Raw genomic sequence first — 57,015 nt, 5'->3', positions numbered from 1 at the left:
GGGCTGGTCGCCCTGTCGTTGCTGGTGGCGGCTTCCGGCTGCGGTCTGACCAGCGGCTCCCCCATGAGCGACGACGTGCAGCCGGGCTCGATCGGCCGGGGCGAGCCGCTGAAGGGCGCGCATCTGACGGTGACCTCGAAGTCGTTCACCGAGCAGCTGATCCTCGGCTCGATCATGGGCATCGCGTTCGAGGCGGCCGGTGCGGACGTGATCGACCGCACCGGCATCCAGGGCTCGATCGGCAGCCGCGAGGCCGTCCGCAAGGGCGACGCCGACGCCGGGTACGAGTACACGGGCACGGCCTGGATCACGTACCTGGGCCACAGCAAGCCCATCGTCGATGCGCACGAGCAGTGGGAGGCGGTACGGGAGGAGGACGCGGCGAACGGACTGACGTGGCTGCCGCCGTCGTCGCTCGACAACACCTACGCGCTGGCGATGAACCAGGCGAACGCGAAGAAGTACGGCACGAAGACGATGTCGGACGTGGCGAAGCTGGCGAAGCCCGACCCGGAGGCCGTGCGGTTGTGCGTGGAGGTCGAGTTCGCGAACCGGGCGGACGGGTTGCCGGGCATGCAGAAGGCGTACGGGATGGATCTGCCGGCGCGGAACATCACGCAGATGGACACGGGGATCATCTACACCCAGACCGCGAAGGGGCGCTGCACGTACGGGGAGGTGTTCACGACCGACGGGCGCATCAAGTCCATGAACCTCGTGGTCATGGACGACGACAAGAAGTTCTTCCCCAACTACAACGCGGCGCCGATGGTCCACACGAAGACGCTGAAGGAGTGGCCGGCGATCGCGGATGTGCTGGACCCGGTGACGGCGAGGCTGAACAACACGGTGGCACAGGATCTCAACGCGAAGGTGGACGTGGAGGGGGAGGATCCGCATCAGGTGGCGTTGGACTGGATGGTGAGGGAGGGGTTTGTCAGGGAGGGGTGAGTTACAAAGAAGGTGTTGCAAAGATATCTTTGCAAGGCTATCTTTGCACGCATGCCCGACGAACCGGCTCCCCGACTGCTCGATGCCCGCTCCCTGCGAGGTCTGGCTCATCCTCTGCGGATGCAGCTGCTGACCGCGCTGCGACACGGCGGTCCCGCCACGGCCTCCCAACTAGCCGAGAAGCTGGGCGAGTCGAGCGGTGCCACCAGCTACCACCTACGGCAACTCGCCGCGCACGGTTTCGTCGCCGACGCCCCTGAGCGCGGAAAAGGACGGGAGCGCTGGTGGAAAGCGGCGGACCAGGGCATCCGGATCGACGAGACCCTGATCAAGGACCCGGATCCGACCGTACGGGGAGCCGTGGCCCTGCTCCGGTACGAGATGGCCAACGTTCACACCCGGGAGATCGCAACCTGGCTCGGCAACGCGAGCGAGTGGGGCGAGGAGTGGGACGGCGCCACGGACCTCAGCGACTTTTCGCTGAGGCTCACTCCCGAACTCGCCCGTGAGCTGGTCGGCAAGATGCACGAGCTCGTCCAGAGCTACCGCCCCCTGCCCGAAGGCACCCCGGACGCCGAGACGGTACGCGTCCACACGCACGTCTTCCCCAGCCAGACGAAGCTGTGAAAGGCCATAACCCATGCACCCGGACATCCACCTCGCCCTGCACCACGCCCGCGCCGCGGAACTCCGCGCCGAGACCGGCACCCGCCCGGTCACCCGGAACCACGACCTCCGTACGCGCCTCGGCTGGACCCTCATAGAGGTCGGTCTGAAGCTCGCCACACCGCCCAAGCCGGCCACTGCCTAACAGCTGGGCACGGACCCCTTCCCGGTCTCCAGAGCCACCAGCGAACTCACCGCACCCTTCAGGCTGGTCACCGGAACCAGCCGCAGCCCCTTCGGCAGTTCGGCGCGGGCGTCGGCGCACTCCGCCTTCGGGACCAGGAAGACCGTCGCGCCGTCACGCCTCGCGGCCTGGGTCTTGAGGGCGACGCCGCCCACCGCGCCGACCTTGCCGTCGGCTTCGATCGTGCCGGTACCGGCGATGACCCGGCCCCCCGTGAGATCCCCACCCGTACCGTCCCCGTCGAGCTTGTCGACGATGCCCAGGGAGAAGAGCAACCCGGCACTGGGCCCGCCCACGTCGGCGAGCTTCAGGCTGACCTTGACGTCCTTGCCGTCGAGGCCGAGGTAGCCGAGCGCGGCGTCGGTCGCCGCGTTCTGCGACTCCTTCATCTGTGCCTCGTTGTGCCGCTCGATCTCCTTGACGCTGTCCCCGCTCGGGTAGACGGAGTCGCGCGGCATGACCGCCCGGTCGCTGCGGAACCAGCTGTCGACGACGTCGGGAAGGGAGACGCGGGTGTCCGGGGAGGTCGCCTCGATGGTCGTCATGCGCAGTTGCCCGCGGGTGTCCCGGGCCGGCGCACCGGAGATGGTGATCACCTGGGTGCCCTTGTTCTTGCCGAGCACGTTCGCCGTCAGCCCCGGCTGCGCCACCGAGAACGGCAACGGCGCGAACACCGCCGTGGCGATCAGGGCCACGACGGGCAGGGCGCAGACGGCGAGGGCCTGGGGGCGCGTGAGGCGAGAGAACACGGGATCAATCTAACGCGGGGGCCGGATCCGGTCCGGACCAGGTCCACGAGGGCCTGACCGGCGGCTCCGCGGACGTCAGCTCAACGCCTCCGCGACCTCCCGTGCCGCCTCGACGACCCGCTCCCCCACCCGCTCCGGCACCACGTCCGCCAGCATCACCACGCCCACGCTCCCCTCCACGCCGGTCACCCCCAGCAACGGGGCCGCCGCCCCGCAGGCCCCGGCCTCCAGTTCCCCGTGCGTCAGGGTGTAGCCCGGGTCCGCCATCGAGTGCTGCCGGGCCGCGAGTATCGCCTTTCCCGCGGCGCCCCGGTCCAGGGGGTGCCGGAACCCGGCCCGGTAGGCGACGTGATAGTCCGTCCAGGTCGGCTCCACCACGGCCACGGCCAGCGCGTCCGCACCGTCGACCAGCGTCAGGTGTGCGGTCGCGCCGATGTCCTCGGCGAGCGACCGCAGCGCCGGCATCGCCGCCTCCCGCACCAGCGGATGGACCTGCCGGCCCAGACGCAGCACGCCGAGCCCGACCCGGGCACGTCCGCCCAGGTCACGGCGTATGAGCGCGTGCTGTTCCAGCGTGGCGAGCAACCGGTACACGACGGTCCGGTTCACACCCAGCCGGAGGGAGAGCTCGGTCACGGTCAGCCCGTGGTCCGTGTCGGCGAGCAGCTTGAGGACACGTAGTCCCCGGTCGAGCGTCTGAGAGGTCTCCGCGGTCACGACGCCCACTCCTTAGTGGTGAGGTCGGCGGCCCTCTGGCGGCGGATGCGTCACCGAGTCCCGTCGGCAACGCGCTTCAGAGGCCGCCCATCGGCCGGCGGCCCGGCCTGTCCGGACCGCGTCGCTTCACGGCTGCGCTCCGCGGCGGCGCTGCCACGGGGCGTGTGCGTAGCCGGACAGTAGCGAAGGGGGTTCGCTGAGCGGAAGGCTCCGTCCAGAATCCGGGCACGGGACGGGGCGGACTGCTCGAATATGCGGCGGTATGCGCACGCCCCACCCGCAGGGGACGGCGGCGTCACTTCATCCGCGTAGCCCACTCCTGCACCTTGGCGATCCGCTGCCGCAACTGCCCCGCCGTAGCCTCAGCCGCCGCGGGCCCCCCGCACACGCGCCGCAGCTCCGTGTGGATCACGCCGTGCGGCTTGCCGCTCTGGTGGACGTACGCGCCGACCATCGTGTTGAGCTGCCGGCGCAGCTCCATCATCTCCTTGTGGGAGACCACCGGCCGCCGCTCGGCGGGCACTTCGAGCAGGTCGGCCTCCGCGTCCGGCTTCTTGCGGCTGTGGGAGATCTGCTTGGCCTGCCGCTTCTGCAGCAGCAGCTGGACCTGGTCGGGCTCCAGCAGCCCGGGAATGCCGAGGTAGTCCTGTTCCTCCTCACTCCCCGGGTGGGCCTGCATGCCGAACTCGGCGCCGTTGTACATGACCCGGTCGAAGACGGCCTCGGACTCCAGCGCCTCGAAGGAGAACTGCTCCTGCTCGCCGGTGTCCTCGTCCTGCTCCCTGTTCGCCTCCTCCATCTCCTTCTCGGATTCGGCGTACGGGTCCTCCTCGCCCTGCTTCTTGGGCTTGTCGAGGACGTGGTCGCGCTCGCGCTCCATCTCGTTGGCGAAGGAGAGCAGGTCGGGCACGGTCGGCAGGAACACGGAGGCGGTCTCGCCGCGCCGCCGGGACCGTACGAAACGCCCGACGGCCTGGGCGAAGAAGAGCGGGGTCGAGATGGTGGTGGCGTACACGCCGACCGCGAGCCGCGGCACGTCGACGCCCTCGGACACCATCCGCACCGCGACCATCCACCGGTCGTTGCTGGCGCTGAACTCGTCGATCCGCTCGGAGGCCCCGGAGTCGTCCGACAGCACGAGGGTCGCCTTGTCGCCGGTGATCTCCCGGATGAGCTTGGCGTACGCACGCGCCGAGTCCTGGTCGGAGGCGATGACGAGGGCGCCCGCGTCCGGGATGGCCTTGCGGACCTCGGTCAGGCGCTGGTCGGCGGCGCGCAGCACGGACGGCATCCACTCACCGCGCGGGTCGAGGGCGGTCCGCCAGGCCTGGCTGATGGCGTCCTTCGTCATGGGCTCGCCGAGTCGCGCGGCGATCTCGTCACCGGCCTTGGTGCGCCAGCGCATGTTGCCGCTGTAGGAGAGGAAGATGACGGGCCGCACGACGTTGTCGGCGAGCGCGTTGCCGTAGCCGTAGGTGTAGTCGGCGGCGGACCGGCGGATGCCGTCGTTGCCCTCCTCGTACGTGACGAAGGGGATGGGGTTGGTGTCGGACCGGAAGGGCGTACCGGTCAGGGCCAGCCGCCGGGTTGCCGGTTCGAAGGCCTCGAGACAGGCCTCGCCCCAGGACTTGCTGTCACCGGCGTGGTGGATCTCGTCGAGGATGACGAGCGTCTTGCGCTGCTCCACCCGGTTCCGGTGCAGCATGGGCCGGACGCCGACACCCGCGTACGTCACGGCGACCCCGTGGTACTCCCGGCCGAGCGGCCCGGCGCTGTACTCCGGGTCGAGCTTGATGCCGATGCGGGCCGCGGCCTCGGCCCACTGCTTCTTCAGGTGCTCGGTCGGCGCCACCACCGTCACCTGCTGGACGACGTGGTGGTGCAGCATCCAGGACGCGAGCGTCAGCGCGAAGGTCGTCTTGCCGGCGCCCGGGGTGGCGACCGCCAGGAAGTCCCGCGGCTGCTCCTGGATGTACTTCTCCATGGCGCCCTGCTGCCAGGCGCGCAGCTTGCTTGCGGTACCCCAGGGGGCGCGGCCGGGGAACGCCGGGGACAGGTGGTGCGAGGCGGAACTGGTGCCGGCGGTGGTAGTCACGGTCTCCGTTGGGGGTCGGGCGGCTCGTGCGAGGGAGCCTGACGGCTCGGCTACGTATGACAACCGGGCCACCCTACCGGCGCCCCGAGCCCGTCAACGCGCGGACCGGGCCACGTCACCTGTGGGTGGGACCGACGTCACAGCTCCCCCGTCACCGTCCGCGGTCGACCGGATCGCAGGATCACCGTCGCCGTCCCCTCAACCGCGTCGACACCCACGCCCCCACCAGCGCCACCGCCGCCATCGGCAGGAACACCGCGGTGAAGGCGGCCGGGTGGGAGCCGGATGTGTGGGTGGTCGTGTGGGACAGGGTGCCGCCGCCCAGCGCGGCGAAGGCGGCGCCGCCCGCGGAGAGCAGGACGACGTTGGAGAGGCCGTCGGAGATCTGGAGGGCGGCGGAGTTGGTGCCGGCCTCCTCGGGGGCGGAGAGTTTGAGCAGGAGGACGCTAGTGGAGGAGATGACGAGGCCCATCCCGAAGCAGCCGAAGGCCCAGGCGACCGCCAGGGTCCAGACGGGCACGGAGTCGATCAGCACACTCGGGGCCGTGGCGATGGCCGCCGTCACCAGCAGCATGCCGACGGTCGTCAACCGCTCCCGGTACGGCTCGACGCGCGACCGCGACTGCAGCCATGAGCCCAGCGCCCACGTCCCGCCGCCCGCGGCGAGCGAGAAACCGGCCAGTGTCGGACTGAGCCCGCGCTGAGTCACCAGCATCAGCGGCACGAACGACTCGGCGGCGATGAAGGACCCGGCGGCGACGCCGCGCAGCAGCACGACGGAGGGCAGTCCGCGAGCGGCCCGGTAGGTGCCCTTCGGCAGCAGCCCGAGCACGGCCGGCACCAGCAGGGCGAGTCCGGCGGCGCCGGGCAGGAGCGCGAGCGGGCGCAGGTCCTGGGCGGCGTACTGGAGCAGTCCGGCGCCGAGCGAGATGGCGAGGGCGAGGCGGATGCGGCGGCGGTCGAGGGAGGCGGGTGGGTTGTTCGCCGGGGCGGGCTGACCGGTCGTCTGCGACGGGGCAGGCGTGATGGGCCGGTCGGCGAGGGCGGTCCGTTCCGCGGGGGCGGGCAGATCCGCCGGGGCGGGTCTCTCCTCCGAGGCGGGCTTCGCAGCGGTGTGTCCCGCCGGTCCGGACGCCCGCCGCCGTATCTGCGGCAGTGCGAGCGCGAGCGGGAAGACGACGAGCACGGGTATCCCGGTGAACACCCACCGCCACCCCAAGTGCTCGGTCACCGTGCCGGCGGCGAGCGGGCCGACGATCGACGGCAGCACCCAGCTCGCGGCGAACGCGGCCATGATGGCTGGCCGCAGCCGCTCCGGGTAGGCCCGCCCGACGACGACGTACAGCGCGACGATCACCAGCCCGCCGCCGAACCCCTGCACGGCCCGCCCCAGGATGAACACCCACATCGACCCGGCGGTCCCGGACAGCAGCAGCCCCGCCCCGAAGGAGGCGATGCCCGTCGTCAACGGCCCGAGTGGCCCGCGCCGGTCCGACCACTGCCCGGAGAGCACCATCCCGAACAGACTCGTCGTGAAATACCCGGAGAACGCGAACGCGTACAGGGACACCCCGTCCAGTTCCCGGGCCGCGACAGGCATCGCCGTCCCCACGGCGGTCGCCTCGAAGGCGATGAGCAGGACGACGGAGACGATCCCGACGCTCAACGCCCGGTACGCCGCCCCCAGTACCCCTGTCTCCCCCTCGGCGTCCGAGGGCAGTTCAGCGGCCTCCACTACTTCGGCGTCACGCGGCTCAGGGACGGTCATGCCCGTCAGCGTAAGGTCCACGGGCCGCTATGACCCCTGTCCCGAGACGGTCCCCGCCTGAGACCTTGGTCGTACGCCCCTCCGCTCGGCCGGGCGCCCTTCATGAACTGCGTGTGGCAGTCACATTGCAGCCCGCCAGTCGCCCTTGAGCCCCACCCCACCCCGGCCTACGGTCACTACACCGAGTTCAAACACGGCCGTGTGCCAAGTGGTTCGTACTCGGCCCGGCCGTGTGCCCGAGTGGTTCAGGGGCTCGCCTGCAAAGCGAGTTACGTGGGTTCGAATCCCGCCACGGCCTCTACAGCCTGAACAGGTGAACAACAGGGCGGCACCCCTATACAGGGTGCCGCCCTGCTGTCGTCCGTCTCGGTTTCCGTCTCCGGCGTCGTCCATCCGACACCTCTGAACACCGCCTTCGGTCTCCAGGCAGTCGTCCCCAAAGGCGGCCTGCGTGTCAGTAGCTCGCCGTAACCTGATCCGCACACGACTTGAGGGGGATCGATGCCGAGGGTGCCGGAGAGCCGCCGCATCGGACGCATGGCGGTGAACGAGCTGCGTGCTCTGCTGGAGCGGCACGGTCACATCGTGCAGGAGATCGATGGTGGTAACGACCACGGCGAGGATCTGCACGTCACCTTCGTCCAGAACGGGCAGCGGACAGAGGATTCCGTTGCCATACAAGTCAAGGGCGGGGTTTCGACTCGGACCAGGCGCGGGCACCGCGTCCCCGTCGGCGATCACGGAGACAACTGGCGCGATGGCACCCTGCCCGTGCTGTGCGTAGTCCACGATGCCGAGAGGGGCGGCCTCTTCTGGGCCAATGCGACCCGTCAACTTCGTCGAGCCAGGGCGTTGCGCAAAACGGCGAAGTCCATCGTCGTCTCCCGGGATTCCGTTCTCGATGACGCGAGCCTCAACGCGTTCGTGCAGGGCATGCGGCACTACCTGGCCCGGGAACGCGAGGGAGTCGGAAGGTGGGCAGACATGGCCGATGTCGAATTCGCCCCGGACGACATAGTCAAACCCTTCGAGAACGAGGTCTACGAACCCATGGTCTTCTGGCAGCGCCGCGGCCAGGCCCACGCGGTCCTGCTCCACCACGATCTCGACTGGGAGCCGGTGCACATCCAGGAGGGGATGCTCCACTTCGGGCCGATCCCGTCGGTCGGCCAAGTCATCCTCGACATCGCGGAAGCACACTGGCTGATGGGCTGCTTCAAATCCACGGAGTGGTGGCGGCGGCCGATCGAGCAGCCCGACTCCGTCACTTGATGCGGCGGGCCGGCTGGTGATGGCGCCGGGGGCCCCGGGCCGCCACCTGGTACGGGTTAGCGGCGTCAGCCCGCGTTCGGGAGTGCCGGCGGGTCGGTGTCGCCGTCGGCCTTCCGGCGTGCCCTGCGCGCGTTTTCCGCGCGTACGGCGTCCAGCCATCGCCAGATGCCCGCCTCCTCCGGGCTCAGACCGGGGCAGGCGATGCGATGCGGGACGCGGCACACCGCACCGGGTGCGGGCTCGTCCTCGCGGCTGTTCCACGCCGTGCCGTCCGAGTCCACGTACCAGCGGTGCCATGCGGGCACCATGTGCGCGGGTACCGGCATGCCCGGTTCGAGAAGGACATGCGTGCCGTAGTAGGTGACGTGCCGCTCACCGGTCAGCCCGCAGTGGGGGCATTCGGGCGGGGCGGGCGGCTCGGGCCCGGCGGCGCCTTCCGTCGCGGCCTGTGCCCGGTCGGCGTTCTCCCACGGCCGCGGCGCATCAGGGGGCCGCTGCCGGTGTCCGTCGGGGCCTGGTAACGGGATGATGCTCGACTGGTCTGTGTCCCCCATGACCCCGAGCATGTGCGGGAGTTCAGGGGCGCGGAAGGGCGCGTTCAGGGCGCAACGGGGCAATCCGCCGAGCACCCGGAACGGCGCACCAGGCGATGTCCGGCCCGGGAGAAGTCCCGCACAACCTCAAGCGCCTCTCGGATGTCCAGAACATGACCGGTAGCCCACGCTCCGGTCGTCGTGCCTCCCGGGGCCGACGAGGAATCCGACGAGGAGAATCACCGTGCACCTCCGCCCTTCGGCAGCCGTCCTGGCTGCTGCCGTGATCGCCGTCGCCGGTCCCGCTGTCGCCGCGCCCCTGGCGCACGCGGAGGGCGGCGAGCCCGAGCTGGTCGTGTCGGCCCTGCCGTCCGCGACTCCCAAGCCGGGTGAGGTCTACGACAAGTCCGTCACCCTCACCAACAAGGGCACGGCCGCCGTGGACGGGGTCACCTTCCGGGTGCGTCTGACGCGTGGCCTCGACTTCCCCGAGCAGGTCAAGGGCTGCACCTACTCGACCGTCGAGGACCAGGTACGGCAGGCACTCTGCGAACTCGACACGGTGATCGCACCGGGCGCCTCCGTCACCACGCCCGTCCGCTTCAAGGCCCTGGACAAGGCCCTGATGGAGTCCGTCGAGTACGGCACGAGCGCGACCGGTGACGCCCCGGGCGAGGGATTCGACGACAGCTACCGACGGCTCACCCTGACCGCGGACAACACCGCCGATCTGGTCGCGGTCGGTGAGGAGATGGAGGCGCTGGCGGGCGGGGAGCAGTCGGTCACGGCGACCCTGCGCAACGACGGACCCGGCTGGGTGCAGAACCAGGAGAGCGACGACCTCCCGGGCCTGCTGGTGCAGATCCCGCCGGGCACCGTCGCCGTCGGCGTGCCCAAGGACTGCGCGCCGTTCGGGATCGACGGGCCGAGCGGACCGCAGGGGACCACGGGCGAGCCCAAGTACGTCTGCTGGCCGCAGGACGGGACCCTCGACGTCGGCCAGTCCCTGATGTACACCTTCACCTTGAAGATCAAGAAGTCCGCGCAGGACACCGAGGGCGAGATCAAGGCGTCGTCCGTCTACGACATCGCTCCCAAGTACGACAGGAACCGCGCCAACAACACCGCTCTGATCAGCATCGACCTGCCGAGCGACAACGAGCCCGGGCCGAGCCCCTCGGACGGTGCCTCCGACGGCGGTTCGGGCAACGGAGGGAACGGCAACGACCCGGAGGGCCAGGCCGTCGGCGGCACGGGGGCCACGGCCTCCGCCTCGGCATCGACCTCGCCCGGTACCTCGACCGGCGGCGCCTCCACCGGCAGCACGAGCGGCAGCACCACCGGCGGCAACCTCGCTTCCACCGGCTCCGACGGCACCCCGCTCCTCGCCGGTGCCGCGGCCGCCGCCGCGGTGCTCGGTGGCGGTCTGGTCTTCGCCGTACGCCGCCGCAGCGCCTCCAAGTCCGCCTGACGGCAGGGCGTCAGAGCACCCCGCCCGCCTCGTCCTGGAACGCGTCCGTCCAGTAGTGGCGGACCGGTCTGCCCGCCGTCACGCCCGTGGGGTCCACCGTCGACAGGACCTGGAGCATCGTCATGGCCAGCTGGTCGTAGGTGTCGGTCGTCAGCTCGTGGGACGACTGGGCGTCTATCGCGCGCTCGCGGTGCAGCAGCCAGAGGGTGAAGGCGAGGGTCGAGACGTCCGTGTTGAGGGGGTGCAGTGTCGCGTCGGGTTCGTTCCAGTTCAGGACCGCGCCCGTCTCGCCGTCGACGACCAGGCTGTTGTCCTCGACCAGGTGGCCGAGGCGGATCAGGCGGTGGGCTCCGGCGGGGAGTTCCGCCGGGACGTCGGTGTCGGCGTAGTACTCGGCGAGCGTCGCCAGGGGGACGTCCGTGTCCAGGGAGAAGACGTGGGCGTCCTCCGGGAGGCCGACCTCGCGCAGGAAGCGGCGGGTCGGCTGGTGGGTGAGGGTGGTGGGGAAGTCGACGTCCTCGAAGCGGGCGACCTTGCCGGGGCCGAACTCCTGGTCCAGGAGGCGGTGCGGGAGGTCCAGGGCGAGGCCTGACGCGCCGCCCCGGCCGGCCACCAGCGACAGGGGGCGGATCAGGGCCGCCATCTTCCAGAACGGGGCCGGTTCGCCGTCCGTCCCGTCGCGGAAGACCGAGAGCAGGTGCTGGGAGGCCTCCGCGACCGCCTTCGGGCCGTAGCGGCCGGCGTAGGAGGCGAACTGGCCGCGCAGGCCCGCCAGTTCGTCCGTCGCCTCGGCGAAGCGGACCAGCGTGCGCAGCGAGGGGGCCAGCGGGCGGCGGTCCATCAGGTCGGGGCGGTCGTGCAGGAAGTACGTCGTCGAGATCTCGCCCGTCGCGCCGTCCAGCAGGACCGACTCCGTCTCCAGGCCGCCGGGGCCGAGCAGTCCGCCTATCACCAGCTGCTCGCGCAGCTCCGCCGGCAGTCCTTCCGGAGGGACGTCGCCCGTCGAGTCCGCCACGCTCCGCAGGCCGTCGCGGCGGAGCTCGGTGAAGCTCACCACGCCGTTCCCGGAGGGCAGTCCGGGGCCGGTCAGCCAGTGCCGCGTGGACGCGTGCGTCACCCACGGGTCCAGCTCGGCCTCGGTCAGGGTGATCACCGCGGTACCGGCGTCGGTCGTACTCATGGGCTCCCCCGCATGTGCTTGCTCACCGTCCCCTGGCGGAGCACGGCGGACCGCCCGGCGATGCCCGGCAGCCGTCCCCCACTGCCCAGAACACTACGCCCGACCACTGACAACGCCCCGGACCGAACAGTGGCCTCTCCTCACGAGACGCTCAGGCGACCCTCGCGCGTTCCCTTTCCGTGAGGATCTTCTCCACCGTCTGTCCCACCGTCAGCTCCGAGGTGTCCAGCCACAGTCCGATCCGAGGTGTCTCCGTACGCAGCGCCTCGTCCAGCGCCTCGACGGTCCAGCCGGCGCCGTATCCCGTCTTCGGCCGCTCCGTCTCCCGTGCGGTCACCGCCTCGGGGCTCGGCGCGAGGACCACCACGTGCAGCGGGCGGGTGCGCACCAGGCCGACGTACGTCGTCAGGTCCTCGCCCAGCACCACGTCCTGTACGACGGCCGTGAACCCGGCCCGGGCGTACCCGTCCGCCGTCGCCGCCGACAGACGGTAGCGCAAGAGGAGTTGAGACCGCGCCTCGTCGTCCGCGCCGGGGACGTACTCCTTCCGGCCTGAGACGATCATGCGGCGGAACGCGTCCCCGCGGACGTGGGCCGCCTTCGGCAGGGCTTCCGCCAGTGCCTGGGCGACCGTCGACTTGCCGGCCGCCATGACGCCGGTGACGAGAACGATCCCTCCCGGGAGGGACATCAGGCCCGTTCCGTGACCACCGCTGCCTGGGGGCGGATCGGCAGGCGGTTCACGGGGCGGCCCGTGGCGGCGCGTACGGCGGAGGCGACGGCCGCCGGGGAGGTCACCACCGGTACGGCGCTCGCCGCCTTCGCCCCGAAGGGGGCGACCACGTCCCGTTCCTCGACCAGCCGGACGATGCGGATGTCGGGCACGTCCAGGGCCGTCGGGAGGGCGTAGCCGGTCAGGTCGGGGTGGCGGATCAGGCCGCGTGGCGTGCGGAGGTTCTCGGTGAGCGCGATGCCGACGCCCTGGGTCACGCCCGCCTCGATCCGGGCGGCCAGCTGGGTCGGGTTCAGGACCCGCCCCACGTCCTGCGCGACGGCCAGTTCCACGACCCGTACGGAGCCGATCTCGATGTCGACGTCCACCACCGCGCGGATCGCGCAGAAGGCCATGCCGACGAAGGCGTCACCCTGACCGGCCTCGTTCAGCGGCTCGGTGGGGTGCGGGCGGCACTGGGCGGTGGCCCACAGTTCCTTGCCGTCCAGCGCCTCGGAGACGGTCGTCGAGAGGACCCCGTCGTACGACGTGATCTTGCCGTCGGTGATCTGGAGCAGCTCCGTGGACATGCCGAACTTGTGGGCGAGCGGCTGCAGGAGCTGGGTGCGGACCATCTTGGCCGCGCGCTCCACCGCACCGCCCGACACCCAGGTGTGCCGGCCGTGGCAGGCCGCGCCCGCCGGGGGCTGGTCGGTGTCGACCGGCGCCACGTGCACCTCGTCTATGCCGAGGGTCTCCTGCACGATCTGCCGGGCGAGGGTCGTGAAGCCCTGGCCGGTCTCGACGGCCGCGCACAGCACCGTCGCCACACCGTCGTGGACCTTCACGGTCGCCGTGGAGACCTCGTCCGCGCCCTCGGCGCCCAGCATGTGCACCATGCCGAGGCCGTAGCCCACGCCCCGGCGCACCGCGCCCGGTTCGCCCGCGCCCTCGGGGCCGCCGGGCAGCAGCCAGTCCTCCTCGGGGGTGTCCTTGGGCAGCGGCGGGAGGGGGAAGTCCCGTACCGCCTGGAGGAGTTCGGCGACCGGGGCGGGGCAGGTCACCGTCTGGCCGGTCGGGAGGACGTCGCCGGTCGCCATGGCGTTGCGCAGCCGTACCTCGGCCGGGTCGATGCCGAGTTTCTTCGCGATCTTGTCCATCTGCGCCTCGTAGGCGGCACAGACCTGCATGGCCCCTTCGCCGCGTACGTGGCCGGAGGGCGGGTTGTTGGTGCGTACGGCCCAGCCCTCGATGAAGGCGTTCGGGACGACGTACGGGCCGCAGGCGAACCCGACGGCGGCGGCCAGGGCGTCGGCGGAGGTGTCGGCGTAGGCGCCCGCGTCGAGCAGGATCTGCGCCTCGACCTTGACGAGTCTGCCCTCGGCGTCGGCGTGGTGGCGGTAGCGCAGCAGGGTGGGATGCCGGTGGACGTGGCCGAGGAAGGACTCCTCGCGCGTGGCGGCGAGTTTCACCGGGCAGCCCGTCCGCATGGCCAGCAGCCCGAGCGGGAGCTGGAAGCCCTGGTCCTCGCGGTCGGCGGTGGCGCCGGGGACGCCGGTGACGACGACCTTCACCCGCTCGGGTTCCAGGCCGAAGGCGGCGGCGGCCGTGTCGCGGTCGCTGTGCGGGTCGGTGGAGGCGAGGTACAGCTCCACGCCGCCGTCCGGGCGCGGTACGGCCAGGCCCGCCTCGGCGCCGATGGGCGCGGGGTCCTGGCGGCCGATGCGGTACAGGCCCTCGACGACGATCTCGCCGGCCGCCTCCGGGTCGCCGTGGTGCAGCGGGATGTGCCGGATCAGGTTGCCGTCGGGGTGCAGCGGCTCGGCCTCGAAGGCCTGCTCCGGGTCGATCACCGGGTCGAGCACCTCGTACTCGACGATGACGGCGGCGGCCGCCATCCGCGCGGTGTCCGGGTGGTCGGCGGCCACGGCGGCGATGGGCTCGCCGTGGTGGCGTACGACCTCGGATGCGAAGACCGGGCGGTCGGCCCTGCCGCGGCCGTGCAACGGGCTGCCGGGGACGTCCTCGTGGGTGACGACGGCGCGTACGCCGGGCATCTCGCGCGCGTGGGTGGTGTCGATGGAGACGATGCGCGCGTGCGGGTGCGGTGAGCGCAGTACGGCCGCCCACAGCAGGCCCTCGGCCCACAGGTCGGCGGCGTACGGGAAGGTGCCCTCCGTCTTGGCGCGGGTGTCGGCGGCCGGGAGGGAGACGCCGAGGCCGTGCGGCAGCGGTTCGGGGGCCGGGGCGGCCTCCGCGGCCTGCGTGGTGGTGGCTTCGTCGGTCACGCCGGGCCTCCGTCCTGGCCGTAGGGCTGGTCATCGAGGTCTGGGGAGTGTGCGTCCGGAGCGTGCGCTCCCGGGGGCAGGCCGAAGGCCGACGGGTTGACGCCGCCCGCCCCGGGGCCCGCCTGGTTCGGGATACGGGGCTCGTCGGTGGTGCCGTCGGCGGGGGCGGCGTGCGTCTCGCGCTCGGCGACGACCTCCTTCACGGCGTCCACCACGCCCCGGTAGCCGGAGCAGCGGCACAGGTTGCCGCACAGCGCCTGGCGGGTCTCCAGCTCGGTCGGCGCCGGGTTGCCCTCCAGGAGGTCGTGCACGGTCATCGCCATGCCGGGTACGCAGAAGCCGCACTGCACGGCACCGCAGCGCGCGAGCGCCCGCTGCACGTCCGACGGCTGCCCGTCCTCGGCCAGGCCCTCGACGGTACGGACCTCGCTGCCGGCGGCGGTCACGGCCGGGACCAGGCAGGACGCGACGAGCCGCCCGTCGACCTGGACGTTGCACGCCCCGCACTCACCCTGCGAGCAACCGTCCTTGGCCCCCGCCAGTCCGAGCCGCTCGCGCAGCACGTACAGCAGGGACTCGCCGATCCACGCGTCGGTGACCGGGCGTTCGGCGCCGTTGACGCGCAGGACGAAGGAGGCGAGGGGGTGCTCCTCCTGCGGCATCGCGGGAGGCGTGTCGTGGGACGCCTCGTGGGAGACCTCGTGGGGGTGGGCGGCCGGGTCGTCCGGTGACGGGGCGTCCGGGGCCGGGTCGTTCGAGGGCTCGGCCTCGACGGCCTCGGATCCGGCGTCCGTGACCGCCTCGGCCGGGAGGGGCCCGGCGGACGGCTCGCCGGGGCCGTCAGCGCCCGCTGGGGCCTCTGAGGCCTCTGGGACCTCTGTGGCGCCCTCCGAGGCCTCACCGGGCCCGTGGACGCCCCGTGAGGCCTCCTGGGCGGGCTCCGACGGCACGGCGGGCTCCGCGTGTGCCTCGGGGGCGGGGTCGCCGGGGGCTTCGGCGTAGGGCTGGGGCGAGGAGGTGGAGCGAGCGGGGTGCTCGGCCGGGTCACCGGCGGGGCCGGAGGGCTCCGGCGCATGACCGGGGGCGCCCGTCGGCTCCGGGCCGTGACCCCGTACGCCCGTCGGCTCCGGCGCGTGACCGGGGAAGCCGGAAGACTCCGGCCCATGGCCGGGCCCATGGTCGGGGTAGGCGGGCTGCTCTCGCCCGCCGTCGGTGAAAGCGGGCTGCTCCGGACCGCCGTCGGTGAAAGCAGGCTGCTCCCGCCCACCGTCGGCGAAAGCAGACTGCTCCGGACCACCGTCGGCGAAAGCAGACTGCTCCGGACCGTGGCCGGTGAAGTGGGTGGGCTCGGCGTCGTGGCCGGGGAAGCCGGACCGCTCCGGTGCGTGTCCGGTCGTCGTCGGCTCGGTCGCGTGTCCGGCCGCCCGGTGTTCCGGCGCGTGACCGGCACCGTCGGACGGCTGGTGGGTGTGCTCGGCGCCGGGCATCTCCGGCCCGTGACCGGCGTACCCGGGCGTCTCGGGCGCGTGGCCGGCGTCGGCGTTCTCGTACGGCTGCGGCAGGTGGCCGCCGCCCGGCGCGTGACCGGTGCTCCCGTGCTCTTCCGGGGCATGACCGGCCGCCGGGTCCGTCTCCTGCGGGAGGGGCGCGGCGTGCGGCTGCTCCGGGGCGTATCCGGAGGTCGGTCCGGCGCCCTCCGGCCCTCCGTGCTCGTAGCCGTGCTCATGGCCGTGCTCGTGTGGGTGGCCCGGTCCGGGCTGTTCCTGGGCCGCCGGGTCCTGCCCCCACGGCCGGCCCGCGGCCTGTGTCGCCCACGGCGCGGGCGCGCCGCCCGGCAGCGTGGGCGGCGGGGTGCCGCCCCACTGCTCGACCAGCGAGGAGGTGGTGAACTCGCCCGACTCGTCCGGGAGGTCGCCCCCGGCGACAGGGATGGACCACTGCCCGGTCACGTCATGGCCGGGAGCGGTCTCCGCCGACGCGGCCTCTTCGACGTTCCACTGCCCGGTGGCTCCCGGGTCGTACGTGAAGCGGTCGTTCCCGCCGTGCTGCCCCGCCCCCGCGCCGGAGCCGTACCGCGCACCGGAGCCGTAGGGCGCGTCGTAGGACTGCTCTCCGGCGCCGTACTGCTGCTGGTGCCCGCCGTGCTCGTGGCCCTGCTGGTGCGCCGTGTGCGGGTCGTGCCACTGGGCGCCGTCGACGGGCGCGCCGGGTACGGGCCAGCCCGTGGCCGCCGGGTCGGTGCCCGCGGTCGCGGCGGGGTCGGCCGCTATCTGCGGCGGTACGTAGCCGTGGCCGGGCGCGGCGAGGGGACTGTGGGCGGCCAGCAGGGCGTCGACGCCCCCTTCGGGAAGTTCGACGAAGGCGGTGGCGCCGTCGTCGTACTCGCCCTGGGGCAGCGGGTCCCAGCGGCTCCCGCCCCGGGGCGTGCCCTCTCCGTGCTGGTCGTCGGTCACGACAGCGCCCTCCCCAGTGCTCGTCGGGCCAGCGCGGCGACGGTGCGCCGCAGGTGCAGTACGGCGGGCGGGAGCTGCGGTACGGAGCCGTCCTCGGCAGGGGCCGCGTCGGGGATGCAGGCCGCGGCGACGTACTCCCCGAAGGCGCTGAGCGCCTCCGGCACGAGCGCGCGGTTGTTGTCCCAGTCGATGAGCCGGCCGACCCACTCCTCGGCCTCCAGGGGCCGGAGCGGCATCGGCGCTATGGCGCCCACCGCGCAGCGCACGCCCCGGCGCGCGGGGTCCAGGACCAGGGCGACGGACGCCACCGCGCGCCCCGGGCCGGTCCGGCCGGTCGCCTTCAGGAAGACCTGCGGGGCGTGCAGCAGCGGCAGGCGCACGTAGCCGATGAGTTCACCGGCGCGCAGCATGTCCACCCCGGCCAGCAGGTGCGACACCGGGATCTCCCGGCGGGCCCCGCCCGGGCCCGCGACGATCAGTGTCGCTTCCAGCGCGGCCAGCACCGGCAGCGCGTCGCCGGTGGGGGCGGCCGAGGCGATGTTGCCGCCCAGGGTGCCGGCGTTGCGGATGTGCGGCGGGCCCGCGGCGCGCGCGGCGGCGGCGAGCGCCGGGATCAGGGCCGCGAAGTCGGGGCGTCCCATGCGCGCGTGCGTGAGACCGGCGCCGAGCAGCGCGTGCCCGTCCTGGTACTGCCAGCCGCGGATCTCGCTGATCCGGCCGAGCCCCACCAGGGCGGCGGGCCGGAGCTGCCCGGAGTTGACGGCGGCCATGAGGTCGGTGCCGCCCGCGACGGGCACGGCGGCGGGCACGGCGGTGAGCGCCGCGACGGCCTCGTCCAGCGTCGTGGGCAGCGTGACGGCCTGCGCCGCCTGCGGTGCGTGCGTGGTCAAACCGGCTGCCCCTTCCCGCTGCCCCACCTGGTCCCACCTGTGCTGCCGTACGGTACGTGCTGACAGGGCGGACGTGGCAACTCTGGCACATCTTGGCGAGAGCCGAAGACACGGGTCCGCTAGGAGGCATTCGCCCACCTCACCGGGGAGATGGTCCGTTTTCGCACAGGTTCGCCCGTGCATGCCGATTGGCACTTTCGATGACCCTTGTGCGCTTTTTCCGTGGCCTGTTCGAGCTGTTCGGTCGCGACGGCCGGCGTCACCGGCTGGGCGGCGGGCCGTCGATCGGGCGGCCCAGCACCCCGGGGCGCTGCTGCCAGGGCAGCGGGCCGGAGGGTGGCCGGTAGCCGACGCCGAGGGCGTCCAGGCGCCGGTAGTGGGCGGTCATACGGCGCTCGAACCCGGCGAAGTCCCGCTCCGCCGGGGCGGGCAGGGCGCTCCAGGCGACCTCGGCGAAGGCGGCGAGCCGGGGGAACGCCTGGTAGTCCACGCGCGCGGCGTCCTCCATCACCTCCGTCCACAGGTTGGCCTGGGTGCCCAGCACGTGCCGGGCCTCCTCGGGCGTCAACTCCGGGGGAACGGGCTCAAAACGGTAGACGTCCTCCAGGGTGCGCACCCACCCGATCGGTACCGGCTCGTCGGGGCCCGGGTCCTGACGGTGGTCCAGATACACCTGCTGCTCGGGGCACATGACCACGTCGTGGCCGGCCCGGGCGGCGGCGATGCCTCCGGCGTAGCCGCGCCAGGAGGACACGGCCGCGCCTTCGGCCAGCCCGCCCTCCAGGATCTCGTCCCAGCCGATCAGCCTGCGCCCGCGCGCGGCGAGCCAGGTGTCGAAGTGCCCGATGAACCAGGACTGGAGCTCGTCCTCGTCCGCGAGCCCGAGTTCCCTGATGCGCGCCTGCGCGCTCCCGGACCGCCGCCACTGGTCCTTCGGGCATTCGTCACCACCGACGTGGACGAACTCCGACGGGAACAGCTCCAGCACTTCCTCGAAGACGCCCTCGTAGAAGCGCAGGGTGTTGTCAGTGGGGGCGAGTACGTTCGGGTTGATTCCCCAGGTGTCCCAGACGGAGAGGGCGGTCGTGTCGATGACGTCGGTGTTGCCGAGTTCCGGGTACGCGGCGATGGCGGCCTGCGAGTGGCCGGGGACGTCGATTTCGGGGACGACGGTGATGTGCCGCTCGGCGGCGTACGCGACGATCTCCCGGATGTCGTCCCGGGTGTAGTAGCCGCCGTGCGGCTTCTCCTCCCACAGCGGCGAGGCCCGGTGGCCGGTTTTTGTCCGCGCCCGCCAGGACCCGATCTCCGTGAGCCGTGGGTGCCGTTCGATCTCGATGCGCCAGCCCTGGTCGTCCGTCAGATGAAAGTGGAAGACGTTGAGTTTGTGCGCGGCCATCAGATCGAGGTAACGCAGGACGCCTTCCTTGGGCATGAAGTGCCGGGCGACGTCGAGCATGAGACCGCGCCAGCGGAACCGGGGGGAGTCCCGGATCTCGGTCAGGGGCAGCCGCCACGTACGGCCGGGAAGGGGCGCGCGCCGGAAGGCCTCGTGGCCGAGAAGCTGCCGCATCGTCTGAACGCCCCAGAAGACACCGGCGGGCGAGCCGCCCTGGATATGGACGCCATGGGGGGCGACGACCAGGCGGTAGGCCTCGGCGTCGAGGCCGGGCCGGACGGACAGATGGAGGACGCCGTACTCGTCCCCCTTCCTGGGTGGCAGGGCGAGCCCGGTCGCCGCGCCGAGCGTCGCGCGCAGCCATCGCGCGGTGTCCTCGGTGCCCGGCCCGGCCTCGATCCCGAAGCCGTCGCCGAGTTCAAGAAAGCCCTCGGCCCGCTCCATCCGGTGAGGCAGCGGAATGAGATCCATGAAGATCAGGCCTTTCAGTCCTTGACCGCCCCGCCCAGCCCCGACACCAGCCGTCGCTGCACGAGTACGAAGAAGATCAGCACCGGAATCGTCATCACCGTGGACGCCGCCATGACGCCGCCCCAGTCCGGGTCGTCCGGCTTGTAGAAGACCAGCAGCGCCATGGGCAGCGTCGACTGGGAGGTGTCACTGATGATGAACGACTTGGCGAACAGGAAGTCGTTCCAGGCGGAGATGAAGGAAAACACGCTGGTGGCCACGAGACCCGGCAGGACGAGCGGGAAAAGGATCTGCCAGAGGAATCGCGCCCGGCTCGCCCCGTCGATGTACGCGGCCTCCTCCAGCGCCTCGGGAACGGCTTTCACGAACCCCCGCAGCATCCAGATCGCGAAGGGCAGCGAGAAGGCGATGTGCGGCAGGATCAGCGAGCCCAGTGTGTTCAGCTGGCCGAAGTCCCGCATCAGGAAGAAGAGAGGGATCGTGAGGGCTTCCACGGGCACCATCTGGGCGATCAGAAACATGATCAGCAGAGTGGTCCGCAGCCGGAACCGGAATCGGGTCACGGCGGTCGCGGCGAGAAACGCGATGAGCGCGGAGGCGATCACCACACAGCCCGCGACGACGACGCTGTTGAGGAAGTAACGGCCGAATTCCTGCTGCCCGAAGACGCGCCGGAAGGCGTCCAGAGAAGGAGCGAGAGTCCAGGGCCGGGGCTCGGACGACTCGATCTCCCCGGCCGGTTTGAAGGCGCTGAGGACCATCCAGTACAGCGGGAAGGCGACGACGACCGCGATCAGCAGGGCGGCGGCCTCGGCGGCCAGCCGTCCCGGGCGACGGACCCGGGCGCGTGGAAGATTCACAGTTCCTCCCCCTGTCGGCGCAGCAGCCGCAGGTACACCAGTGTGACGGCGAGCAGGATCAGCAGCATCACGACGCCGATCGCCGAGCCGAGGCTGTACTGCGAGGACGCGAAGGCCTGCTGGTAGGCGTAGACGTTGAGGACGAGGTTCTGGCCGGCGATGCCGCCGCCGTTCGTCATGACGTAGATCTGGGTGAAGACCTTGAAGTCCCAGATGACCGACTGGATGGTGACGACGACCAGGATCGGCCGGAGCATCGGGGCGAGTACGGAGCGCCAGATGCGCCACTGCGAGGCGCCGTCGAGGGACGCGGCCTCCAGGACCTCGGCCGGTACGGCGCGGATACCGGCGTAGACGGTCACCATCACGAACGGGAAGGAGCACCACACCACTTCGAGCAGGACGAGGAAGAAGGCGCTGAGCCGTCCGTACGTCCACGAGTGATCGCCGAGGCCCAGCATCCGGTTCACCGGCCCGAAGTCCGGGTCGAAGAGGAACAGCCAGACGGTGGAGCCGGTCACGGCGGGGGTCGCCCAGGCGCCCATGGCCGCCAGCATCAGCGCGAGCCTCGGTACGGCCCGTACGCGGGTGAGCAGCACGGCGAGGGCGCAGCCGACGGCGAGCGTGCAGACGACACAGGCCGCCGCGAACAGCACGGTGGCGAGCAGGACCTGCCAGAACTGCGGATCCCCGAACAGCTCGGCGTAGTTGTCGAACCCCCGGAACGCGGTCGGCTCCCCGCCACTGACCTGAGCCTGGGTGTACTCGAAGAACGAGATCAGGCCGAGTTGGTAGACGGGGTAGACGAGCAGCCCGCCGAGCACGACGAGTGCGGGCGCGAGATACAGCCACGGCGTCGAGCCGGCGGAGGCGCCGACGGATCTGCCGGGCGCGGCCCGACGCGGCCCCGGTCGCCCGTTCCGCGCCTTGCCGACGACCGTGGCAGAAGACTGACGCGGCGAACCGCCGTCCTCCTCGGCGCGGGCCTCGCCGGTACGTTCCCCCGCCGGGACGCCGGGCGCTGCGGTGACGCTCTCGGGAACTGGCGTCGCATGACCGCCGGGCAGGTCACGCGCGGCTCCCGCCGAGACCTTCCCGGCAGGACCGCTCCCCGCCCGAGCGGTTCCCGCCAAGCCGGCAGCAGGCGGATCGACCCCGGCGGCGCCGGTCCCCGCCAGGTCGGCTCCCGCCGATTCAGTACCGTCGTTCACCCGGCTCACCCGGCGGAGCCGAACGCGGTGTTCATCTTCTTCGCGGCGTCCTCGGAGGCGGCGGGCACGCCCTTCTTGCCGCTGATGATCTGCTGGAACATCGTCGGCAGGACGAGGGAGGAGTCGATCTGGGCCCAGGCGGGCGACGCGGGGACGAACTTGGTGCCGGCGGAGAGGGTCTGCACGAAGGGCTTCACGAACGGCTCCTTCGCCGCGGCCTGCTGCCGTACGTCTGTGAAGGTCGGCAGGAAGCCCATCGCGTCGAACAGCCGCGCTTGCGTCTTCTTGGAGGCGAGCCGTTCCATGAGCTCGACGGCGAGCGTGCGGTGCGAGGTGCTCTTCAGGACGCCGACGTTGTTGCCGCCCGCGAAGGCGGGGGCGATCGAGCCGGACTTCACGCCCGGCAGCGGGACGACGGCGTACTTGCCCTTGACCTTCCCGGCCTCGACGGCGGTGTGGCTGAAGTCGCCGCCGATCGCCATCCCGGCCTTGCCGGCGGCGAACGCCGAGACCGTGTCGTTGCCGCCCATGCCGGCGCACTTGGCGGCGGGACAGTTGTCGTCGCCGAAGAGCGCGGTGTACTCCTCGATGCCCTTCTGGGCCTCGGGGCTGTCGATGCCGGAGGCGTACGAACCGCCCTTGCCGTTCGCGAGCTCACCACCGTTGGCCCAGACGAACGGCATCGCGCCGTAGGTGTAGGCGCCGCCGACCACGAGCCCGTAGAGGTCGGGCCGGGCGGCGCGTATCTTCCGGGCCGTGCCGGCCAGTTCGGCCATGGTCTTCGGGACGGCCAGACCCAATTCCTCGAAGACGTCCGTGCGGTAGTACAGGGCGCGGACGCCGACGTAGAACGGGGCGCCGTACATCTTGCCGTCCACCGTCACCGACTGCTTCGCGGTCGGGTCGGTGTCCTTCGCCTCGCTCCAGTCGCCGAACTCCTTCGTGACGTCGAGGAGTCCGCCGTCCTTCACGTAGCCGGCCGTGTCGGTGTTGCCGTACTCCATGACGTCCGGAGCGGAGTCGGGGTCGTTGAAGGCGGCCTTGACGCGCTGGGCGCGGGTGTCGATCGGGATGTACTCGACGTGGACCTCGGTGCCCTCGTGGGCCTTCTCGAAGTCGGCGACGACCGAGTCGACGACCTTCTGCTTGGGGGCGTTGCCGACCTCCTGGAACAGCCACACGCGCAGCGTGCCGTTCTTCTCGTCCTTGTCGGAGGAGGAGTTCGAGGAGGTCTGGGGTGCGCAGGCGGTGGCCAGGAGAGCGGCCAGTGCGGTGAGGCCGACAAAACGGACGGACAGCTTCATGAAGTGTTCCTCCGAAGGAGTGTTGCAACATGCGCAATGAAGGTTTCGCTGTGCACAACACACCGGAGGCTAGGGACTGCATGAACACGCCCACAAGAGGTCTCAACCACTCTGTGACCGGCAGACGCGTCCCGCGCAACGTCCGGACAGCACAAAAGCCTCCAGGGCACGCAAAACGCACCCTGGAGGCTCTACGTCGCGCGGGCAGGCGTTACTGGTCGCCCTTGCCCTTGTCGTCGTCCCCGGAGCCCATGGACTCGTAGATCTCCTTGCACATGGGGCACACGGGGTACTTCTTCGGGTCGCGGCCCGGCACCCAGACCTTGCCGCACAGCGCCACGACGGGGGTGCCGTCGAGGGCGCTCGCCATGATCTTGTCCTTCTGGACGTAATGGGCGAAGCGCTCGTGGTCACCGTCACCGTGGGAGGTCTGCGGCGTCGGCTCTACGAGGGTCCCCGTACCAGTCCCGCGCTCGGGCTCGAGAGTGCTCATAGAACCAAGCGTACTGAAGCTCACAGACATCAGTTGAGCGAAGGGTCGTCCGGATAGGTGGCCACCATCGCCAGCTCGCTGCGCTGGCGGCGCAGCACCTCGCGCCAGAGCCGCTCCGGGAAGGGGCAGGAGATGTCGCCGGGCTCCGACTCGACGATGTACCACGCGCCGTCCACCAGCTCGTCCTCCAGCTGGCCCGGGCCCCAGCCGGCGTATCCGGCGAAGATCCGCAGGGAGCCGAGGGCGGAGGCCAGCAGCTCCGGCGGGGCCTCCAGATCGACCAGACCGATCGCCCCGTGCACCCGCCGCCAGCCCAGCGGGGCGGCCTCCCCGGCCGAGCCCCCGGGGACGACGGCGACACCGAGGGCCGAGTCCAGCGACACGGGTCCGCCCTGGAACACGACGCCGGGCTCACCGGCGAGATCCCCCCAGCCCTCCAGGATGTCCTCCACGTCCACCGGGGTGGGCCGATTGAGGACGACACCGAGGGAGCCCTCCTCGTCGTGGTCGAGGAGCAGCACCACGGCACGGTCGAAGTTCGGGTCCGCCAGGGCGGGCGTGGCCACGAGCAACCGCCCTGTGAGCGAGGACACCTCGGTCATGCCAGACATGATCCCGCATCTTCCCTCCGCGTGGGGCGGCAATGCGGGGACGCGAGTGAACGCAGCTCAGGGCGTACCGGCGCGCTCGGAGCGCACGAAAGTGACCGTGACCCCATGTGCCCGGCACGAAACGGTTCGTGTTGTGACAGAGCTATGACGTGGCTGGGTCTGACTCAGGCTTACAGAAGGGGGGTGGTGGGCGATTACCCTTTCCCTTCTGACCCCTGCCCGACTCCACGGAACGCGAGATTCATGACCGTCAACGACGATGTCCTGCTTGTCCACGGCGGAACCCCGCTCGAGGGCGAGATCCGTGTCCGCGGTGCGAAGAATCTCGTACCGAAGGCCATGGTCGCTGCGCTGCTGGGCAGCGCTCCGAGTCGGCTGCGCAATGTTCCGGACATCCGTGACGTACGGGTCGTACGGGGTCTGCTGCAGCTGCACGGTGTGACGGTCCGTCCGGGTGACGAGCCCGGCGAACTGGTGATGGACCCGACGCGCGTGGAGAGCGCGAACGTCGCTGACATCGATGCCCACGCGGGTTCCAGCCGTATCCCGATCCTGTTCTGCGGCCCGCTGCTGCACCGTCTCGGTCACGCCTTCATTCCCGGCCTCGGCGGCTGCGACATCGGCGGCCGTCCCATCGACTTCCACTTCGACGTCCTGCGGCAGTTCGGCGCGACCATCGAGAAGCGGGCCGACGGGCAGTACCTGGAGGCGCCGCAGCGGCTGCGCGGTACGAAGATCCGGCTGCCGTACCCGTCCGTCGGCGCGACCGAGCAGGTGCTGCTGACGGCGGTCCTCGCCGAGGGCGTCACCGAGCTGTCCAACGCGGCCGTCGAGCCGGAGATCGAAGACCTGATCTGCGTGCTGCAGAAAATGGGCGCGATCATCGCGATGGACACCGACCGGACGATCCGCATCACCGGTGTGGACAAACTCGGCGGCTACACCCACCACGCCCTCTCGGACCGCCTGGAGGCCGCGTCCTGGGCGTCTGCGGCGCTGGCGACCGAGGGCAACATCTACGTCCGGGGCGCCCAGCAGCGCTCGATGATGACGTTCCTGAACACCTACCGGAAGGTGGGCGGGGCCTTCGAGATCGACGATGAGGGCATCCGCTTCTGGCACCCCGGCGGCCAGCTGAAGTCCATCGCGCTGGAGACGGACGTCCACCCCGGCTTCCAGACCGACTGGCAGCAGCCGCTGGTGGTGGCCCTCACGCAGGCCACGGGCCTGTCCATCATCCACGAGACGGTCTACGAGTCCCGCCTCGGCTTCACCTCGGCCCTGAACCAGATGGGCGCCCACATCCAGCTCTACCGCGAGTGCCTGGGCGGCTCCGACTGCCGCTTCGGCCAGCGCAACTTCCTCCACTCGGCCGTCGTCTCCGGCCCCACCAAGCTCCAGGGCGCCGACCTGGTCATCCCCGACCTCCGAGGCGGCTTCTCGTACCTCATCGCGGCCCTGGCCGCCCAGGGCACGTCCCGCGTCCACGGCATCGGCCTCATCAACCGCGGCTACGAGAACTTCATGGAGAAGCTCGTGGAGCTGGGCGCGAAGGTGGAGCTGCCCGGCAAGGCACTCGGCTGAGCCGGACCGCGATACGCCGATGGGGCGGTCACCCGAACTCGGGTGACCGCCCCATCGGCGTTACTGGGGCGCCCTGGGGGCGCGGGTCCCATTCGATATGCGACTCCGCCGCGTGGGCGCGACAAGCCACCGCGCACCCGCTGCCGCCCACGGCGCCAGCCAGCCCGGCGCTTACGCGCTCACGCGCTCAGGCGCTTACTTGCCCTTGGCCGCTTCCTTGAGCTTCGAGCCCGCGGAGACCTTCACGCTGTAGCCGGCCGGGATCTGGATGGGCTCGCCGGTCTGCGGGTTGCGGGCGGTGCGAGCGGCACGGTGGGTGCGCTCGAAGGTCAGGAAGCCGGGGATGGTGACCTTCTCGTCCCCCTTGGAGACGATGTCGCCGACCACGTCGGCGAACGCGGCCAGCACGGCGTCGGCGTCCTTGCGGGTCACCTCGGCGCGGTCGGCCAGCGCGGCCACCAGCTCACTGCGGTTCATGTTGTTACTCCCGTGTTCATCTTGCCGTTGAGGCGTCAGATCGAAGCCGATGCTGCCAGGGTCCTCTAGGAGTCCCCGGATCCGGGTCCGTCGTCAGACCCTCGCGCCCAGTGAGGCATCCTGCCTCTACCTGCGGCGGGAAAGCCAATCCGGCACCCGCAGGAGTCGTGAGAACACCCCGGAGGAGTCACACGAAAAGAGGGCCTGAGCCTGGCGCCACGATAGCTCCGCTGCTGACGGGGGTCTTGCGACGCGCCGGTCTCCCGGCCGCCGTGGGGTTACTCACAGTCCGGGGACCGACCGTCCCCGGACCCCGCGCAGACCGCCACGACCGTGTTTTTCAGACGCCGGACGGGCTGCCCGCCGTCGCGCCCACGGCCTTCGCGGCCTCGCGCACCGCCCCGGCCACCGCACCCGCGACCTTGTCGTTGAAGACGCTCGGGATGATGTAGTTCGGGTTCAGCTCGTCCTCGGTCACCACGTCCGCGAGGGCCGTGGCCGCGGCCAGCATCATCTCGGTGTTGACCGTGCGCGACTGGGCGTCCAGCAGACCACGGAAGACACCCGGGAAGACCAGCACGTTGTTGATCTGGTTCGGGAAGTCCGAGCGGCCGGTGGCCACAACCGCCGCGGTCTGACGGGCGATTGCCGGGTCGACCTCAGGGTCGGGGTTCGCAAGCGCGAACACGATGGCGCCCTCGGCCATGGCGGCCACGTCGTCGCCGTCGAGGACGTTCGGGGCCGAGACGCCGATGAAGACGTCGGCGCCGCGCACGGCCTCCTTGAGCGTGCCCGTCAGGCCCTCGGGGTTGGTGTTGTCGGCGATCCAGCGCAGCGCCGAGTCCGGGGCGGCGTCCACGAGGTCCTCGCGGTCGGCGTGCACGACGCCGTGGATGTCGGCGACGACGGCGTTCTTCACGCCCGCGGCGAGCAGCAGTTTGAGGATGGCCGTACCGGCTGCGCCGGCGCCCGACATGACGACACGGATGTTCTCGATCGCCTTGCCCGTGACGCGCAGCGCGTTGGTGAGCGAGGCGAGGACGACGATCGCGGTGCCGTGCTGGTCGTCGTGGAAGACGGGGATGTCGAGGGCCTCGCGCAGCCGGGCCTCGATCTCGAAGCAGCGGGGCGCGGAGATGTCCTCGAGGTTGATGCCGGCGAAGCCGGGGGCGATGGCCTTGACGATCTCGACGATGGCGTCGGTGTCCTGGGTGTCCAGGCAGATCGGCCAGGCGTCGATGCCGGCGAACCGCTTGAAGAGGGCCGCCTTGCCCTCCATGACGGGCAGCGCGGCCTTCGGGCCGATGTTGCCCAGGCCCAGCACCGCCGAGCCGTCCGTCACGACCGCAACGGAGTTGCGCTTGATGGTCAGGCGGCGCGCGTCCTCGGGGTTCTCGGCGATCGCCATGCAGACGCGGGCCACGCCCGGCGTGTAGACCATGGACAGGTCGTCGCGGTTGCGGATGGGGTGCTTCGACGCCATCTCGATCTTGCCGCCGAGGTGCATGAGGAAGGTCCGGTCCGAGACCTTGCCCAGGGTGACGCCCTCGATGCCGCGGAGTTCCTCGACGATCTCGTCCGCGTGCGCGGTCGACGAGGCCGCGATGGTGACGTCGATACGGAGCTTCTCGTGACCGGACGCGGTGACGTCGAGGCCGGTCACCGAGCCTCCGGAGGACTCCACGGCGGTGGTGAGCTGCGAGACGGCGGTTCCGCTCGCGGGCACCTCCAGCCGGACCGTCATCGAGTAGGAGACGCTGGGCGCCGTTGCCATGGCCGACTTCCTCTGCTTTCACCTGACGCTGAGTTGTGCCGTCCGATCGTCGCACCTACCGCTGAGTATCGGGTAGCCGCCCTCTATTGCGAACGTTTTGTTCGCGGAACAGGACAGCAAAAAGAGACCCACGTCACGTGGACGCGGGTCTCTTTCGGAAGTCAAGCGGCACCGACCCGCCATGCTCGCCTCGCGGCAAGTGGTCGCTCGTAGCGACGATGGTTGGGCCCGGGGGCTTGGATCGGGCCGGTGCCACATCCAGGCTAACAAACAGATCCCGTAAGGCCATTCCCGTACCGGGAGTTCATTTCGCCGACAAGTGGGTAACCAGCCCCGGTTCCTGAGTCGGTCACTGTCAGTCCCTGAGAAGGTCGGGCACGCCCGCCGCGTCCGGCTCGTCCCGCTCCGCCGAGACGACCGTGAGCTGCTGGGTGGCCCGGGTCAGTGCGACGTAGAGCACACGCAGTCCGGCCGGGGACTCGTCGGCGATCTCCGCCGGGGAGACCACGACCGTGGCGTCGTACTCCAAACCCTTCGCCTCCAGGCTGCCGAGTGCCACGACCCGGTCGCCGAGCCCGGCGAGCCAGCGGCGGGCCTCCTCCCGGCGCTGCATGGCGACGACGACCCCGACCGTGCCGTCGACGCGCTCCAGCAGCCGGGCCGCCTCGTTCCGGACGGACTCGCCGAGGGTGTCCTCGACGACCGTGAAGCGGGGCTCGACGCCCGTGGAGCGGACCGCCTTCGGGGACTCGGAGCCGGGCATGGCGAGGGCGAGGACCTTCGCGGCGAGCTCGGCGATCTCGGCCGGGTTGCGGTAGTTCACGGTGAGCTCGAAGCGGCGGCGCGGGCGGGTGCCGAGGGCCTCGTCGCGGGCCTCGGCGGCCTCGTCCGGGTCGGACCAGGAGGACTGGGCCGGGTCACCCACGACCGTCCAGGTGGCGTGCCGGCCGCGGCGGCCGACCATGCGCCACTGCATGGGTGTGAGGTCCTGGGCCTCGTCGACGATGACGTGGGCGTACTCGGTGCGCTCCGCCGCCAGCCGCTCGGCGCGCTCGCGCTGCGACTCCTCGCGCGCCGGCATCAGCTCCTCCAGGCCGGTGAGCTGGTCGAGCGGGTCGAGGTCGCGCTTCTTCCGGGGGCGGGCGGGGGCACCGAGGATGGCCTGCAGCTCGTCGAGCATCGCGATGTCGTGCACCGAGCGGCCGTCGCGCCTGAGGGAGCGGGCGACCTTGCGGACCTCGCCGGGGTTCATGATCCGCCGGGCCCAGCGGCCGAGGCGGCGTTCGTCGGCCATGGCGGCCAGGACGGCCGCCGGGGTCAGCTCCGGCCACCAGGCGTCGAGGAAGGCGATGAAGGAGTCCTCGGCGGTGATGTCCTCGTCGAAGGAGGAGCGCAGCTCGGCGGCGAGCTCCGGGTCGGTGTGCCGGCCCGCGGCGCCGGACCGCTCCCACAGGGCGTCCAGGAGCAGCTTGCGGGCACGGGGGCGCAGCAGGTTCACGGGGGCGGTGCCGCCGAGGACGGCACGGCGGATGCCCGCCAGCTCGTCGGCCTCCAGCTCCAGCCGGCGGCCGAAGGCGACCACGCGCAGCCGGGTCGGTGAGTCGTTCAGCTCCAGGGCTCCGCGCGCGGCCTTGCGCAGCACCTTGACCATGCGGGACGAGCCCTTGGCGCGGGCCACGGACGGGGAGTCGTAGAGCGTGGCCTCGGCTCCCTCGACCAGGGAGCCGATGGCGCGGATGGCGACCTGGCCCTCCTCTCCGAGGGAGGGCAGCACGCCCTCGGTGTAGGCGACGAGCAGCGGAGTCGGCGAGACGATCAGGATGCCGCCCGCGTAGCGGCGCCGGTCCTGGTAGAGGAGGTAGGCGGCGCGGTGCAGGGCGACGGCGGTCTTGCCGGTACCGGGGCCGCCCTCGACGTACGTCACGGAGGCGGCGGGGGCGCGGATGACCAGGTCCTGCTCGGCCTGGATGGAGGCGACGATGTCGCGCATGGTGTGGCTGCGGGCCTGGCCGAGCGCGGCCATCAGGGCGCCGTCGCCGATGACGGGCAGCTCCTGGCCGTTGAAGAGGGCCGTCAGCTCGGGGCGCATGAGGTCGTCCTCGACGCCGAGCACCTTGCGGCCCTTGGAGCGGATGACCCGGCGCCGTACGACCCGGCCGGGGTCGACGGGCGTGGAGCGGTAGAAGGGGGCGGCGGCCGGGGCGCGCCAGTCGATGACCAGCGGGGTGTAGTCCTGGTCGAGGACGCCGATGCGGCCGATGTGCAGGGTCTCGGCGATGTCGGCGGTGTTGTCGTCCCGGACGGCGCCCTCGGCGGGCTCGACGGCGGTGTACGCGCCGTCGGGGCCCTTCTTGCCGTCCTTGCCGAGCAGCAGGTCGATGCGGCCGAAGAGGAAGTCCTCGAACTCGTTGTTGAGCCGGTTGAGGTGGATGCCCGCCCGGAAGACCTGCGCGTCCCGCTCGGCGAGGGCGCCGGGCGTGCCGACCTGGCCGCGCTGGGCCGCGTCGTTCATGAGGAACTCGGCCTCGTGGATCTTCTCCTCGAGGCGCCGGTACACCCGGTCGAGGTGTTCCTGTTCGACGCCGATCTCTCGGTCTCGCAGGGAGTCGAGCGCGGTTTCCTGTTGAGCCTGAGCGGCCACCGGGCCCCCTTCTGACGTGCATGGCAGCCGTCTACCGTACGCGAAGGGGACCCCGGAAGGCTACGCGTCGACCTCGACGAGCCGCTTGCCGTCGAAGTTCACGACCTCGAAGTGGTCGATCTGGTTCGGGTCGAACGCGGCGCCGCCCTGGACGTAGAGGGGCTCCTTGGCGCGGTCGGTCTTGGCGTCCGGGATGCCGTAACCCCAGTCCGGGACGGACCAGGAGGACAGGGTCTCGCGCTCGCCGTTCTTGCCGACCGCGACGAGGGCGCACTTCTGCGGGCCCTTGAGGTTCTTCAGCTCCAGGATCGTGCCGGTGCCCCAGTCCTTCTTCTGGAGGGCGACCGTCGCGGTGACCTTGGTGGTCGGGTCGGTGGCGGTGATCTTGTCGGAGATGCCGTCGAAGGCTTCCTTGGCGGGGCTCGCCGCGAGCGGGCGGTTCTCCGCGCCGCCGCTGTCATCGCCGCCGTTCGTCGCGACCGCGACGAAGGGACCGCCGATGATCAGCGCGCCGGCGGCGGCCACCATGTAGAGACTGCGGCGGCGCTTCTGGGCGCGGCGTTCGGCGACCTCGTCGACGAGCTTCTCCACCACGCGCGGTCGGGGCTTGGCCGACAGCGACTCGCCGATCGCGGGCGTCCCGGAGCCGGGCAGGTCGGCGAGGGCGGCGAGCATCGGCTCCATGCCGGCCAGCTCGTCGAGCTGCTGGGCGCACCACTCGCAGGTCGCGAGGTGGGCTTCGAAAGCGGTTGCTTCGGCGTCGTCGAGGATGCCGAGGGCGTAGGCGCCGACGGTCTCGTGTTCGTTCGGCACCGGAGACTCCTGCATGGGACCAGACATACCCATGCCTCCCGTACCGAACCCTTGGTTACCCCCGTAAACACTCATCACGCCGTCACCCCCCGCTCCTCCAGTGCCAGCTTCATCGAACGCAGGGCGTAGAACACCCTGGAGCGGACGGTGCCGCTGGGTATGCCCAGGGTCTCGGCCGCCTCATTGACGGTACGCCCCTTGAAGTACGTCTCGACGAGCACCTCCCGGTGAGCCGGGGTCAGGTCGTCGAGTGCGTCCGACAGAGTCATCAGCCACAGCGCCTTGTCGATCTCGTCCTCCGCGGGGATGACCTCCAGCGGCGACGGGTCGACCTCCTGCGGCCGGGCCTGCCGGCTGCGGTGGCCGTCGATGACGATGCGCCGGGCGACCGTCACCAGCCAGGGGCGTACCGATCCGGTCGCCCGATTGAGCTGACCGGCGTTCTTCCAGGCACGGATGAGCGTCTCCTGCACGACGTCCTCGGCGCGCTGCCGGTCTCCGGCGACCAGGCGCAGGACATACGCAAGCAGGGGTCCGGCGTGTTCGCGATAGAGCGCACGCATCAGCTCCTCGTCGGGTTCCGAGGGCTGGGACATGCGATGTCGGGCCCTCGGTGCACGTTCATTGGCCACGACGGAATCCTTGCGCACGCCCACCTCCGATGTCCGGGGGTTCCCCCAGTCGGTCGCTCCACATGCCGTACGGACGGGAGCTGTTGGGCGTTCAAAGGAACGCGACAGATTTCTTCGAGATGACGTGACGAGCGGGACATGGGGTCACATTCCCACCCCGCGTTCTTTACATTTCCGCCACATCGACCAGATCAAGCCAGAGCTTCCCTACGGGACCGTAGGTAAACGGGATGTAATCGAAATCACTTCGACGGCGCGGTCTCAGAAGTCGCATTTAGGACAGGGGATTTGAGTGTGCGAGCCACGCAAGTCCCTTGCGTCGAAGGGCAAAAGGGAATTAAGCCCTGGCGAGTGCCGCGCGGCGGCGATGCCGGGCGACGCGTTCGCGGTTCCCGCAGACCTCGCTGGAGCACCAGCGCCTCCTGCGTCCCCGGGAGGTGTCGAGGTACACGATCGGGCAGTTGTCGCCCTCGCACTGGCGCAGGGCCGCGCGGGCGACGGGGTCGGTGAGCAGGTCGACGGCGTCCCGGGCGACGGACGCGAGCAGGGCGGCGCAGTCGGGCGGGCCGTCCAACTGCCGTACGAGTTCGCCCTCTCCGTCACGGACCGCGCGCGGGGCGGGGGGCGCGGTCCGGGCGAGGCCGTTGACGTGCGCGAGCGCGACGTCGTACGCCCGCGCTCCCGGCCGCGACCAGTGGCGCACCAACCGGTCCGTCTGGCCGCGCAGTTCGCGGAAGGCCACCAGCCAGCCGTCGTCGACGTGGGCCAGGGGGGTGCCCGCCGGGACGAGCCCGGAGCCGGTGATCCAGGCGCGCAGCACGTCCACGGAGTCGAGCCGCTCCTCCGGGTGCGTGGTGGAGAGCAGATCCAGGCAGATCCGCCCGGCATCGAACCGCAGCTCGTAGGGGGCCGTGGCCGTACCCAGTGCCATGTGCCTGTCACCGCCTAGGGTTCCCCTCGCACGCGAGGGGTCGGTGAGATGCCATTGAGGGGGCTGGGAAACCGTTCCCTCTTACAGTGCCTGCCCGCCGCGCCGCCGGAAACCCCCCGCACGGGCAGGGACCGCCACGCGCACCGGAAATCAGCCTCGGCTGACGAACGCCGCCAGGGCAGCACCCTCAGGGGCGCGGGGAACCGCGCGAACAGCCCCCACCGGCTCGCGGTTTCCGGCGGCCCGAGCACCCCGAGCTCTCGCGGCCACGCGGCGCACACCCCGACGTGGATCGACTCGGGCGGCCCGATGCGCGTCACCGTGGCGGTTTTTCGCCCAACTCGCGGGGCGCCTCACGCGTCCGCGTACTTCGTCTCCGCCGCCGGATCCAGGGCCAGGCGGTAGCCCCGTTTGACCACCGTCTGGATCAGCTTGGGGGTGCCGAGGGCCGTGCGGAGGCGGGCCATCGCCGTTTCGACCGCGTGTTCGTCGCGGCCGGTGCCGGGCAGGGCGCGGAGCAGGTCCGCGCGGGCGACCACCCAGCCGGGGCGGCGGGCCAGGGCGCGCAGGAGGGACATGCCGGCGGGCGGTACGGGCTTGAGGTCGTCGTCGACCAGGACGGCATGGCCGCGGATCTCCACCCGGTGCCCCGCGATCGGCAGCGACCGCGCCCGGCTGGGCAGCTCCCGGCAGAGGAGCTGGACGAGGGGGCCGAGCCGGAAGCGTTCGGGCTGGACCGTGTCGATGCCCTGGGCCTGGAGCGGCAGCGCGGTGACCGGGCCGACGCAGGCGGGCAGGACGTCGTGGCCCAGAGCGGCCAGGACCTCCGGGAGGAGACCGCGTTCCTCGGCCCGGGAGAGGAGGGACGCCGCCGCCGGGGCGCTGGTGAACGTCAGCGCGTCCACGCCCCGGGAGACCATCGCGTCGAGAAGACGGTCCACCGGGCCGATGTCCTCCGGCGGCATCCACCGGTACACCGGCACGCCGACGACCTCGGCCCCGCCCTCCCGCAGCGCCTCCACGAACCCGGGCAGCGGCTCACCGTGCAGCTGGATCGCGATCCGCAGGCCCTCGACGCCCTCCTCCAGCAGCCGGTCCAGCACCTCCGCCATGGACTCCGACGACGGCGACCACTCCTCCGTCAGCCCGGCCGCCCGCACCGCGCCCTTGACCTTGGGCCCCCGCGCCATGATCCGCACACCGCCCAGCCGGGCCAGCAGGTCGTCGCCGAGCCCCCAGCCGTCGGCGGCCTCGATCCAGCCCCGGAAACCGATCGCGGTCGTGGCGACCACGATGTCCGGCACCTGCTGGATGATCTCCTTCGTCGCGGCCAGCAGCTCGCTGTCGTCGGCGAGCGGCACGATCCGCAGGGCGGGGGCGTGCAGGACGGCGGCACCGCGTCGCTGCAGCAGCGCCCCGAGTTCGTCGGCCCGGCGCGCGGCCGTCACACCCACGGTGAAACCCGCCAGGGGCCCGTGGTCCGGTCGCTGTTCTTCGTCGGTCATGGCTCTCGTCCCGCATTCGAGTCGTCGTACTGCGTAAGTACGGCGTACCTACATGCCGATCGAGCCTGTCAACGGCTCGTGACAGGCCCGGATCAACTTGATGTCGTCGGTGTTACGTCACACCTCGGCGTAGCTGAGCTGCGGCTTCGCCTCCGAGGCCGTCGTCGTGGCGGGTACTCCGCGTGCCGTACGTCGAAGGTATACGGCCCAGGTGACCGCGAAACAGACCACGTAGAAGGCGAGGAACGCGACGAACGCGCCGGTGCCGGAACCGTAGGAGAGGAAGGACTGGCGGAAGGCGAGGTTGATGGCGACACCGCCGAGCGCGCCCACCGCGCCGATGAGTCCCATGGAGGCGCCGGAGAGCCGGCGCCCGTAGGCCGCGGCCTCCTCGCCCTTCAGTCCCTTGGCCAGGGCCTTGTTCTGGAAGATGCCGGGGATCATCTTGAACGTCGAGCCGTTGCCGAGGCCGCTGAGCACGAACAGCACCACGAACGCCGCCGTGAACAGCGCCAGCGACTTCTCCATGGAGGCACCGATCAGGACCGCCGTGGCCACGCCCATCGCGACGTAGTTCCACAGGCTGATCCGCGCACCGCCGTACCGGTCGGCGAGCCAGCCGCCGAGGGGCCGGATGAGGGAGCCGAGCAGCGGGCCGAGGAACGTGACGTACGCGGCCTGCAGTGGCGTACGGCCGAACTGGTTCTGGAGCACCTGGCCGAAGGCGAAGCTGTAGCCGATGAACGAGCCGAACGTGCCGATGTAGAGGACCGACATGATCCACGTGTGGGCGTCCCGCGCGGCGTCCTTGGCGGCACCGGTGTCGTTCTTGACGTTCTCCAGGTTGTCCATGAACAGCGCGGCCATCACGGCGGCCACGACGATCAGCGGGATGTAGATCCCGAGCAGCACGCGCGGCCCGCCGCCGGCGCCGATGATCGCGAGGGCGGCCAGCTGGATCACCGGCACGCCGATGTTGCCGCCGCCGGCGTTCAGGCCGAGGGCCCAGCCCTTCTTCCGCAGCGGGAAGAAGGCGTTGATGTTGGTCATCGAGGAGGCGAAGTTGCCGCCGCCGATGCCGGCCAGCAGGCCGACCAGGAGGAAGGTGGAGAAGGAGGTGCCCGGCTCCATCACGGTGAACGCGGCGACGGTCGGCACCAGGAGGAGGGAGGCCGAGATGATCGTCCAGTTCCGGCCGCCGAAGATCGCGACGGCGAAGGTGTAGGGGACGCGAACGACGGCGCCGACGAGCGTGACCATCGAGGTCAGCATGAACTTGTCGGCCGGGGTCAGGCCGTACTCCGGGCCCATGAAGAGCACCAGCACGGACCACAGGGTCCAGATCGAGAAGCCGATGTGCTCGGACAGCACGGAGAAGTAGAGGTTGCGGCGCGCGACCTTCTCCCCCGTCTCCCTCCAGAAGGTCTCGTTCTCCGGATCCCAGTGCCGGATCCAGCGTCCGCCCCTGCTCGGGGGTGCGGGTGCCGTGCCAGGGCCTGTCATGACGCCTCCACTTGCTCCGGGACTCGGTCGTACTACGAGTGGCTGGTTCCGAAGGTAGGGAGGACGCGTTTCGTGGCTGTGCCAGCGAGTGACCGCGAAGGAACTTTGCTCTCACCTCGGGCTCGGGCGGGATGAGAGGTCCGGTGCCCGCCGGGGCGGCGTCGGGTCAGTGTTGCGGGGGCTGCCGGTGGGGGTTGTGCTGCGGGTACGGCTGGGGGTGGGGCGGCTGCTGCGCGTAGGGGCCGGGCGGCTGCTGGGGCGGGTACGGCGTGGGTGCGGGCTGCTGCGTTCCGTACGGACCGGGCGGAGCGGGCTGCGCCCCGTACTGACCGGGCGCTGGCTGGGCCGGGTACGGCCCCGGTGCCGGCTGGGCGTACGGCCCGGGTGCCGGCTGGTTCGGGTACGGCCCTGGTGCCGGCTGGGCGTACGGTCCCGGTGCCTGCTGCCCGTGCCCCGCGGGGGCGGCCGGCACCCCGGGCATCTGACCCGGGGGTGTCCCGGGCGCCTGCTGCCCCGGCACACCCGCGTACCCCGGCGCACCGCCGTACGGCCCACCGCCGTACGGCCCGCCGCCGAACGGGTTGCCCTGCCCCGGCACTTGCGCCCCGGGCGGCAGGTACCGCAGCCGCCCGGTCTCCTCCCGCACCGGCGTGAAGCCGGCCGCCTGCAACCGCGCGGCGAACTTCGCGTTGCGCTTGCGCGTGACCAGCAGCCCGATGCCGAAGACCGCCATGATCAGCAGCCACACCCCGCCCGCCGCGACGAAGTCGCCGGCCTCGCCGCCGGAGCGGAGGGCGAGGACCACGCAGCCGACGGTGACGCCGACGGCCGCGTACCCCATGCGCTTCTCGGCGTTCTTGCCGGTGAGGTCGAAGTTGATCCGGGCCTTGAGGAGTTCGAACGCGTCGGGCACGAGGGGCGGCAGGGAGACGCCGTCGGAGGCGTTCGGGTACTGCGCCCAGTTCTGCCCGGCCCGGGCCCTGGCCTGCGGGCTCGGGTCGGGCAGGATCAGCATGGTGAGCGCGCCGTTGCGGCCGCTGCTCTGCCGGACGTCCGCGTACTCGTAGCCGAACTGCTGCGCGATGAAGGCCAGTCGGGCGAGCTTCTTCACGGACGCCATCGGACTGGTGAGCTCGACGGGTTCGCCGCTCGCCATCAGCCGCAGCATCTTCTGTGTCTGCCGCTTGCTCATTCCACCGCTCCCCCGGGCCACCCGTTCACAGACGCAACTCGGGCAGTTTTGCACACGGGCGGAGCGCCGGGGAACGGGCCCTCCCCCGCGCCGGCCCACTCCCTACCGGCGGCGCCTCCGGCTGTTGCCACCTCGCCCGTTCGGCCACCACCGCGGCGACCGCTTCGCCGCGATGTCCTCGACCCAGCCGAACATGAGGATCGCCGCGCCGATCAGCGGCCAGACCAGGGCGAACATCCAGAGGGTGTACGTGCTGTCCAGGGCGGACACCGCGCTGTCGCTCTGGAGGAACGGCAGTTCGTAGAGCAGGTCGAGGATCGGGACCGTGGCCATGATGAGGAGGTTGTGCCAGAGGTAGATCGTGACGGCGCGGTTGTTGGAGAGGGTCACCAGCTTGTCCCACCTGGCCAGCCGGCCCGGGAGTTCGCGCCACGACGGGGAGTACTGGAGGAGTACGACCACGAAGCCGAAGGACCAGGCCGCCTGGGCCAGGGGGATGTCGTTGAGGTCCCAGCCGTCGGGGCCCAGGTGCCCCGAGGCCCACCACAGGCCGAAGGCCATGAGCAGGGCCGCGCAGGAGATCGCCAGGTAGCGGGGGATCCGCTTGAGCAGGCCCTCGTGGTGGGCGAAGCCCAGGACCCAGCAGCCGCCGTAGACCGCGAAGTCGGTCACCGCGTTGCCCGTCTCGCCGGGGATCTTCACCAGGCCCGTGCCGACGACCGCCGTGAGGCCCAGTGGTGCCAGCAGCGTCGGCCACGGTGCCCGGCGGAACGCCCACAACAGCAGCGGGGAGGCGATGACGAACCAGAGGTAGGCCCGCAGGTACCACAGCGGACCGGCAGCCTGCACCGCCCAGGTCTCCTCCAGCAGGCCGGACTTGGCGCCGAGGTGCCACGGGAAGGGCGGGGCTCCGACGGGGAAGAGGTAGTTGGCCAGATCGACGAGGCCCCAGGCACCGCCGTGGTCCGGGTCCTTCAGCGGATTCCAGCCGGCCGCGAACATCATCGCCAGCACCACCACGCCGAACACCCAGAGCGGGGGCAGGAGCCGGCGGATCCGGCCCCGGATCACACCGAGCGCCGGGCGGTCCAGTGAGCGCGCCATCAGCGTGCCCGCCAGCGCGAACATCACGCCCATCGACGGGAACAGCACCGTCAGCCACGCCCAGCCGAACAGGTGGTAGACGACGACACGGACCAGGGCGATCGAGCGCAGCAGGTCGAGATAGCGGTCACGGCCGCCGCCCCGGCTCGCCGACGCGGCAGGGGCGGTTGAGGTGGCGGCTTTGCCCGCCGGTGCGGGGTCCGTCGTGCGCTGTTGTGGCATGCCGTGGGACGCCGGCATGCCGGACGCCGCCGATGACGTGTGGATCGGGTTTCCGTGGGTCATGCCACCGGCCTCCGCTCGGAGCTGCTCTGGGACCGCTGGCGCGGCACGGGGCCGCCGCCGGGCGCGTCGACCGCACCGGTGCGCCGCAGCTTCTGCCAGCGCAGCCGGCCGCCGGTGAGGGCGGTGATCCAGGACTGGAGCAGTACGACGTACATCAGCTGGCGGTACAGGATCTGCTGCAGAGGCAGCGAGACGAGGTGGGTCATGCGCTCGCGGTCGAGCCGGAAGGCGTAGGCCGCGCAGACCGCCTGGATCGCCAGGACGCCGAGCCACGCCATGATCGTCTTCTGGGTGGGGCCGAACACGAGGCCGTAGATGAGGAACACGTCGATCAGCGGGGCCAGCAGGGGCGCCAGGACCATGAAGAGGGACACCAGCGGCAGGCCGACGCGGCCGAAGCGGCCCGAGGGGCCCTTGTCCACCAGGGCCCGGCGGTGTTTCCAGATGGCCTGCATGGTGCCGTAGGACCAGCGGTAGCGCTGGGACCACAGCTGCTGGACCGTCTCCGGCGCCTCGGTCCAGGCACGGGCGTTCTCCGCGTAGACCACGCGCCAGCCGTCGCGGTGCAGGGCCATGGTGATGTCGGTGTCCTCGGCGAGCGTGTCGTCGCTCATGCCGCCGACCCTTTCCAGCGCGCTGCGGCGGAAGGCTCCGACCGCGCCGGGGATCGTCGGCATGCAGCGCAGTACGTCGTACATCCGGCGGTCGAGGTTGAAGCCCATCACGTATTCGATGTGCTGCCAGGCGCCGATGAGAGAGTCCTTGTTGCCGACCTTGGCGTTGCCCGCCACCGCACCCACGCGCGGGTCGCCGAAGGGCTGCACCAGTTCGCGCACGGTGGACGGCTCGAAGACCGTGTCACCGTCCATCATCACGATCAGGTCGTACCGGGCGTTGGCCACACCGCGGTTGAGCGCGGCCGGCTTGCCCGCGTTGAGCTGGCGGACGACCCGGACGTTCGGCAGGCCCATGGCCTCTACGATCCGTGACGTGCCGTCGGAGGAGCCGTCGTCGATGACGAGGACCTCGATGGGGTGGTCACTCTCGGCGAGGGAACGGACCGTGTTCTCAATGCACTTGGCCTCGTTGTACGCAGGGACGAGAACCGACACCGGTTCGGTGATCGGCGCTCCCCAGCGGAAGCCGCGGCGGCGCACCCGGCGTGCGTGCACACCGGAGAGCAGCAGCATCAGCACGAAACGGCCGATGACGAGGGTGCCCACGACCGAGAGTCCGACGACCAGCCCGTCGGTGAGGTGCTCCGAGGCCTGCACCAGGAAGATCCACGCCGCGCCCTTCCACCGGTCGAGGCCGGTGACGTGGGAGTGCGCGCTCGGGGCGTCCAGGGCCTCGGTGAGGTTGCTGAACTCGTAGCCCTGCTCGCGCAGGTCGGGCAGCATGCGGTCCAGTGCCTCGACGGTCTGGTGACGGTCGCCGCCGGAGTCGTGCATCAGGACGATCGCGCCCTTGCCGCCCTTGGGCGTGGCACGTCGGACGATCTCGGCGACGCCGGGCTTGCGCCAGTCCTCGCTGTCGGTGTTGTTGACGACGGTGATGTAGCCGCGGTCGCCGATGTACTCGGTCACCGGCCAGGACTCGTTGTCCATGGCGTCGGCGAAGGAGGAGTACGGCGGCCGGAAGAGGGAGGTTCGGATGCCCGCCGCGCCCGAGAGGGCGAGCTGGTTCTGGGACAGTTCCCAGTCGATGCGCTTCTTGGACTGGTAGGACAGGTCAGGGTGGTTGAAGGTGTGCAGGCCGATCTCGTGGCCTTCCTCGACCATGCGCCGGACCAGGTCGGGGTAGCGCGAGGCCATGGTGCCGGTGACGAAGAAGACCGCGTGTGCGTCGTGCTTCTTCAGAACGTCCAGGACCTTCGGCGTCCATATCGGGTCGGGGCCGTCGTCGAAGGTGAGCACCAGACGGTGGTCGGGCACCCGCAGGCTGTCGGTGCGGCCGCTGCGGGTGTCGATGACCGGCCCGCCGTTCAAGATCTTCTCCGGCACCCGGTCGGTGGCGGCGGGCGCCCTGACCCGGTGGTCGGCGAGGATCTCGCTGTGCACGTAACCGCGCAGCATGAGCATCGCCCCCAGCGCGACGAGCACGAGCAGGGGCAGCAACAGACGCATGGGCAGGCGCCGGCGCCTGGAGCCGCCAAGGGCTCGGGACGCGGGCCCGGAACGGCGAGTACGGGATGCCATGAGTGGTGGTACTCCGGGTGGTGCGGGATGGGATGGCACGGGGACGGGCGGTGCCGTCGCGGCTGCGCGGGGTGTCCGCGAGGTCCTCGGGGTTTCCGCCGTGTGAGCGGGGCGGGACCCACGGAACGGCTGATCGCAAGGCGGTCCCGGCCCCGGAGGACTCGGGTTCCTCCGGGGCTGGCGGGATCGGTGGGCGAGGTGCGCCCGGCCGGAAGCGGTGATGCGGCGCCCGGAGCGGCGGGCGCCGCACGTGCGACGCGGCCCGGGCGGCGACGCGGTTCAGGCGACGACGCGACCCGGACGGCGACGCGGTCTAGGCGGCGGGCCTCTCGGCGGCGGGCTGCGATTCGGCCGGTGCCTCCGCGACGGGCTGCGGCTGGGCCGGCCCTTCCGCGACGGTGCCGCCGTCGCCGCCGGTGCCCGTGGTCTCGGTGGGCTGGGGGGTGGGCTCACCCGTGGGTGTCGGGTCGGTGACCGGTGTACTCGGCGGGTCCGCCGGTTTGGTCGGGGCCGGGTCGGTGGTCTTGGTGCCCGGTTTCGGGGTGGGCCGGGCCGCGGTCGGCGTGGGCTTGGCGGACGCGCCGGGGCGCGTGCCGGGGTCGGCGGTGTCAGCCGGCGCAGCGGCGCTGCGGCCGGGCTCGGGTGCCGTGGCGCCGCCGGTCGCCGGAGTGCTGCCCGGGGCGGTCGCGCCGGTGTCTCCTGCGTCTTCGGGCGGTGGCGACTCGGCGGTCAGCGGCGGGCTGTCGACCTGCCCGGCCGGCGGGTTGTCCTCCCTGGTCGGCACGGGCAGCCAGGGGGCGTTGGAGTTGCCCGACAGCAGCGTGGCGACGATGACGACGGCGTAGACCCCGCAGGCCAGGGCGACGGCCATGCCGATCCGGCGGTAGCGGCGGCTGCGGCGGCCGGACTCGTCGACGAAGACGGGCCGGTCCGCGGGGGCCTCGGCGCCCGTGCCTTCCTCGGCCCGGCGCAGGAAGCCGTCCCCGAGCTGCACGGCGTCGAGCTGGATGGTGACCTCGTGCGGATCGTGGGTCTGGCTGTCCGTGGTGCCGGCGTGCCCCGACGGGCCGGCCTCCTCCTGGTCCTGCCAGGGGTCGCGGACCGACGTCCGGCTCACCGTGGCGAACGAAGCGTCCTCGCCGTCGCTCTGGCGGGGAATGCCGGCCAGTACCTCCGTCCCGGCGGGCAGCCGGTGACCGGGCGTCCGGACGTCATGACCGGGGAGGACCTGCGTGGATCTCCGGTACCGAACCCTTCCGTCCGACGGGAGTTCCCCGGTAGTAGTAGCGGCCTCGGGCCACTCAGGTTGGGCGTCTTCTCGCCACTGTTTCACGCGCACGTACTTCCCCCCACGGGATGGTTCAGGTGCGCTTGACGACCTGAGCACCCGCCGTCGGACCGGGCCCCCACCCGTCCGAACGCACCCCTATTACCACACCGTGCTCAGGCATCGAATGTAGCGCACGGGGAGATTGTGTGTGAGCGCGGGCATCGAATCGTCTCAGTCGTGAGACGTCATGAGGACATCGTCACCGGCCGGAATCCACCCTCCGGTGGGCCGCCGCAGCCACCCCTCCTCGGCGGTGAGCCGGGCCGCCGCCCGCCGCAGCGCGTCGAACGCGGGATGGGTCAGGCCCTTGCGCCACACCAGGGAGACGGGGGACAGCGGAACCGGGTCGACCAACGGCCGCACCACCGTCGACGGCAGCGCCGGGAACTCCACGACGGCCAGGATCGGGTTGCGCGTCCGGGCCATGATCCGCTGGAACTCCTCGTCCCCGACCGCCAGCGGGGCGGGAGGCGCGATGTCGATGCCCCGCCCCTCGAACAGCAGCCGCGCGAGGCCCGTCCACTCCGGCGTGCGCGGATTGCCGGCGCCCGCGTAGACGGTCTCGCCGGCCAGCTTCGCGAGCGGAACCTGGTCCAGCGCGGCCAGCGGGTGGTTCTCGGGGAGCACGACGGCCATCGGCTCGTAGCGCACGGGCTCGTGGTCGAGCCCGGCCCGCAGCGCCGGGTCCAGCCCGGCGAACCGTCCGAACGACGCGTCCAGCCGCCCCGCGAGCAGCTCCCCGGCGGCTCCGGTCAGGCCGCTCTCGTAGCGGGCCATCAGCTCGTGCCCGGGGGCGAGTTCACGCGCCCGGTGCAGCACCCGGCGGGGTGTGACCAGGCCCGGGGAGTTGAGGTCCACCAGCAGGGGCCGGGCCTGGTCGAAGGCGGCGAGCAGTTCCTCCTGCGCCTGGAGCACCCGGCGGGCGTACGGCAGCAGCCGTTCCCCGTCGGGCGTGAGCGTCACCTGCCGGGTGGTCCGCACGAACAGCTCGGCCCCCAGCTCCCGCTCCAGCCGCCGCACGTCCCGGCTGAGCGCCTGCTGCGCGACATGCAGCCGGACCGCGGCACGGGTGAAGTGCAACTCCTCGGCGACGGTGACGAATCCACGCAGCAGACGGGGGTCGACATGGGCGGGCATGCCGTGAACCTACAGCGGCGGCGGGGCCGATGACCCCGCCGCCCCGTCACCGAGCAGCCCAGCACCGGGCCGCCCAGCACCTCGCCGCTCAGACTGCGCCGGTCTGCTGAGGCCCCTCCCCCTGCCCCGTCGTCTCGCCACCGGGAACGGCCCCGCCCGCAAGGTCCTTCGGCGGTGCCTGCCCCTGGCGGTGCCGCGGCACCGTGCGGACGGGCGGGCGGGTCAGCGTGATCTGCCGGACCACCTGCTGGAAGCAGGCCAGTGCCGCCACTCCCGGCAGGGCCGCCGACGCGGTGCCCAGGACCGTCCTGGGCGCCTGGGCGACGCACAGCAGTACGGCGACGCACGAGAAGACGAGGACCACGCACCAGGAGTGCACGGCACGGCGCTGGTGCAGCGCGGCCCGCAGGACGGACAGCGAGGCCACCAGCCAGGGCCCGTACACCAGCAGCGGCCACCAGGTGTGGAGACTTCTCCCCGCGGGGGACACGGCGACGAGGCGCAGCGGGTCGTAGGCGACCATTCCGCTCAGGAGGCTCACCGCGGAGGCGATGACGGCGGCCATGGCGGCCACGAGGAAGCTGGTGGCGCGGAGCACGCCCGGGGCCTTGCGGGTCCGGACCTTGCGGTGGCTCCGGTGGACCTCCCGCATCGGCGGCAGTTCCTCGGTGATGTCCTGGAGCCGCCTCATGTGGCCGTCCGGGACGAGGTCCGCGGCCACGGAGCGCGTCTCGTCACGAGGGGCGGGAATCCTCCGCCCCTGTTCGCTGAGGCGCCCCTGTTCGCTGAGGCGCCCCTGTTCGCTGAGGGCCTCCTCGAGGATGAACGCCAGTTCCTCGGCCGGATCCCAGGTCGGGTCCGGTGGCGTGAGCGGAGTCACGAAGTCCCGGGTCGGAGCGCGGTGCCGCCCGCTGCCCTCGATTCCTTTGTCGTACATGGCGCGCCCCGACTATTCCGCGAGCGCGAAAGCGGACCATTCCGTCGCACTGGTCCAGCGCCGGGCGAGATCGTTTTCCAGCACGCTCATGGCGTCCAGGAAATCGCGCAGCACCGGCTCGGTCACCTGCAACGTGACCGGGCAACCGCCCTTGGTGAGGGTGCCGTTGACGGTCGCCGACGAGTGCGCCGGAGCGGGAATGTAGGTGTAGGGGCCGAGCGTTACCGCCCACCCGTCTTTCCTGGTCGCCTCGGTCATGTACCGACTAACGTCGGCCTACTTCGCCGGAAACGCGGCAAACGAGTGAAGGATTTCCCCGTTGAGCATCTTTTCCATGTGCCATTAGGACTCTCCATATCTCTGTATGAAGAACTGCGAACGATTATTTATCGCCAGGTCCTACAACCCAGGTGCGTGACTGCGCGCGGAACAGGTGTTGGACGGCCCGGTCGCCCCCGGGCGACGGTGGGCGCATGCCGCGACTCGTCTCGTACCGCCGTCTCTTCGAGCTGCCGGGTGCCCGTGCGTTCACCGCCGGGAACCTGATCGCCCGGCTGCCGATGGGCATGTTCAGTGTCAGCGCGGTCGTCATGATCGCCGAGACGCGGGGCTCGTACGCCCTGGCCGGTGCCGTCACGGCGGCGGGGCTGGCGGCGACCGCGGTGGTCGCGCCGTGGACCGCGCGGCTCGTCGACCGGCACGGCCAGGCCCGGGTGGCCGTGCCCGCCACGGTGATCGCCGTCCTCGGCTCCCTCGCGCTGCTGCTGTGCGTCCGCGCCGACGCCCCGGACTGGACCTTGTTCGCCTCCTACGCCGCCACCGCGACGACCCCGAACATCGGCGGCATGTCCCGGGCCCGGTGGGCGCATCTGCTGGCCGGTGACGCGGAGGCCCTGCACACCGCCAACTCTTTCGAGCAGGCGGCGGACGAGCTGTGCTTCATGCTGGGCCCGGTGCTCGCCGCCTTCCTGTGCGGGACGCTCTTCCCGGAGGCCGGCACGCTGGTCGGCGCGGTGCTGCTGCTCACCGGCATGCTCCTGTTCACCGGCCGGCGTGCGACGGAGCCGCCGGTCCGCGCATACATACCGGCCAAGCCGCCCCTGCGCGCCCAAGGCATGCCCCCGCTGCTGGGGGCCTGCCTGGCGATGGGCGCGGTGTTCGGCTCGACGGAGGTCGTCACGCTCGCGTTCGCGGACGCGCGGGGGCAGCAGTCGGCGGCCGGTGTCGTGCTGGCGCTCCAGGCGGCCGGGTCCTGTGCGGCGGGTCTGCTGTACGGCGCCGCGAAGCCGGCGGGACCGGCCGCAGCCCGGCTGCCGTGGTGCGTGGCCGTGATGGCCGCGCTGCTGACCCTGCCCCCGCTCGCCGCCGCCCTCACCGGTTCACTCCCGCTGCTGGCGGGCACGCTGCTGGTCGCCGGGATGGCGACGGCCCCGACGATGATCACCGTCATGACCCTGGTCCAGGAGCGCACGCCCGAGGGCCGGCTGAACGAGGGCATGACCCTGGCGGTGACCGGCCTGCTCGGCGGCATCGCCTGCGGCAGCGCGCTCGGCGGCTGGACGGTGGAGCACGCGTCGGCGACGGCGGGCTACGCCATCCCGGTGGCGGCTGCGGTCGTGGCCCTGGCGCTGTCCAGGTTCGGTCGTCCCGGCACCGGAGGCACGGGAAGAAGCGGCGACGACGCTGCCGCCCCGCCCCGGGCCTGTGCGGGCCACGCATGACACAGGCCCCGCCGCTCGATAAGCGACGGGGCCTGTGCCCACATGGGATGAGTGGAGATGGCGGGAATCGAACCCGCGTCCAACGGTGCGGAACCAGGGCTTCTCCGTGTGCAGTTCGCTGCGATTTTCTCGGCCCCGGCGATCACGCGAACAAGTCGCCGACGGGCCCAGTCACTGTTTGATTTCCCATCGAACCCCGTGACCGGGCTCGATGGTTTAGTTCCCTAGATTATGCCAGGATCCGGGCCGGGAACACTCCCGGGCTGACACCCATTTAGGGTCCTTCAGTCACTGCTTATCAGGCAGCGAGGGCGAAGGACTGGGAATCGCGCTTGGTGTTGGCGATTATTTTTTGCGACATATGGTTTACGAGATCATTGCCGCTTCCTCGACACGCTTCCCCTGCTTCGACAGCCGCTGTCGAAACCGATCATCCCCATGTTGTGTTGACAATCCCTCCGGAGAGGGGCACGCACCCGCTGTGGGGTGCAGTCACCATCGTACGTGACCAACGCAGGTCGGTGCCAGCGTATTCCCTAGGCCCCGCGCTGCCTCCGCTTCACCGCCGCGATCGCGCGGTCGGTCTCCCGGCGGTCCTGCTTCTCGCGCAGCGCCTGACGCTTGTCGTACTCCTTCTTGCCCTTGGCCAGCGCGATCTCGACCTTGGCCCGGCCGTCCTTGAAGTACAGCGCGAGCGGCACGATGGTGTGGCCCGTGTCCCCCGACTTCGACTCCAGCTTGTCGATCTCCGCGCGGTGCAGCAGCAGCTTCCGCTTGCGTCGGGCACTGTGATTGGTCCAGGTGCCCTGGCTGTACTCCGGTACGTGCACGTTGTGCAGCCATGCCTCACCGTCGGTCAGCTGCACGAAGCCGTCGGCCAGCGACGCCCGTCCCTGGCGCAGCGACTTCACCTCGGTCCCGGTGAGGACCAGGCCGGCCTCGTAGGTGTCGATGACGAGGTAGTCGTGCCGCGCCTTCTTGTTCTGCGCGATCAGCTTGCGCCCTTTTTCCTTAGCCATAGTGCCGCCCATTTTCGCACTACGGAGGGGTCCTGCGGAAAGTCGATTACGAGGGGCTCGCGAGACCGCGCAGTACGGTCTCGGCCCGCTGGAGGGCGCTGTCGTCGGTCTCCAGGTCGGGGGTGATGCCCCGGCCGTCGACCCCGCGGCCGGAGGGGGTGCGGTAGTGGCCGACGGTCAGCTCCGCGACGGAGCCGTCGGGCAGCCGGCTCGGCATCTGGACCGAGCCCTTGCCGAAGGTCCGGGAACCCACGACGAGTGCCCGCCCGCGGTCCTGGACGGCCCCGGTGAGGAGTTCGGCCGCGCTCATCGTCCCGCCGTCGACGAGCGCGACCAGGGGTCTCGTCGTGTCGCCGCCGGGCTCGGCGTGCAGGGCGCGCTGTGCGCCCTCGACGTCGTACGTGGCGACCAGGCCGCCGTCGAGGAAGGCGGAGGCGGCGGTGACGGCCTCGGTGACCAGTCCGCCGGAGTTGCCGCGCAGGTCGAGGACGACGCCGCCGGGCGGGGCCTGGCGGACGGCCTCGCGGACCTGGTCGCCGGAGCCCTTGGTGAAGGTGTCGACCTTGATGACGGTGACCGGGCCCGTGAGTTCCCGGACGGTGACCGAGTCCGTGGTCAGCTGGGCCCGGCGCAGGGTCTCGGTCCACGCGCGCTCGCCCCGCTCCAGGCCGAGGCGGACGGTGGTGCCGGCGGGGGCGTCGGTTGCGTCCCCGCGCAGCAGGGCGATGACCTCGGTGACGGGCCTGCCGTCGGTCTTCTCGCCGTCGACGCTGCGGAGCAGGTCTCCGGGGCGGATCCCGGCGGTGGCGGCGGGCGAGCCGGCGCGCACCTTGGTCACCTCGATACGGCCGTCGCGTTCGCTGCGTGCCCAGAGTCCGACGCCCGTGTACTGGCCGTCGAGGGTCTCCTCGAACTCCTCGTACTCGCCCCGGGAGTAGACGGCGCCCCAGCGGTCGCCGCTGCGGCTGACGGCGCGCTTGGCGGCCTCCATCGGGGACTTGCCGTCGGCCATGGCCTCCTCGGCGGCCCTGGCGACGGCCGCGTGGCTCCCGGCCGGGCTGATCGAACGGGCCTCGTCCGGTGCGGACTCGCGGTCGGCCTGCGGGAGGGAGCCGGTGGCCGCTCCGGCGACGAGCACGCTCGTGAACAGCAAGGTCAGGGCGGCCCCGCGGCGGATGCGACGGGGCTGACAGAACGGGTCACGACCTGACATGCCGGTGAGTCTAGGACAAGGGGAAGGGCCGTACGGTCGGTTGACCGCACGGCCCCGCTTGGCATGCGTCACACCTTCAAGTACTTGCGCAGCGCGAAGAACGCGGCCAACGCGGGCATCAGCAGACTCGTGGCGAGGATGAGCGGCAGCTTCGTGAGAACGGCGTCCCAGCCGATGAAGTTGATCAGGTTCAGCTTCTCGGACAGCGCCAGGCCGTGGTCGATGATGAAGTATCTGGCGATCAGCAGGAAGGCGCACGCGAGGGTGCCGCCGATGAGCCCGGCGACCGCGGCCTCCATGATGAACGGCGCCTGGATGTAGAAGCCCGAGGCGCCGACCAGGCGCATGATGCCGGTCTCGCGCCGCCGGCTGAACGCCGAGACGCGCACGGTGTTGACGATCAGCATCAGCGCGACGACGAGCATGAGCGCCATCACCGCCCGCGCGGCCCAGTTCATACCGTTGAGGAGCCCGAACAGGTTGTCCAGAATGCCCTTTTGGTCCTGAACGGACTGCACGCCGTCCCGGCCGTCGAAGGCGGTCGCGATGACCTGGTACTTCTGCGGGTCCTTCAGCTTGATGCGGTACGACTCCTGCATCTGGTCCGGCGTGAGGGAGCTGGCCAGCGGTGAGTCCCCGAACTGCTCCTTGTAGTGCTTGTAGGCCGCGTCCTGCGACTCGTACGTGACCGTCTGGACGACGCCCATCTTGTCGAGGTCGGTCTTGATCTGCTGCTTCTGGTCGTCCGTCACCGCGCCCTTGGCGCAGTTCGGGTCGGACTCGGCGTCACTCTTGTTGCAGAGGAAGATCGAGACGTTGACCTTGTCGTACCAGTAGCCCTTCATGGTGCTGACCTGGTCGCTCATCAGGAGCGACCCGCCGAACAGGGCGAGCGACAGGGCGACGGAGACGATGACGGCGAAGGTCATCGTCAGGTTGCGGCGGAGACCGACACCGATCTCGGAGAGTACGAACTGGGCGCGCATGGCGACGGGTTAAGCCTTTCCGTGGATCTCGTGCGGTGTCAGTGCTGGTAGCCGTAGACGCCACGGGCCTGGTCGCGGACGAGGCGGCCCTTCTCCAGCTCGATGACGCGCTTGCGCATCTGGTCCACGATGTTCTGGTCGTGCGTGGCCATCACCACGGTCGTGCCCGTCCGGTTGATGCGGTCGAGCAGCTTCATGATGCCGACGGAGGTCTGCGGGTCGAGGTTGCCGGTGGGCTCGTCGGCGATGAGCAGCTTCGGCCGGTTGACGAAGGCCCGCGCGATGGCGACACGCTGCTGCTCACCACCGGACAGCTCGCCGGGCATCCGGTCCTCCTTGCCGCCGAGCCCGACGAGGTCGAGCACCTGCGGCACGGACTTGCGGATCTCGCCGCGCGACTTGCCGATGACCTCCTGCGCGAAGGCGACGTTCTCGCCGACCGTCTTGTTCGGCAGCAGGCGGAAGTCCTGGAAGACCGTCCCCAGCTGGCGCCGCATCTGCGGCACCTTCCAGTTGGAGAGGCGGGCGAGGTCCTTGCCCAGCACGTGCACCTGCCCGTGGCTGCACCGCTCCTCGCGGAGGATCAGCCGCAGGAAGGTGGACTTTCCGGAGCCCGAGGACCCCACGAGGAACACGAACTCGCCCTTCTCGACCTCGAGGGAGACATCCCGGAGGGCGGGGCGGGTCTGCTTGGGGTAGACCTTGGAGACATTGTCGAATCGGATCACGGATGCACCACGGGTCGCCGGGGGTAGATGAGCGTGACCATACGCGAACCGGGTACGTGACCGCAGTCACCGGTGGCGGTTGCACAGCGGATGTGCCGTTTTGTACACCTCCCGGCGAGCACCGGAGCCACCCCTTCGGCAGCGACCGCGCGCCCTCCGGCGGAACCTGGCACAGTGGGGAGGGGAACATTCCCGCCCCCACGAACGTTGAACAGGGTGTAACCGGCGCAAGGAGGGCGAGCGCATGACGTACGACCGGTTGGTGTGCGCTAACTGCGCGGCCCCTGTGAACGAGGGCCGCTGCCCCGTGTGCCGCGCGAACCGCGAGCGCCTGCAGCAGGAGAACTTCCTCGCGAACCTGAACCCGATGGCGCTGATCGCCCTGCTGGCGGCGCTGATCGCGGCCGTGGCGCTGCTGGCGCACCAGACGGCGTAATAGGCGAAGCCGCCGAAGACAAGGCCGAGGGACAAGACCGAGGGCCCGGAGCGTCTCGCTCCGGGCCCTCGGCTTGGCACTGTGTGCCCACGGTCCGTACGGACGCGGCTACCGTCAGGCGGCAGCCCCGCCGCGGCCGCCCATGAGGCGCGGCAGGACGCGGAAGCCGACACCGCCGGCGATCATCGTGGCGGCGCCGATCACCAGGAAGGTGGTCTGCGCGGCACCGGTCTCGGCGAGCTCCTCACCGTTGCCCTGGGCCTGGGCCTGGGCCTGGCCCTGACCCTGCGCGGCCGGGGTGGAGTCCGAGCCCGTGTCGGTGAGGGAGGAAGAGCCCTCCTCCTGCGGGGAGGTGCCGCCGTCGGGGTCGGCGTTGTTGCCGCCGCCGTTGTCGCCACCGCCCGCGTTGCCGCCACCGCCACCGTTGCCCGGGTTGGTCGGCGCGTCGGTCGGGTCCTCGGTCGGCTCGGTGGGCTCGTCCGTGGGCTCGGTCGGCTCGTCGGTGGGCTCCTCGGTCGACGGCGGGTCCGTCGGGAGGTCCGTCGGCGGGTCGGTGGGGATGTCGGTCGGCGGGTCCGTCGGCGTCGGCGGCGTCGGGGACGGCGACTCGTCGGCGCACAGGATGCCGAGCAGGCAGTTGTCCGCCGGCGCGGCGGATGCGGCACCGGCGGCGGTCAGCGAGGCACCGGCGGCGATCACGGCACCGGCCGCTATCCGCGCGACACGGATCCGCGTCTTCTTCGTCATGTGGTTGCTACCCCCAGTAGCTCATCGTCATTAGGCAGCGTTCGGGGCTGTGCTCGACGGGGACGGCCGCAGTGAAAGGCCCCCCGGTTCACATGCGCCCCAGAGACACGCATGCCGCGCTTTACCCTTCCCATTTTTCAAAGACACGTCAAGGGCGTTTGCGGGCGCCATGTCCAACTACGGGGGCTATGCCGGAAGTCGGAGTCTGTGAGTGTGATGTAAAACCCAGACATGCGACACAGAAAAGGCAACTGCCGCCCTGGAGGCGACAGTTGCCTTGTCGACAAATTACTTCTCCTGCTGCTTGCGCCAGCGAATTCCGGCCTCGAGGAACCCGTCGATCTCACCGTTGAACACGGACTCCGGGTTACCCACCTCGAATTCGGTGCGCAGGTCCTTGACCATCTGGTACGGGTGCAGCACGTAGGAACGCATCTGGTTGCCCCAGGAGTTGCCGCCGTCGCCCTTGAGGGCGTCCATCTTGGCCTGCTCCTCCTGGCGGCGCCGCTCCAGCAGCTTGGCCTGGAGCACGTTCATGGCGGTCGCCTTGTTCTGGATCTGCGACCGCTCGTTCTGGCAGGAGACGACGATGCCGGTGGGGATGTGGGTGAGGCGCACCGCGGAGTCGGTGGTGTTGACGCCCTGACCGCCGGGGCCGGACGAGCGGTACACGTCCACCCGCAGTTCGGACTCGTCGATCTCGATGTGGTCGGTCTGCTCGACCACGGGCAGGACCTCGACGCCCGCGAAGGAGGTCTGGCGCCGGCCCTGGTTGTCGAAGGGCGAGATGCGCACGAGGCGGTGCGTGCCCTGCTCGACGGAGAGCGTGCCGTACGCGTAGGGCGCCTGGACGGCGAAGGTGGTCGACTTGATGCCGGCCTCCTCCGCGTACGACGTTTCGTAGATCTCCGTCTTGTAGCCGCGCTGCTCGGCCCACCGCAGGTACATGCGCTGGAGCTTCTCGGCGAAGTCGGCCGCGTCGACGCCGCCGGCCTCGGCGCGGATGTTCACCACGGCCTCACGCGAGTCGTACTCGCCGGACAGGAGGGTGCGGACCTCCATCTCGTCCAGCGCCTTCCGGACGGCGGCGAGCTCGGACTCGGCCTCGGCACGGGTGTCCGGGTCGTCCTCCTCCTCGGCCATCTCGAACAGGACGGAGAGGTCGTCGATACGACCGCGCAGGGCCTCGGCCTTGCGCACCTCGGCCTGGAGGTGGGACAGCTTGCTGGTGATCTTCTGCGCCTCGTCGGGGTTGTCCCACAGGGACGGCGCGGCCGCCTGCTCCTCGAGCACGGCGATGTCTGCCCTCAGCTTGTCGAGGTCCAGAACGGCCTCGATCGACTCCATGGTCGAGGAGAGGGACTTGAGCTCTTCGGATACATCGACGACTGCCACGCCTCCAGCGTAACGGCTCCGCCCGGCGGCCAACGCCGGGCCGTCGCAGCCGACGCCGGCCCGCGCCACCGGCAGCCCGCGCCCACACCCGTCGCCTGCCCCCGCGCGGGCGGCGTCAGGGCGACTGCGGGGCCGAGTTCTGGGTGTCCTGGGGTGGGGTGCTCGCGTCGTCGTCCGACGTGGTCAGCCACGCCCCGACGCCGATCGCGGCGATCAGGGCGACCGCGCCCGCCCCCAGAGCGAGGCGGCGGCGCCGGGTGGCGGCGCGGTTGCGGGCCGAGCCGGGCCGGGGCGTGCCCGAGGTGCGCGGGGCCCGGGCCGTGCCGTGCGCGCCCCCGGCCAGCTCGTCGGGGGCGGGGACGCGCATGGAGGTGTGGGTGTCCCGGTTGGAGTCGGCCGGTTTCGCGCCCGGCACCAGCGGGACCGCGCCCCGCCGCCGGACCCGCTCCGCGGCCGGTGCCGGTCCGGCGGGCCGCTCCTCGCGGTCGGTCTCCTCGGCGGACTCGGTGTCCGGCTCGTCCACCTCCAGCGGCGGCATGCCCGCCAGCATCGGCAGCAGCTCGCGCAGTCGCGACCCGAGCTCCGAGGCCCGCAGCCGGGAGGCCGGGGCCTTGGCGAGGCACTGGATGATGAGCTGCCACAGCTCGTCCGGGATGCCGGGCAGCGGGACGACGGTCTCCGTGACGTGCCGGCGCAGCACCGCGCCCGGGTGGCCGCCGCCGAACGGGGTGAAGCCCGCCAGCAGCTCGTACAGCACGGTGGCGAGGGCGTAGATGTCGACGGAGGCGCGCGGGGGCAGGCCCTCGACGATCTCCGGGGCGAGGTAGTCGGGCGTGCCGATGATCTTCGTGGCCTTGGTGCGGCGCGGGGTGTCGATGAGCTTCGCCACCCCGAAGTCCGTCAGCAGCGCGCGGTGGGAGCCGCCGGGGCCGAGCGGGCCCTGCATGTCGAGGAGCACGTTCTCCGGCTTCACGTCCCGGTGCACGACGCCCGCGGCGTGCGCGGCCGCCAGCCCGTCGGCGATGTCCGCCGCGATGGCGACGGCCGCCTCGGGGGCGAGGCGCCGGTCCCGCTCCAGCCGGGTGCGCAGGTCCGTGCCCCGGACGAGGTCCATGACCAGGGCCAGGTCGTTGCCGTCCACGACCAGGTCGCGCACGGACACGACGTGCGGGTGCTCCAGCCCGAGCAGTGCCGTCCGCTCCTGCACGAAGCGGCCGACGAGTTCCTGGTCGGACGCGAGATCCTCGCGCAGCAGCTTGATGGCGACGGGGCCTTCGGGGCCCTCGCCCAGCCACACCGTGCCGGCGCTGCCCCGCCCCAGGATCTGGTGGGCGGTGTACCGGCTGCCGATCTTCCGTGCCAAGGCTGCTCCTTGCGACGCGTGTTGTCGCCAAAACTACGCGTCCGAGGAGCCAACCTTCACCGCCGAGGCGGAAATCACCCGCCAGGTGTCGACAAATCACCAACCCCGTAGGCGGGTTCGGGTCGGTTCGTGCCGCAGGGCGACCTAAGCGCCCCCACCGCTGCCGAGCTTCTCGAACCAGCCCGTCACGGTGTTGAACCAGTCGGTGAGCTGGTCCCAGTAGCCCTTGCCGGTGCCGATCCACTCCTGGAGCGGGCTCAGTTCCCAGACCAGCCAGCCGGCGACGAAGAGGATGACGATCGTGAAGAGACAGCCCTTCAGGCAGCCGAGCCCGGGGATCCGCATCGGGTTGGCGCTGCGCTGTCGCGGCTGCCGGGGCTCGCGCTGGGGCCGCTGCGGCTGCTGGGGCTGGGGCGGCGGCGCGGGCGGGGCGTAGCGCTGCGGCTGCTGGGGCTGCGGCGCGTACTGCTGGGGCTGCTGCTGCGGATGGCCGTAGCCGGGTCCGGGCGGGGGCTGGTGGCCCCGCTGCGGGGGCTGCTGCTGCGGCCGGGCCACCTGGCGCTGGGGGCGGCGGCGCAGCGGGTCCTGGTTCGGGTCGAGGTACTGGACCTGCGTCTGCTCGTTGCGGTCGCGGGCCGCCCGCAGTTGGTTCTGCCACGGGTGCGGGTCCTCGTGCCCGCCGGGACCGCCCTGCTGGCCGGGGTGGCCGGGCGAGCCCGGCGGGACCGGAGGCATGACGGCGGTCGGGTCGGCCGCGCCCCGATTGGGCAGGACAGCGGTCGGGTCGGCGGCGCCGGGGGCGCCGGTCTGGTTCATGACGCTGGTCGCGGCGTTCGGGTCGTAGGAGCCTGCGCCCTGCGGGAGGACCTGGGTCGGGTCGCCCGAGCCGAAGCTGTCCGGCACGGGCGCGGGCGCCGGGTCGGGCGCCAGGAGCGCGCCCACGCCCTCGGCGGCGGCGATCTGCGCGGAGTTCGAGTGCACCCCGATGCCCTCGGCGACGACGCGCAGGCCGCGGGCGAGGTTCTCGGCGCTGGGCCGCTCGTCCGGGTTCTTGCGCAGACAGCGCTCGATGACCGTCCACAGCGGGTCGGGGACCGTGGACGGGCGGCGCGGCTCGGCGCTCAGGTGCTGGTGCAGCACCTCCAGGGCGGAGCTGCCGGCGAACGGCGGGCGGCCGGTGACCAGCTCGTACAGCAGGATGCCGGCGCCGTAGATGTCGACGGCGGAGGTCTGCGGGCGGCCCTCGGCGGACTCGGGAGCGACGTACGCGGGCGTGCCGACGAACTCCTGGGTGCGGGTCAGGCCCGGGGAGTCGGCGAGGCGTGCGATGCCGAAGTCGGTCAGCAGCGGGTGCATCTGCCCCTCGTACTGCTGGAGCAGGACGTTCGCCGGCTTCAGGTCGCGGTGGACGACGCCGTCGGCGTGGCTGGCGGCGAGCGCGTCGGCGATCTGGGCGGTGAGCAGCGCCGCGGCGACCGGGGTGAAGGGCCCGTTCTCGCGCAGGTAGCGGTGCAGGTCGGGGCCCTCGACGAGGTCCATGACCAGCGCCAGCAGATCGCCCTCGACCACCAGGTCACGGACCCGGACGATGTTGGGGTGGGTGAGCCGGAGCAGGACGGAGCGCTCCCGGAGGAACCGCATGACGACGTCCGCGTCGCTGGCCAGCTCCTCCTTGAGGACCTTGATCGCCACGGTCTCGCCGGGCTGTCCCGGTACGGCCGCCTCGGCGCCCGCGGTCTCGCGCTGGCGGGCTCGCCAGACGGTGCCCGTGGCGCCGCGTCCGAGCGGCTCCTCGAGCAGGTACTTGCTGCCTACCGGCCGCACGTCATGCGCTCCCTGGTGCTTGCCTTGCCTGCTGGCCTGTCCGACCCACTGTAGTGCCGTGCCGCTGAGGACCGGTGTGTCGGCATTCTGTGGGTCTTACGTATCCGCCCTCACAGCTGTTCGAAGCAAAGACGCTCACCTCGGTCTCCTGGTTGCCGGGAGCGGGCGTGACCGATCTCAAGTGATCGGGAGTGGGCCATCTCTCAGGCACTTTTGCGGGCAGAGCCGACCAATCAAGATCACTTGTTCCCGAGCGAGGGGCGCGCTGTCAGTGGCAGGTGCGAGGATGCCTGCAGTACTGGCCGACATGCTGGGGCGGGGTGGGGGACTCCGCGCCTGAGCAGAAGGGACCGCTGACGGCGATGCAGATCCGGCTGACCGTCGTAGACCCACTGGGCCCGTCGGTGCCGGGGCGGGACGCCGCCCCACGCAGCGACGTGCTGGTCACGGCGCCCGCCGGCACGGCGCTCGCGGCGGTGGCCTCGGCACTCGCGCAGGTGGTCTCCGGCGGCGACGGCTCGGGCACCCCCGTGCTGTACGCCGGCGAGCAGCGGCTGGACGCCCAGCGGTGCACGCTCGGCGAGCCCCCGCTGACCGACGGCGCCGTGCTCTCCGTGGGCGCGCCGGGCGAGCCTGAGCCGCATCCGGAGCTGGCGGACGCCCCGGCCCAGCTCCAGGTGGTCGCCGGTCCCGACGCCGGCGGGGTGCATCTGCTGCACGGCGGGGAGATCCGCATCGGCCGCTCCGCCGACGCCGACGTACCGCTGGACGACCCGGATGTCTCGCGGCTGCACTGCGCGGTGACGGTGAGCGCCGACGGCCGCGTCTCGGTCGCCGACCTGGACTCCACGAACGGCACCACGCTGGACGGCACCCGTGTGGGTGGCCGCCAGGTCCGTTTCGCGCCCGGGGCGCTGCTGCGGATCGGCGAGTCGGCCCTGCGGCTGGCTCCCCCCGGAGGACCCGGCGGCCGGGTGGAGACGACGCCGGACGGAGAGGGGCACGTGCGCGTGCCGGGGCCCGTCGGCGGCCCGGGGCCGGACGCGCGCGTGCCGGACCCGGCGGCCCCTGCCGGTCCTTCCGGGCCCACCCGTCAGACGTACGGCTCGGTGGCCTGGGGCACGCAGGGGCCCGCGGGGCGCGGCGCCGGCGACCCGGCCGTGGTTCCCGGGCAGGGCGGGGCACCCCGGGTCGAGAGCACAGGCGGGCCGGCGGCCGCGGAGGCTTCGTGGCCGGGGGCCGGCGAGGGCGGGCGGCGCGGG

At 71.4% G+C, this 57,015-nt stretch carries 48 protein-coding genes, 1 tRNA gene and 1 other RNA gene (2 of these 50 running past the window's edge); 10 read left to right on the top strand and 40 right to left on the bottom strand.

The annotated features are described in order from the left end of the window. The 3 genes in view from ABZ016_RS29265 to ABZ016_RS29255 are tightly spaced (at most 51 nt apart) and all read left to right on the top strand, a layout consistent with a single transcriptional unit that may run on beyond the window. A protein-coding gene (locus tag ABZ016_RS29265) for a glycine betaine ABC transporter substrate-binding protein (RefSeq protein ID WP_356919689.1) crosses the window boundary here: on the top strand, positions 1-951 show its 3' portion. The gene continues 15 nt to the left of window position 1, outside the view; only the last 951 of its 966 coding nucleotides appear in the window; its start codon lies off the left edge, out of view; the stop codon is at positions 949-951. Positions 952-1,002: 51 nt separating this feature from the next. Further along, the gene (locus ABZ016_RS29260; RefSeq protein WP_356919688.1) at positions 1,003-1,578 is read left to right on the top strand and encodes a winged helix-turn-helix domain-containing protein; all 576 of its coding nucleotides are present in this window, start codon (positions 1,003-1,005) and stop codon (positions 1,576-1,578) included. A gap of 13 nt (positions 1,579-1,591) precedes the next feature. Next, positions 1,592-1,762, top strand: a complete 171-nt coding sequence (locus tag ABZ016_RS29255) for a hypothetical protein (RefSeq protein ID WP_356919687.1) — start codon at positions 1,592-1,594, stop codon at positions 1,760-1,762. On the opposite strand, the gene ABZ016_RS29250 is transcribed toward ABZ016_RS29255, so the two are convergent. From ABZ016_RS29250 to ABZ016_RS29235, 4 genes are all read right to left on the bottom strand, one after another. Beyond that, positions 1,759-2,550, bottom strand: a complete 792-nt coding sequence (locus tag ABZ016_RS29250) for a S16 family serine protease (protein ID WP_356919686.1) — start codon at positions 2,548-2,550, stop codon at positions 1,759-1,761. The two genes, ABZ016_RS29255 and ABZ016_RS29250, sit on opposite strands and share 4 nt — an antisense overlap. A 75-nt stretch (positions 2,551-2,625) precedes the next feature. Then, entirely contained in the window at positions 2,626-3,267 is a 642-nt protein-coding gene (locus ABZ016_RS29245; RefSeq protein ID WP_356919685.1) for a helix-turn-helix domain-containing protein, read from the bottom strand. Positions 3,268-3,562: 295 nt separating this feature from the next. Further along, positions 3,563-5,362, bottom strand: coding sequence for a DEAD/DEAH box helicase (locus tag ABZ016_RS29240; protein ID WP_356919684.1), 1,800 nt, complete (start codon positions 5,360-5,362; stop codon positions 3,563-3,565). A 181-nt stretch (positions 5,363-5,543) separates the two neighbouring features. Continuing rightward, positions 5,544-7,130: an MFS transporter gene (locus tag ABZ016_RS29235; protein ID WP_356919683.1), complete on the bottom strand. Its 1,587-nt coding sequence runs from the start codon at positions 7,128-7,130 to the stop codon at positions 5,544-5,546. A gap of 226 nt (positions 7,131-7,356) precedes the next feature. On the opposite strand from ABZ016_RS29235, the gene ABZ016_RS29230 reads away from it, so the two are divergent. Together ABZ016_RS29230 and ABZ016_RS29225 are read left to right on the top strand one after the other, a co-directional pair. Then, a tRNA-Cys gene (locus ABZ016_RS29230) sits at positions 7,357-7,428 on the top strand. A 239-nt stretch (positions 7,429-7,667) separates the two neighbouring features. After that, positions 7,668-8,402, top strand: coding sequence for a DUF4365 domain-containing protein (locus ABZ016_RS29225; RefSeq protein ID WP_356919682.1), 735 nt, complete (start codon positions 7,668-7,670; stop codon positions 8,400-8,402). A gap of 65 nt (positions 8,403-8,467) precedes the next feature. On the opposite strand, the gene ABZ016_RS29220 is transcribed toward ABZ016_RS29225, so the two are convergent. Next, the gene (locus tag ABZ016_RS29220; RefSeq protein ID WP_356919681.1) at positions 8,468-8,956 is read right to left on the bottom strand and encodes a DUF6083 domain-containing protein; all 489 of its coding nucleotides are present in this window, start codon (positions 8,954-8,956) and stop codon (positions 8,468-8,470) included. A gap of 223 nt (positions 8,957-9,179) precedes the next feature. On the opposite strand from ABZ016_RS29220, the gene ABZ016_RS29215 reads away from it, so the two are divergent. Continuing rightward, on the top strand, positions 9,180-10,406 hold the full coding sequence (locus tag ABZ016_RS29215; RefSeq protein ID WP_356919680.1) for an LPXTG cell wall anchor domain-containing protein: 1,227 nt from the start codon (positions 9,180-9,182) through the stop codon (positions 10,404-10,406). A gap of 10 nt (positions 10,407-10,416) precedes the next feature. On the opposite strand, the gene ABZ016_RS29210 is transcribed toward ABZ016_RS29215, so the two are convergent. The 11 genes from ABZ016_RS29210 to ABZ016_RS29160 all read right to left on the bottom strand — a co-directional run bounded on the left by ABZ016_RS29210 (position 10,417) and on the right by ABZ016_RS29160 (position 24,269). After that, a complete protein-coding gene (locus tag ABZ016_RS29210) occupies positions 10,417-11,586 on the bottom strand; it encodes an SUKH-4 family immunity protein (protein ID WP_356919679.1) in 1,170 nt (389 codons plus the stop codon). A gap of 151 nt (positions 11,587-11,737) precedes the next feature. After that, positions 11,738-12,277, bottom strand: coding sequence for an AAA family ATPase (locus ABZ016_RS29205; RefSeq protein ID WP_356919678.1), 540 nt, complete (start codon positions 12,275-12,277; stop codon positions 11,738-11,740). Then, entirely contained in the window at positions 12,277-14,586 is a 2,310-nt protein-coding gene (locus ABZ016_RS29200; protein WP_356919677.1) for a molybdopterin cofactor-binding domain-containing protein, read from the bottom strand. The genes ABZ016_RS29205 and ABZ016_RS29200 overlap by 1 nt, the downstream gene beginning before the upstream one ends. After that, positions 14,583-17,039, bottom strand: coding sequence for a 2Fe-2S iron-sulfur cluster-binding protein (locus ABZ016_RS29195; RefSeq protein WP_356919676.1), 2,457 nt, complete (start codon positions 17,037-17,039; stop codon positions 14,583-14,585). The genes ABZ016_RS29200 and ABZ016_RS29195 overlap by 4 nt, the downstream gene beginning before the upstream one ends. Then, positions 17,036-17,929 (bottom strand): FAD binding domain-containing protein, encoded by an 894-nt coding sequence (locus ABZ016_RS29190; RefSeq protein ID WP_356919675.1) that lies wholly within the window; start codon positions 17,927-17,929, stop codon positions 17,036-17,038. Before ABZ016_RS29190 ends, ABZ016_RS29195 begins: the two co-directional genes overlap by 4 nt. 259 nt (positions 17,930-18,188) lie before the next feature. Beyond that, positions 18,189-19,799: a beta-N-acetylhexosaminidase gene (locus ABZ016_RS29185; protein WP_356919674.1), complete on the bottom strand. Its 1,611-nt coding sequence runs from the start codon at positions 19,797-19,799 to the stop codon at positions 18,189-18,191. Between the two features lie 14 nt (positions 19,800-19,813). Next, positions 19,814-20,659 (bottom strand): carbohydrate ABC transporter permease, encoded by an 846-nt coding sequence (locus ABZ016_RS29180; protein WP_356919673.1) that lies wholly within the window; start codon positions 20,657-20,659, stop codon positions 19,814-19,816. Next, entirely contained in the window at positions 20,656-21,507 is an 852-nt protein-coding gene (locus tag ABZ016_RS29175) for a sugar ABC transporter permease (RefSeq protein ID WP_356919719.1), read from the bottom strand. The genes ABZ016_RS29180 and ABZ016_RS29175 overlap by 4 nt, the downstream gene beginning before the upstream one ends. A 368-nt stretch (positions 21,508-21,875) precedes the next feature. Further along, positions 21,876-23,174: an extracellular solute-binding protein gene (locus tag ABZ016_RS29170; protein ID WP_356919672.1), complete on the bottom strand. Its 1,299-nt coding sequence runs from the start codon at positions 23,172-23,174 to the stop codon at positions 21,876-21,878. Positions 23,175-23,385: 211 nt separating this feature from the next. Further along, positions 23,386-23,667: a DUF3039 domain-containing protein gene (locus ABZ016_RS29165; RefSeq protein ID WP_030241853.1), complete on the bottom strand. Its 282-nt coding sequence runs from the start codon at positions 23,665-23,667 to the stop codon at positions 23,386-23,388. Positions 23,668-23,696: 29 nt separating this feature from the next. Next, the gene (locus ABZ016_RS29160) at positions 23,697-24,269 is read right to left on the bottom strand and encodes a YqgE/AlgH family protein (protein ID WP_356919671.1); all 573 of its coding nucleotides are present in this window, start codon (positions 24,267-24,269) and stop codon (positions 23,697-23,699) included. A 252-nt stretch (positions 24,270-24,521) separates the two neighbouring features. Between ABZ016_RS29160 and murA the strand changes: the two genes are divergently transcribed. After that, entirely contained in the window at positions 24,522-25,862 is a 1,341-nt protein-coding gene (gene murA, locus ABZ016_RS29155) for a UDP-N-acetylglucosamine 1-carboxyvinyltransferase (RefSeq protein ID WP_356919670.1), read from the top strand. Between the two features lie 195 nt (positions 25,863-26,057). On the opposite strand, the gene ABZ016_RS29150 is transcribed toward murA, so the two are convergent. From ABZ016_RS29150 to ABZ016_RS29080, 15 genes are all read right to left on the bottom strand, one after another. Then, positions 26,058-26,339: an HU family DNA-binding protein gene (locus tag ABZ016_RS29150; RefSeq protein ID WP_003990598.1), complete on the bottom strand. Its 282-nt coding sequence runs from the start codon at positions 26,337-26,339 to the stop codon at positions 26,058-26,060. A 340-nt stretch (positions 26,340-26,679) separates the two neighbouring features. Then, the gene (locus tag ABZ016_RS29145; RefSeq protein ID WP_356919669.1) at positions 26,680-28,113 is read right to left on the bottom strand and encodes an NAD-dependent malic enzyme; all 1,434 of its coding nucleotides are present in this window, start codon (positions 28,111-28,113) and stop codon (positions 26,680-26,682) included. Positions 28,114-28,468: 355 nt separating this feature from the next. Beyond that, on the bottom strand, positions 28,469-30,754 hold the full coding sequence (locus tag ABZ016_RS29140) for a UvrD-helicase domain-containing protein (RefSeq protein WP_356919668.1): 2,286 nt from the start codon (positions 30,752-30,754) through the stop codon (positions 28,469-28,471). Between the two features lie 60 nt (positions 30,755-30,814). Next, positions 30,815-31,642 carry a zf-HC2 domain-containing protein gene (locus ABZ016_RS29135; RefSeq protein WP_356919667.1) on the bottom strand — a complete coding sequence of 276 codons (828 nt, stop codon included), beginning with the start codon at positions 31,640-31,642 and terminating at the stop codon, positions 30,815-30,817. Next, complete coding sequence (locus ABZ016_RS29130) at positions 31,642-32,163, bottom strand: sigma-70 family RNA polymerase sigma factor (protein WP_010039908.1); 522 nt, start codon at positions 32,161-32,163, stop codon at positions 31,642-31,644. Before ABZ016_RS29130 ends, ABZ016_RS29135 begins: the two co-directional genes overlap by 1 nt. Positions 32,164-32,536: 373 nt before the next feature. Next, complete coding sequence (locus ABZ016_RS29125) at positions 32,537-33,130, bottom strand: CGNR zinc finger domain-containing protein (protein WP_356919666.1); 594 nt, start codon at positions 33,128-33,130, stop codon at positions 32,537-32,539. Positions 33,131-33,483: 353 nt separating this feature from the next. Then, on the bottom strand, positions 33,484-34,635 hold the full coding sequence (locus ABZ016_RS29120; RefSeq protein WP_356919665.1) for a uroporphyrinogen-III synthase: 1,152 nt from the start codon (positions 34,633-34,635) through the stop codon (positions 33,484-33,486). 117 nt (positions 34,636-34,752) lie between these two features. Then, positions 34,753-36,138 (bottom strand): nitrate/nitrite transporter, encoded by a 1,386-nt coding sequence (locus ABZ016_RS29115; RefSeq protein WP_356919664.1) that lies wholly within the window; start codon positions 36,136-36,138, stop codon positions 34,753-34,755. 166 nt (positions 36,139-36,304) lie between these two features. After that, a complete protein-coding gene (locus ABZ016_RS29110; protein WP_356919663.1) occupies positions 36,305-37,330 on the bottom strand; it encodes a hypothetical protein in 1,026 nt (341 codons plus the stop codon). 102 nt (positions 37,331-37,432) lie between these two features. Beyond that, a complete protein-coding gene (locus ABZ016_RS29105) occupies positions 37,433-38,719 on the bottom strand; it encodes an acyltransferase (RefSeq protein ID WP_356919662.1) in 1,287 nt (428 codons plus the stop codon). Further along, a complete protein-coding gene (locus ABZ016_RS29100; RefSeq protein WP_356919661.1) occupies positions 38,716-40,917 on the bottom strand; it encodes a glycosyltransferase in 2,202 nt (733 codons plus the stop codon). Before ABZ016_RS29100 ends, ABZ016_RS29105 begins: the two co-directional genes overlap by 4 nt. 313 nt (positions 40,918-41,230) lie before the next feature. Then, positions 41,231-42,034: a hypothetical protein gene (locus ABZ016_RS29095; RefSeq protein ID WP_356919660.1), complete on the bottom strand. Its 804-nt coding sequence runs from the start codon at positions 42,032-42,034 to the stop codon at positions 41,231-41,233. 384 nt (positions 42,035-42,418) lie between these two features. Continuing rightward, complete coding sequence (locus ABZ016_RS29090; RefSeq protein ID WP_356919659.1) at positions 42,419-43,384, bottom strand: LysR family transcriptional regulator; 966 nt, start codon at positions 43,382-43,384, stop codon at positions 42,419-42,421. An 88-nt stretch (positions 43,385-43,472) separates the two neighbouring features. Beyond that, positions 43,473-44,321, bottom strand: a complete 849-nt coding sequence (locus ABZ016_RS29085) for a hypothetical protein (RefSeq protein ID WP_356919658.1) — start codon at positions 44,319-44,321, stop codon at positions 43,473-43,475. 12 nt (positions 44,322-44,333) lie between these two features. Beyond that, entirely contained in the window at positions 44,334-44,579 is a 246-nt protein-coding gene (locus ABZ016_RS29080) for a hypothetical protein (protein ID WP_356919657.1), read from the bottom strand. A 215-nt stretch (positions 44,580-44,794) separates the two neighbouring features. Between ABZ016_RS29080 and ABZ016_RS29075 the strand changes: the two genes are divergently transcribed. Next, on the top strand, positions 44,795-46,042 hold the full coding sequence (locus ABZ016_RS29075) for an MFS transporter (protein ID WP_356919656.1): 1,248 nt from the start codon (positions 44,795-44,797) through the stop codon (positions 46,040-46,042). Between the two features lie 49 nt (positions 46,043-46,091). Here ABZ016_RS29075 and ssrA read toward each other — a convergent pair. The 5 genes from ssrA to ftsE form a co-directional block, all read right to left on the bottom strand. Further along, positions 46,092-46,480, bottom strand: a transfer-messenger RNA (tmRNA) gene (gene ssrA / locus ABZ016_RS29070). Between the two features lie 98 nt (positions 46,481-46,578). Continuing rightward, positions 46,579-47,061 (bottom strand): SsrA-binding protein SmpB, encoded by a 483-nt coding sequence (gene smpB, locus ABZ016_RS29065; protein ID WP_356919655.1) that lies wholly within the window; start codon positions 47,059-47,061, stop codon positions 46,579-46,581. A 46-nt stretch (positions 47,062-47,107) separates the two neighbouring features. After that, entirely contained in the window at positions 47,108-48,274 is a 1,167-nt protein-coding gene (locus ABZ016_RS29060; RefSeq protein WP_356919654.1) for a S41 family peptidase, read from the bottom strand. A 68-nt stretch (positions 48,275-48,342) separates the two neighbouring features. Beyond that, positions 48,343-49,260 carry a permease-like cell division protein FtsX gene (gene ftsX, locus ABZ016_RS29055; protein ID WP_356919653.1) on the bottom strand — a complete coding sequence of 306 codons (918 nt, stop codon included), beginning with the start codon at positions 49,258-49,260 and terminating at the stop codon, positions 48,343-48,345. Between the two features lie 38 nt (positions 49,261-49,298). Continuing rightward, positions 49,299-49,988, bottom strand: a complete 690-nt coding sequence (gene ftsE / locus ABZ016_RS29050; protein WP_003990615.1) for a cell division ATP-binding protein FtsE — start codon at positions 49,986-49,988, stop codon at positions 49,299-49,301. A 244-nt stretch (positions 49,989-50,232) separates the two neighbouring features. Between ftsE and ABZ016_RS29045 the strand changes: the two genes are divergently transcribed. Then, positions 50,233-50,424 (top strand): hypothetical protein, encoded by a 192-nt coding sequence (locus ABZ016_RS29045; protein WP_345660049.1) that lies wholly within the window; start codon positions 50,233-50,235, stop codon positions 50,422-50,424. A gap of 114 nt (positions 50,425-50,538) precedes the next feature. Here ABZ016_RS29045 and ABZ016_RS29040 read toward each other — a convergent pair whose 3' ends face one another. From ABZ016_RS29040 to ABZ016_RS29025, 4 genes are all read right to left on the bottom strand, one after another. Continuing rightward, positions 50,539-51,171, bottom strand: coding sequence for an LPXTG cell wall anchor domain-containing protein (locus ABZ016_RS29040; protein WP_356919652.1), 633 nt, complete (start codon positions 51,169-51,171; stop codon positions 50,539-50,541). 288 nt (positions 51,172-51,459) lie between these two features. Further along, on the bottom strand, positions 51,460-52,566 hold the full coding sequence (prfB, locus tag ABZ016_RS29035) for a peptide chain release factor 2 (RefSeq protein ID WP_356919651.1): 1,107 nt from the start codon (positions 52,564-52,566) through the stop codon (positions 51,460-51,462). A 115-nt stretch (positions 52,567-52,681) separates the two neighbouring features. Then, positions 52,682-53,929 (bottom strand): serine/threonine-protein kinase, encoded by a 1,248-nt coding sequence (locus ABZ016_RS29030; RefSeq protein WP_356919650.1) that lies wholly within the window; start codon positions 53,927-53,929, stop codon positions 52,682-52,684. A 144-nt stretch (positions 53,930-54,073) separates the two neighbouring features. Continuing rightward, on the bottom strand, positions 54,074-55,753 hold the full coding sequence (locus tag ABZ016_RS29025) for a serine/threonine-protein kinase (RefSeq protein WP_356919649.1): 1,680 nt from the start codon (positions 55,751-55,753) through the stop codon (positions 54,074-54,076). A gap of 362 nt (positions 55,754-56,115) precedes the next feature. Here ABZ016_RS29025 and ABZ016_RS29020 point away from each other — a divergent pair, with 362 nt between their 5' ends. After that, on the top strand, positions 56,116-57,015 hold the 5' portion of the coding sequence (locus ABZ016_RS29020; RefSeq protein ID WP_356919718.1) for an FHA domain-containing protein. The gene runs 2,991 nt beyond the window's last position; only the first 900 of its 3,891 coding nucleotides appear in the window; its start codon is at positions 56,116-56,118; the stop codon falls past the right edge of the window.

The organism is Streptomyces sp. NPDC006372 (assembly GCF_040612515.1).
Taxonomy (GTDB): Bacteria; Actinomycetota; Actinomycetes; order Streptomycetales; family Streptomycetaceae; genus Streptomyces.
The sequence above is the reverse complement of the archived record's forward strand: the minus strand, read 5'-3'. Positions and strand labels throughout refer to the sequence as shown.

Bases quoted from the DNA above. Each gene is read 5' to 3' on its own strand.
- ABZ016_RS29110 (WP_356919663.1), bottom strand. From the start codon at position 37,330: ATGAGCAAGCGGCAGACACAGAAGATGCTGCGGCTGATGGCGAGCGGC.
- ABZ016_RS29120 (WP_356919665.1), bottom strand. From the start codon at position 34,635: ATGACCGACGAAGAACAGCGACCGGACCACGGGCCCCTGGCGGGTTTC.
- ABZ016_RS29045 (WP_345660049.1), top strand. From the start codon at position 50,233: ATGACGTACGACCGGTTGGTGTGCGCTAACTGCGCGGCCCCTGTGAAC.
- ABZ016_RS29100 (WP_356919661.1), bottom strand. From the start codon at position 40,917: ATGGCATCCCGTACTCGCCGTTCCGGGCCCGCGTCCCGAGCCCTTGGC.
- ABZ016_RS29125 (WP_356919666.1), bottom strand. From the start codon at position 33,130: ATGGCACTGGGTACGGCCACGGCCCCCTACGAGCTGCGGTTCGATGCC.
- ABZ016_RS29085 (WP_356919658.1), bottom strand. From the start codon at position 44,321: ATGTACGACAAAGGAATCGAGGGCAGCGGGCGGCACCGCGCTCCGACC.
- ABZ016_RS29235 (WP_356919683.1), bottom strand. From the start codon at position 7,130: ATGACCGTCCCTGAGCCGCGTGACGCCGAAGTAGTGGAGGCCGCTGAA.
- ABZ016_RS29220 (WP_356919681.1), bottom strand. From the start codon at position 8,956: ATGGGGGACACAGACCAGTCGAGCATCATCCCGTTACCAGGCCCCGAC.
- ABZ016_RS29135 (WP_356919667.1), bottom strand. From the start codon at position 31,642: ATGAGTGTTTACGGGGGTAACCAAGGGTTCGGTACGGGAGGCATGGGT.
- ABZ016_RS29080 (WP_356919657.1), bottom strand. From the start codon at position 44,579: ATGACCGAGGCGACCAGGAAAGACGGGTGGGCGGTAACGCTCGGCCCC.
- ABZ016_RS29160 (WP_356919671.1), bottom strand. From the start codon at position 24,269: ATGACCGAGGTGTCCTCGCTCACAGGGCGGTTGCTCGTGGCCACGCCC.
- ABZ016_RS29260 (WP_356919688.1), top strand. From the start codon at position 1,003: ATGCCCGACGAACCGGCTCCCCGACTGCTCGATGCCCGCTCCCTGCGA.
- ABZ016_RS29105 (WP_356919662.1), bottom strand. From the start codon at position 38,719: ATGACCCACGGAAACCCGATCCACACGTCATCGGCGGCGTCCGGCATG.
- ABZ016_RS29040 (WP_356919652.1), bottom strand. From the start codon at position 51,171: ATGACGAAGAAGACGCGGATCCGTGTCGCGCGGATAGCGGCCGGTGCC.
- ABZ016_RS29090 (WP_356919659.1), bottom strand. From the start codon at position 43,384: ATGCCCGCCCATGTCGACCCCCGTCTGCTGCGTGGATTCGTCACCGTC.
- ABZ016_RS29145 (WP_356919669.1), bottom strand. From the start codon at position 28,113: ATGGCAACGGCGCCCAGCGTCTCCTACTCGATGACGGTCCGGCTGGAG.
- murA (WP_356919670.1), top strand. From the start codon at position 24,522: ATGACCGTCAACGACGATGTCCTGCTTGTCCACGGCGGAACCCCGCTC.
- smpB (WP_356919655.1), bottom strand. From the start codon at position 47,061: ATGGCTAAGGAAAAAGGGCGCAAGCTGATCGCGCAGAACAAGAAGGCG.
- ABZ016_RS29185 (WP_356919674.1), bottom strand. From the start codon at position 19,799: ATGGATCTCATTCCGCTGCCTCACCGGATGGAGCGGGCCGAGGGCTTT.
- ABZ016_RS29205 (WP_356919678.1), bottom strand. From the start codon at position 12,277: ATGTCCCTCCCGGGAGGGATCGTTCTCGTCACCGGCGTCATGGCGGCC.
- ABZ016_RS29060 (WP_356919654.1), bottom strand. From the start codon at position 48,274: ATGTCAGGTCGTGACCCGTTCTGTCAGCCCCGTCGCATCCGCCGCGGG.
- ABZ016_RS29170 (WP_356919672.1), bottom strand. From the start codon at position 23,174: ATGAAGCTGTCCGTCCGTTTTGTCGGCCTCACCGCACTGGCCGCTCTC.
- ABZ016_RS29225 (WP_356919682.1), top strand. From the start codon at position 7,668: ATGGCGGTGAACGAGCTGCGTGCTCTGCTGGAGCGGCACGGTCACATC.
- ABZ016_RS29255 (WP_356919687.1), top strand. From the start codon at position 1,592: ATGCACCCGGACATCCACCTCGCCCTGCACCACGCCCGCGCCGCGGAA.
- ABZ016_RS29165 (WP_030241853.1), bottom strand. From the start codon at position 23,667: ATGAGCACTCTCGAGCCCGAGCGCGGGACTGGTACGGGGACCCTCGTA.
- ABZ016_RS29210 (WP_356919679.1), bottom strand. From the start codon at position 11,586: ATGAGTACGACCGACGCCGGTACCGCGGTGATCACCCTGACCGAGGCC.
- ABZ016_RS29075 (WP_356919656.1), top strand. From the start codon at position 44,795: ATGCCGCGACTCGTCTCGTACCGCCGTCTCTTCGAGCTGCCGGGTGCC.
- ftsX (WP_356919653.1), bottom strand. From the start codon at position 49,260: ATGCGCGCCCAGTTCGTACTCTCCGAGATCGGTGTCGGTCTCCGCCGC.
- ABZ016_RS29130 (WP_010039908.1), bottom strand. From the start codon at position 32,163: ATGTCCCAGCCCTCGGAACCCGACGAGGAGCTGATGCGTGCGCTCTAT.
- ABZ016_RS29115 (WP_356919664.1), bottom strand. From the start codon at position 36,138: ATGACAGGCCCTGGCACGGCACCCGCACCCCCGAGCAGGGGCGGACGC.
- ABZ016_RS29150 (WP_003990598.1), bottom strand. From the start codon at position 26,339: ATGAACCGCAGTGAGCTGGTGGCCGCGCTGGCCGACCGCGCCGAGGTG.